Raw genomic sequence first — 57,671 nt, forward strand, 5'->3', positions numbered from 1 at the left:
CGTAGTCCGGATCAGGGGCCGCTGGTCACAATCGGGTGACTGGGGAGACCGGGAGAAGCCGTGGGAAGTCAGGCCGCGAGTTCGACTGGTTGGCCATTGAGTCCTGGGTACCAGCGGGCGAAGTCGTCGGCGAGGTCGGTCAGCAGGTCGAGGGCGTGGAAGGTGTCCCAACCGCCCGTTCCCACGGTTTCTCCCGGTGTCCCAGTTCGGTGGCTCTCGTGCTGACGCTAGCCGACATGGGCGGAGAGCACTTCGTCCACCAGGCCCTCGAGATCCGGCCAGGAGACGTTGGGGCGATCGCGGCGCAGGAGCACCAGCCCGTGCATGCTCGCCCAGACGCAAAGGGTGGTCGATGACGGACCCTGTCTCGGCGCCTCACCCATACATGCGCGGATGGCCTCGTCGAGCACGATGAGGGCGGGCATGCCGCGCTGCCTTCCTGGTTCCTGGCGTGGCAGCGTGGGGTTGCTGAACAGCACCCGGTAGAGGCCGGGGCTGCGTTCGGCGAACGAGCAGTACGCCATGCAGAGCGCGCGCAGACGAGCCCTGGGCTCATCTCCCGCGGATCGTACGGCCGCCGTCAGTTCCTCGGCCAGCTCGGTGAACCGCTCCTCGAACAGCGCGCCCACCAGCTCCCGCTTGTCGGCGAAGTGCAGGTAGACACTTTGTGGCGTGACGCCAGCGGCCCGGGCCACGGCGCGCAGAGACGGGCCGTCGTCCTCGCCGGACCCCTCCTCCAGCAGCCGGCCGACGGCAGCGATCAGATCCCCGCGGAGGCGTTCGCCTTCGCCCCGGAGATTGCGTGCGCGTGGCCGCGACCGGCCCTCATCGGACGGAGCGCTCATAGTTGACGATATTACCAGACGCCTGTCTACTTACAGATATAAACAGACGGGTGTCTACTAAGGAGGGTCTACCATGGGCACCACCGTGCAGCGCATCGTTCACGCCAGCACGTTGATCGATTTCGATGGCGCCACGATCCTGACCGATCCCTGGTTCTCCGAGCGGCGTGGTTATCACCAAGGCGAGCCCCGTTCGGTACGGTCCGCCGCGGACCTGCCGGAGCTGGCCGGGATCGTGATCAGTCATGGCCACTACGACCACTGCGACGTGGACGCGCTGGCCGACTACCCGAACAAGTCCGTGCCCGTCGCCACCACCCGGGGTGTGGCCGGCAAGCTGCACGCCGCGGGGTTCACCACTGTCACGGAGCTGGCCGACTGGGAGAGCATCGAGCTCGGCCCGGTCCGCGTCACCGCGACACCGGCCCGCCATTCGGTGCCTGAGTCCACCTTCATGCTTCAGGCCGACGGCAGGTCGGTGTTCTTCGGTGCCGACACCCTGCGTGTTCCGGAACTGGACGAAATCGCCGCCCGCTTCTCCGAGATCGACTTGGCGCTGCTGCCCATCAACGGCTTGAGCATCCGGCCGATGTTCAACCACAAGGTGGTCATGGATGCCGAGGAGGCCGCCGACCTCACCAGGGCCCTGCATCCCCGGTTGGCCGTGCCGATCCATTACGCCTACACCGCCGGCCCGGTACGTGACCGCCTGCTCCTCAAGCTCGACCGCAACCGCCCTGACCTCTACCGCGACGCCACCGCCGACCTCGCCCCGGACACTGATGTCCGCATCCTGTCCACCGGCGAGCCCCTGTCCCTGTGACCCGGCTTATCGAGAACCACCGTGAACGCGGTCATCATCGACCTGGCGGCAACCTTCGCCGGAGGAGTCCGGGCCTGTCCAGTAAACGGCTCTGTCGCAGAAAACCGTACAGTCCCGATGCTCGTTGATCACCCCGAGTTCGTGGCCGACACCACGCCTATTCAGCTGTCCAACAAGGCGACCGACCCGATGCTGCCGGGAGTGAAACCGCACACCTTCGCTGTCCTGGAGGACCTCGACCGGCGCGGCCTGACCAACCTGGTGCTCGTCATCACCCGCTTCCACGTCACCGAGGCGGACATGGCGCGCCTGGAGAGCTTGAAACACATACGGCCGACGCTGCTGTTCACCTACTCCGGCATCCGCGACGACCGGGTGGAGCCGATCGCCAAGTCCACCACCACCGTGGATTCCATCATCACTGCGGCTCGCCACAAGCTGCGTACGAAGGTGATCCTTTACTGGAGACCGATCGTCCCGGGCTGGAATGACGATCCCGACACCATGGCGCATGTGCTGGGCGTCGCGGCCGATGCCCGGGTGGACGCGATCGTGTTCACCGGCTACTACCACAAAGAGGAGAACGCGGCCCACCTCGAGAGCCTGGGAGTGCCAGTACCGTACGGCGAGAACTGGCAACGCCGCAAGATCCTCCCTCAGGAGATGGATGCCCGCGTTATCCGGGCGTGGCGCGACTCAGGTATCTCGGTCCCACTGTTCCGCAAGACCTCGTGCGGTGTCACGTACGGCTGGCAACTCCCCGACTACAACGGGCACCTCGGCGTGCCCGAACTGTGCGACATCTGCCCGCCCAAGCAGGTGGCCCGCTGCGCTGCCGCGCTCACGTCGCCGACCACAGAGGAGATCCGCATCGCACTCGACTCGTTCGGATTCGACCCGAACACGCCGTTCCTGATCGAGGACGGGCACGTCCTGACCGCCAAGCTCGGCGAGCAGCGCCGCTACGCCCTCCAGCACCTGTTCGGTTTCCAGTTCTGGGAGGTCGAGCACCCGCACGTCCATGCCGCCCACGGCCGCGCCCTGGAAGGCTACGAGCTGAGCACCGAGGACCAATCGCTGCTCGACGGCGCTCGCGAACGGCTTGCGTCCGCCGCCCGCCACGAAGACGACTGACCCGACATCTGGAGCACCGAATGCAAGACCAGACGTGGACGGCCGCCGAGCTCGTCGCACTCGACCTCGAAGGCACAGGCTCGCAGGACCGCCAGAACGAGGCGATCCTGGAGATCGCGGTCGTCCCGCTGGCTGGGGGCCGCCCCGACATGGGCGCGGCCTGGCACAGCATCATCAACCCCGGCCGCTGGATCCGGCCCCGCCCCTGGATTTCGCCGGGCCTTTCCGGCGCAGCCCTTACCAACGCCCCAAGTCTCGACGCGCTACGCGGCAGCATCGCCGAGAAGCTGCATGGCCGCATCCTGGTCGGCCACAACATCGGCGTGGACTGGCGGCTCATCCACATGCGCTTGCCCGACATCGAGCCCGCCGGCCTGGTCGACACTGCCCGCCTCGTCCGCCATCTGCAGCCGGACATCAAGCGGTGGAACCTGACCGCCCTGCTCGCCCAACACGAGCTCGAAGACGAGGTGAAGGCGTTGGTCCCGGACGGGCAGCCTCACCGAGCGCTGTGGGACGCGGTAGGAGCCGCGCTGCTTCTGGCCGAGTTGGTCGGTCAGCTCCCGTACAAAGCAGACACCAGCCTGGCGACGCTCACGCGCGTCGCCAGGCTGCCCCGACAGCCCGAACGAGAGAACGACGATCAGCTCACCCTCGACCTGCAGCCAGATACCCGTGCGGGCGCCTGATGGCACCGCTGTGCGATCATGCCTGCGTCGGCGTGGTCGTCCCTGAGCTGGGGACATGTACTGGTTGCTCGATTGAGGCAAGCCGCTGCCCGGGTGGGCCTTCGCCGCCGGTCAATTGGACGACCACGGCGACCCGACGGCCGCCCGCGTCGAGACCCAACAGGAGAGGGGACTCACCGGGGTCAGCCTCATCGTCGCAATCGAGAGTGGGTCCCGAACTGGTGCCGACGTCGGCCCCAGGCTCTCAAGCTCGGGCCACGATTGGCACGACTTCATCGCTGAATGGGGGGCGAGCCAACCGCCTCACCCGGCGAAGCATGTGGTCTGCGGCGGTTCGATCGGCGGCAACTCCAGGCTCTGGCCGAGTGGACAGCCACCTACGCCGTGGGTGACGTGGCACCTGAGGAGTTCGTCGCTGCTCCAGGGCTTGAGCTGCCCTAAGCGTACTGGACCCACCGCCTCAGTCTGGTGGCCCTGCCGCGCGATGTGCTGCTGGCCCGCATCACCGACCGATCCGCCCAGCCGCCGGGCATGCTCGGCCAAGGGGCAAAGTCGCGGTACTGCGGACCAAGTCCAGGGGACCATCCCCGCGAGCGCGGGGCCAACGGGATGCCGTACCGGACGACCCGGGTGAAGATGGGACCATCCCCGCATGCGCGGGGGCTGATTGGGCAGTCGAGCTCTCTGACGGGTCAAAGCAGGGACCATCCCCGCGAGCGCGGGGCCGACCTTCTGCCACAGGGCCTTCAGATCCATAGGCCGGGATCATCCCGGCGAGCGCGGCGCCGACCGAGGCCTGCCACCACTGGTCCACCGGGCCTGCGGACCATCCCCGCGAGCGCGGGGCCGACGGCTTCGGCGTCGAGAACGTCGTCCAAGCGCGAGGACCATTCCCGCGCGGGGATGCTCCGGGTCACCAGTCCGTCCTGAAGGTGTGGGGCGAGTCGGCCCCGCACGCGCGGGGATGGTCCCAGCTTCGGCCAGAGCGTGTTGTGTCGAATGCGGCCGGCCTCGCACGCGCGGGGATGGTCGCACCGTGATGCACAGGCGTACGTGGAGGCGCACAGTCGGCGCCGCGCTTGCCGAACTGTGCTGGCGTGGGCTGATCCGCAACCTCGGACCTCTCTCCGGTCCGATCGGCTCCGGATCTTGGCTCATGCCGCGACCAAGGGAGTGGTTCCTGGTGCGGCGAGTCTTGATGATCGCGCCTATGTGAGGTTGGGCAGGATCCGGTAGGTGGCCGCCCCGGCCCGGCGGTGTCTTGTCAGGAGGCAGGTCGTGGACGAAGATCTCTCCGACGGCTCTCTGGCGGGGGTGGCGGGACGTGAGCAGCAGGTTATGGACGGTAGCGGCCCTGGTGGCGGTCACCGTGACCATGTCGTCCTGCGACGGTGACACCCCGCCGAAGGACACGCCCAAGCCCTCCGCCACGAACGCCGCAAGCTCCGTGGGCTCGCTCTCGCCGAATCCGCCACCGTCCCCGACTCAGCCGACCACCTGGGCGGCCGGGCTCTGCCTCGACATCCAAATGCCCAAGCCGGACAGCCAGATCCCCGCATTGGCCGACTGCTCCCTCGCGACGGCCGGAGTCCAGATCACCAAGCTCGTCTACCAGGGCAACGGGTCGACGGAGTGCCCGAAGGACACCGACGGGATGCTGGACACCCCGACCGGTCAGCAGCCGCCGCGTACGGCCTGCCTGCGCAACCGTCGCGCCCCGCACCCGGGGGACGTCGGCAAGGGCGGTGGGATCCTGCGTGTCGGCGACTGCACGCTCATCGAGGACGATCCCGCCGTCAGCGTCGAAGAGCGGGCCTGCTTCGACGGCCACGGCCCGGGCAGGATCAGGTCCTTCACCAGGACGAAGAAGGCGTGTACGCGCAAGATCTGGTCCTACGCCTACAAGTGGCAAGGCTCCTACGTGTGCGTCGGTCCGGGGGAGGACGCCAAGAAGGTCGGCCCTCAGTACGAGCTCGCGACCTGCCTGACCGCGCCCAAGACCAAGAAGCGCAAGACGGTCTTCGGCACCGAGAACGCCATCGTCGGCGGGCTGAAGAAGGTGTCCTGCAAGGCCAAGAAGGCGTGGGGCAAGGTCGTCGGGTACGTCAGCATCGAGTTCGAGTGCAAGCGGCCGGCCGACTACTCAGTGACGAGCTCGACCACCACGTACGGGCTGCCTTTCGGCCCCGGCCCCTACCCGGCGATCACCTGCATCCGGAGACTCTGACCCGCGCGTACGGCGCGTGACCTGTTGAGCGTCAGGAGAATGTAGCCCCGGCTCGAGGCCGGATCATCAAGGCATTGCGCCGGTGCGACGAACTCGCCCTCGTCGTCCTCCAGAATCCATTCGTCTTCGTCATCGATTCGAGCGTCGCGCGGATGGACGCCCACGCCTGCGGGGCGGAGAAGTCCGTACGGATCACCAGCGGTTCATCACTCGACGACAGAATGTTCGACATAGCCGCATCCGGGTCACGCACGGCGCCATCGCCGAAAGCGTGGGACACGCTGCCGCCGTCACGTTCAGGAGCGCCTTGTGCGACTACGTTAAGGGGCGACAATAAGGACCAGACACCGCAGGAGATCCCCCATGACCGACACCTCGGGCCAGGAGCTCTTAGCCAAGATCGACACTACGAGGCCGCATTCAGCGCGGGTGTGGAATTATCTCCTCGGGGGCAAAGATTTCTATCCCGTCGACCGCGAGGCCGCCGACCAGTACAAGAAGACCTTCCCCGGGATCGTCGACATCGCCCGCACCGACCGAGCCTTCCTCGGCCGGGCCGTACGGTTCCTCACCGGCGAAGGCATCCGCCAGTTCCTGGACATCGGAACCGGCCTGCCAACGATGGACAACACCCACGAGGTCGCCCAGCGGGTCGCCCCAGAGTGCCGCATCGTCTACGTCGACAACGATCCGCTGGTCCTGCTGCACGCCGAGGCGTTGCTGAAAGGCTCCGACGAGGGGGTCTGCGACTACATCGACGCCGACCTACGCGACCCGGACAGAATCTTGGAACGGGCCGCGCAGACGCTGAACTTCGACGAGCCAGTCGCGATCATGCTGCTGGGCATCCTGCATCTTGTCCCGGACTTCGCCCAGGTGCACCAGAGCGTGATGCGTCTGCTGGACGCCGTGCCCCCGGGCAGCTACCTGGCGATCACCCACGCCACCCTCGATTTCGACGGCGAGACGACCGCCCAGGCCGAGGCCCAGCAGGAATGGAACAAGAAAGCCGACCCGATGACCCCCCGCACCCGCGCCGACATCAGCCGCTTCTTCGACGGCCTGCAGATGGTAGAACCCGGCCTGGTCTCGATGTCACGGTGGCGGGTCGAGGCCACCCCCTGGGGTGAACCCGCCGAAGTGGCCGGCTTCTGTGGAGTCGGCCGAAAGCCCTGAAGCCATTGGCTGCTCCGCTGTCCCCCGAGACCGGAGAAGAGGCCGGCAACCAAGATGTGACCGGGCCGCCCGCACCGCGGCCCGCCCACCAGGCACTGCGTCACCCCGCACCAACAGTCCTGCCCCCGCACACAACCGCGCCATAGCGTCGGCGTGGGCGGCTGTTCCGCACCGCTCGAACAGCCGCAGGCCGAACTCGTCCGCGTCGGCGTATGCCGGCCTGGAGATCTGCTTCGGTCTTGGGGCCCGGCGAGGCTGCGCCGTGGACGGGTAAATCGGTATCACTGTGGTCAGGTTCTCTCGGTGTAGCGCGTGAAGGGTATTGCGTCGAAAGTGTGCCGTATCGGTTTAGTCACCGTGCGTGGTTTTCTTGGTGAACTGGAGCCTGGGGCAGAATGGTCAGAAGTCGCGTCGTCATATGCGGCCGGGAATTCCCGCTACTGGGAATTTCCGCTGGTCAGAGTCCTTCGCGGCGAGTCGGCTGGGCCGCACATGGGAGGTTTCCAAAGCCCAGTGCCAGGCGCGGCGCTTGAAGAGGAAGAGGCAGCCGGAGATCACGTGGAATATGGTGTTTGAGTCGGCTGCCGTGGCAGGATTATCGACGGTCAGACCGGGGCAATTTAACGATTTGGGAGCATATATGCCAACTGCTCGCGGTGTAGCTGACTTGACGCGAATCCCCGACGGGGATTTGCCCCGGTCCGGGCCGACGGCGTTACGGATGTTAGTCGGCGCGCACCTGCGCCAGTTGCGCGAGTCACGGGAGATCACTCGCGAAGCCGCCGGATATGTCATCCGGAGTTCACATTCCAAGATCAGCCGCTTGGAGTGCGGGCGGACCAGTTTCAAGCTGCGTGATGTGGCTGACCTGCTCACCCTGTACGGCGTGGACGAGGCCGAACGCCAGACCGTGCTCATCATGGCCAAGCAGGCCAACGCGCCCGGCTGGTGGCAGGATTACCGAGATGTACTCCCCGACTGGTTCGACGCCTATCTTGGGCTGGAGCAGGACGCGGCCATCATTCGCACCTACGAGGTCCAGTTCATCCCCGGCCTGCTGCAGACCGAGGACTACGCCCGCGCGGTTATCGCGGACGGCCACGAGAACGCCTCTGCCGAGCAGATCGAGCGCCGGGTCGCGGTGCGGATGCGCCGCCAGCAGATCCTGACGGCACCCACGTCGCGCAAGCTTTGGGTGGTGATGGATGAGGCGGCGCTGCGCCGTCAGGTCGGCGGCAGCGCGACGATGCGCGCCCAACTCGAACATCTCCTGGAGATGGCCGTGTTGCGTCATGTCACCATCCAGGTTCTTCCCTTCAGCTCTGGCAGCCGCGTCGGAGGTGTCGGCCCCGTCACCCTTCTTCGGTTCGCCCAGGCAGAACTGGATGATGTGGTCTATCTTGAACAACTCGCAAGCGCGCACTATCTGAGCAAGGAATCCGACGTTCGCCCGTACCGGCATTTGCTGAACCAGCTCGGTGTCCACGCGCAGTCCGCGGCTGAGTCCCGGACGACTCTCCGACAGATCATCAGCACGTTGTAGATCGCGGCTCCGGCCACCGATGGCTCGGTGGGCCGAGGTTGGTGCTCGGGCCGGCGTTCGGCACGATCGGCGGCCGGGTCGTCCCGGGCCTGCGCGGTCACCAGTTCACCGCCGACGAGCGTGCTGCCGTGGCCAGGAACGTGGCCCGGGTCTGCTTGGTCGGCCATCCCAGAACGGCCTGAAGCGTTTCGGCGTCGCCGCCGTTGGCCTGCCAGGAACCTGTCGCGAGCCACTGCCAAGAACACTTGCCGCTCCGCACGAGGTCCTCTTTGTTTGGCTGGCATCTAAACTAACCACGCACCGTTGACGTTTGTTCGTTGGGACGGAAAACTAACTCGCGAGCCTGTGCCGGTCAGTTGAAGGAGCTTTCATGCCCTACCGCCCGCCTTTGGTCGCGCACGAGTACTTCGTCGCCGACCCACCGGAGCTGCCGGTCCGTACGCGTGGCGAACAGGGCCTGTCCGCGTTGACCGCCGCCGAGCCGGTGGCGGTGGACGACTCGGGAGTGACGCTGAAGGGCGTGACCTCGGCGGAGGAGAGCCTGGTCGTGCAGGTGCGGGTGGCGGGCGAGGGGGTGATCAGGGTCCGGCTCGGGCAGGACGTGGACGCCCGCACCCGCTCGGCCCGGGCGATCTCCCTGGTGACCCCGGGCACGTACGCGCAAGCCCGGGTGGAGACCCGGTCCGGCGGGCTGACCATCGACGCGGGCTCGTTGCGCGCGGAGATCACCCTGGACCCGTGGCGGCTGCGGTTCACCGACGCGGCCGGCGCCACGCTGGTGGAGCAGGACCGGGGGCACACCGACATCAGCGGGCGGATGCGCACGCTGCCGTTCGGGCGCTCCCACGCCGACGGCGTCACCGTGGCCTACCACGAGAGCTTCGCCGCGCCGGCCGACGAGGCGTTCGCCGGGTTCGGGGAGTCGTTCACCCCGCTGGACAAGCGCGGCCAGCGGCCCGTCATGTGGAACTTCGACGCCTTCGGCGCCGAGTCTCAGCGCGCCTACAAGAACGTGCCCTTCTACCAGTCGAGCAGGGGATACGGCATCGTCGTCGACAGCGGGGCGCCGACGGAGTTCGACGTCTGCCAGTCCACGCACAGCGTCGTGCAGATCGTCGTTCCCGACGACCTGATCGACTACTACGTGCTCGCCGGGCCGACGCCGCCGGAGATCCTCGACCGCTACGACCGGCTGACCTGCCGCCCGGCGCTGCCGCCGAAGTGGGCGTTCGGCACCTGGATCTCCTCAGGCTTCTTCGTGGACAGCCAGGAGCGGGTCATGGCGCGGGCGCGGAAGATCCGCGAGCGCGGTATCCCGTGCGACGTGCTGCACCTGGACACCTACTGGCAGACCGACGACCACTGGTCCGACCTGCACTGGGACGAGGCCCGCTTTCCGGACCCGACCGGGATGCTCGAAGAGCTCGACGGGATGGGCTTCAAGGTCTGCCTCTGGATGAACCCCTACATCTCCCACCTGAGCCCGGCCTTCGCCCCCGCCGCCGAAGCCGGATATTTCCTGAAAAATCCGGACGGAGAGGCGTACGTCGCCGACTGCTGGCACGGCTCCTACCCGGCCTGCGGCATCGTCGACTTCACCAACCCGGCCGCCGTCGCATGGTTCAAGAACCTGCTCCGCCCCCTGCTCCAGCAGGGCGTCCAGGCGTTCAAGACCGACTTCGCCGAGGGCGTGCCGCACGACGCGACGGCCTTCAACGGCATGACCGGCACCGACCTGCACAACGTCTACACGCTGCTGTTCAACGACGCCGTCGCCGAGGTGACCCGCGAGATCAACGGGCACGGCCTGGTCTGGGCCCGCTCGTCGTTCCTGGGCGGGCAGCGGCACTCGGCCCAGTGGGGCGGCGACACCTTCACCAGTTACCCGGCGATGGGCAGCACGCTGCGCGGTGGCCTGGCCCACGGCCTGTCGGGCGTGCCGTTCTGGAGCCACGACGCGGGCGGCTTCACCGGCCGCCCGGCCGACGACCTCTACGTCCGCTGGACCCAGTTCGGCGCGCTCTCCCCGCTGCTGCGGCTGCACGGCACCACCAGCCGGGAGCCGTGGGAGTTCCCCGAGGTGGAGGCCGAGGCGGTGGCCGCGCTGCGGCTGCGGTACCGGCTCATGCCGTACCTCTACTCGGCGGCTGTGGAGGCCGCGCGGACCGGCTCGCCGATGATGCGGGCGCTGTGCGTCGACCATCCGGGCGACCCCGTCGCCTGGCAGGCCGACCTGGAGTATCTGCTCGGCCGCGACCTGCTGGTCGCGCCCATGACCTCGCCCGACGGCACGCGGCAGGTGTACCTGCCCGAGGGCCGGTGGGTCGACTACTGGACCGGGGAGCTGCTGGAGGGCGGGCGCTACCGCGCCGTCTCCGCGCCGCTGGACCGGATCCCGCTGTTCGTCCGGTACGGCGCGCTGATCCCCGTCACCGCGCCGGGGGACACCGTGGACGTCCCCTCGGAGATCACCCTTGTCGCCTTCGGGGGCGGCGACAGTCGTACCACCGTCCACGATCTCGACGGCGAGACCGTCGTCGACGCCACCCGTGACGGCGACACCCTGCACGTCACCGTCACCGGGCCGAAGCGGATCGCCGGGGTCGAGTTCGCCCCCGTGGCGGGCGCTCCGGTTCGCGCGGTCATCACCTCCCAGGAGACACCATGATCAAGCTGAGAAGTGCCGCGGCGGCGCTCGCCGTCGCGGCCTTGACCCTGACGGCCTGCGGCTCCGGCTCGGACAAGCAGCAGCCCGCCGCGAGCGGCCAGCCGCGCGTGCTCAAGCTGTGGCACTACGAGAGCGCCGAAGGCGCGATGGGCAAGGCCTGGGCGGCGGCGATCAAGAAGTTCGAGTCGACCCACCCGGGCGTGACGGTGAAGTTCGAGGAGAAGGGCTTCGAGCAGATCCAGAAGACGGCCAGCATGGTGCTCAACTCCGACGAGGCGCCCGACATCATGGAGTACAACAAGGGCAACGCCACCGCCGGACTGCTGTCGAAGCAGGGCCTGCTGACGGATCTGTCGGAGCAGGCGACCAAGCGCGGCTGGGACAAGCTGCTCTCCGCCAGCCTGCAGACCACCGCCAAATATGACGACCGGGGCATCATGGGCACGGGCAAGTGGTTCGGCGTGCCGAACTACGGCGAGTACGTGATGGTCTACTACAACAAGGAGCTGTTCGAGAAGAACGGCGTCACGGTGCCGACGACGTTCGAGGAGTTCACCGCCGCGCTCGACAAGTTCGCCAAGGCCGGCGTCACGCCGATCTCCACCGCCGGCGCCGAGTACCCGGCCCAGCAGATCTTCTACCTGCTCGCGCTGAGCAAGGCCAACCGGGCCTGGGTCGACTCCTACGAGCTCTACAAGGGCAAGGTCGACTTCCACGGTCCCGAGTTCACCTACGCCGCCGACACCATGGCCGACTGGGTGAAGAAGGGCTACATCGCCAAGGACTCGGCCGGGATCAAGGCCGAGGACATGGCCACCGCGTTCATCGGCGGCAAGTTCCCGATCATGGTGTCCGGAAGCTGGTGGTACGGCCGGTTCCAGACGGAGATCAAGAAGTTCCAGTGGGGCTCGTTCCTGTGGCCCGGCAACCAGCTCGCCCCCGGCTCCGGCGGCAACATCTGGGTCGTCCCCGAGAAGTCCAAGCAGAAGGACCTGGCCTACGACTTCATCGACATCACGATGAGCAAGGAGATCCAGAACCTGCTCGGCAACTCCGGCGGCGTCCCGGTCGCGGCCGACCCCGCCGCCATCACCGACCCCAAGAGCAAGGAGCTCATCGACAACTTCAACAAGCTGACCTCGCAGGACCAGCTGGCCTTCTACCCCGACTGGCCCGCCCCCGGCTACTACGACGTCCTCGTGGCCGGCGTCCAGAACCTCATCAACGGCAGCAAGCCTCCGGCCAAGGTGCTCGACGAGATCGCCCAGCCGTACACCGAGAACCTCGCCGACCTTGGCAACTAGAACCTCGGCAACCAGAACCTTGGCAACTGGAGCGGCACGCGGCTACTGGCCGTACCTGATCCCCAGCGCGGTGCTGTTCACCGCGGTCATCGTCGTGCCGTTCGTGATGAACGTCGCGACGAGCTTCACCCGCTGGTCGGGGGTGGGCACACCCACCTGGATCGGTGTGGACAACTACACCCGGCTGTTCCGGGACGAGCGATTCTGGACGTCGTTCGCCAACAACGTGGCGCTGATCGTCGCCATGGCGATCATCCCCACGGTGCTCGGCCTGGTGCTGGCCGCCGCGTTGTTCGACTACATCGGCAAGAGGTTCGGCCCCCGCACGGCCTCGGCCCTGCGGGCGGCCTACTACCTGCCGCAGGTGCTGCCCGTCGCGGTGGCCGGGGTGGTGTGGGGCTGGATGCTCCACCCGACCTACGGCGCGGTGAACCAGATCTTCGGGCTGAAGGTCAACTGGCTCGGCGATCCGGACTTCGCGCTGGCCACCGTGATGGCGGTGATGGTGTGGTTCCAGCTCGGCTACCCGGTCGTCATCTTCATGGCCGGGTTGCAGCGGGCCGATCCCGCGCTGCACGAGGCGGCGGAGATCGACGGGGCATCGTGGTGGCGCAGGTTCTGGCACATCACGATCCCGCAGATCCGTCCTGAGATCTTCGTCGTGCTGCTGACCTGCACGATCGCCGCGCTCAAGGTGTTCGGGCCGATCTTCGTGCTGACCAGGGGCGGGCCGGCCAACGCCACGATGGTGCCCTCGTACTTCTCGTATCTGAACTTCTTCCAGAAGTCCAACGTCGGGTACGGCTCGGCCATCGCCACCATCCTGGCGCTGATCATCGTCGTGGTGACCTTCGCCTTCCTGCGGGTCCAGGAGCGAGAGTCGTGAGACGCTACCCGATCCTGGCCGCGATGACGATGCTCGCCGTCGTCATGCTGTTCCCGTTCGTCATCGTCACCTTCAACGCCTTCAAGACGCCCGCCGAGTATTCGGCGGGCAGCCCGCTGAGCCCGCCGCAGGGCCTGGACCTCGACGGGATCATCGCGTTCTGGATCCGGGTCGACTTCGGCGAGAAGCTGCTGAACAGCCTCGTGATCAGTGGCTCCGTCGCGGTGCTCGCCGTGGTGCTGTCGGTGCTCAACGCCTACGCCCTCGGCATCGGCCGGGTCCGGGGCCGGCTCTGGATCCTGGTGCTGTTCCTGGTGGCCAACACGCTGCCGCAGGAGGCCCTGGCCTACCCGCTCTACTACCTGGCCAAGGCAGTGGGTCTGTACGACTCCAAGCTGGCGGTGATCATCGTGTTCACCGTCATCCAGGCCGCCTTCGGCACCTACCTGCTCAGCGCCGTCCTCGGCCAGTTCCCCCGGGAGATCCTCGAGGCGGCGCGGATGGACGGCGCGGGGCGGTTCCTGGCGCTGTGGCGGATCGTGGTGCCGATCAGCAGGCCCACGCTGTCGGTCCTGGTGATCTTCTTCTTCATCTGGACCTGGAACGAGTTCTTCCTTCCGCTCATCTTCCTGGTCTCCAACGACACCCAGACGGTCCCCGTCGCCCTTGGCGTGCTGCAGGGCGAGAAGTACATGGACGCCACCATGTCCAGCGCCTCGGCGCTGCTCGGCATCGTCCCGGCCGTCGCGTTCTTCCTCATCTTCCAGCGGACGCTGACCCGGGGCATCACGGTCGGCGCCATCAAGTAGGAGCTTCGATGAAGCGAGTCCTAGCGGCCGTCTTATTGGCGGTCACCATGGGCGCGGCGCCCGTCCACGCCGCGGAGATCTTGCCCTACCAGAACCCGGCCCTGCCGCTCGACCAGCGTGTCGGCGACCTGCTGGGCCGGCTCACCCTCGACGAGAAGATCTCGCTGCTGCACCAGTCGCAGCGGGCGATCCCCAGGCTCGGCATCCCGTACTTCAAGGCCGGGACCGAGGCGCTGCACGGCGTCGCCTGGTCCAACGACCACAACGACAACTGGAACCAGAAGCTCGCCAGCGGCACGGTCTTCCCCCAGGCCGTCGGCCTGGCCAGCACCTGGGATCCGGAGCTGATCAAGCGGGTCGGTTCGGCCGTGGGCGACGAGGTGCGCGGCTACAACGCGATCGACCCGGTCCTGTGGGGCACCCAGGTGTGGGCGCCGGTGGTCAACCTGCTGCGCGACCCGCGCTGGGGGCGCAACGAGGAGGGCTACTCGGAGGACCCGCTGCTGACCGGCGCCATCTCCACCGCCTACGGCAAGGGGCTGTCCGGCGACGACCCCGTCTACCTCAAGACCGCGCCGGTGCTCAAGCACTACCTGGCCAACAACAACGAGTACCTGCGCGGCCTCACCTCCTCCAACCTGCGGCCCAGGGTCAAGCACGAGTACGACGAGGCCGCCTTCAAGCCGGCCATCTCCGCCGACGCCGCCACCGGCGTGATGGCCTCCTACAACCTGGTCAACGGGCGCCCGAACACGGTCAACCCCGACCTCGACGAGGTCGTGCGCTCGTGGACGGACAAGGACCTCTACAACGTGAGCGACGCCTGGGCGCCCGACGCGCTCCAGGAGTACGAGCACTACTACGACACCAAGCCCGAGGCCGTCGCCGCGACGCTCAAGGCCGGGCTCGACAGCTTCACGGTCAACGGCGACGACCCCGCGCCCATGACCGCGAACCTGACCGCCGCCCTCTCCCAAGGGCTGATCACCGTGGCCGACATCGACCAGGCCGTACGGCACACGCTGTCGATCAGGATCCGGCTCGGCCAGCTCGACCCGGACGGCGGGCCGTACGCGAAGATCACCAAGGACGTGATCAACTCGGCGGCGAACCAGCGGCTCAACAGGGAGACCGCGGGCAAGGCGATGGTCCTGCTCAAGAACTCCGGCAGGACGTTGCCGCTCTCACCCGGCCTGAAGAAGGTCGCGGTGCTCGGGCCGCTGCAGAACACCCTGTTCAGCGACTGGTACGGCGGCACCATGCCGTACCAGGTCACCCCGCTCGACGGCATCAAGGAGCGGCTCGGCGCGAAGGCGGCGGTGACCGGAGCCGACGCGCTGGACCGGATCGCGCTCAAGGACCTGGCCAGCGGCAAGTACGTGACCGCGACCGGCACCACGGGCCAGAACGTCGTCGTGTCGGACACCGCCCCCGGCGGCGCCTCGACCTGGGACCAGACCGACTGGACCGGTGACGTCTCGACCCTGCGCAACGTGGGCAACAGCAAGCTGCTGACCGGCAACTTCGGGCCGTACGTCACCAACTCCGACGTCCCGGGCGGCTGGTTCGTCCAGCAGCAGTTCCGGATGGAGCGCCAGGCGGACGGCACGTACCTGATCCAGTACGTCGGCTACGAGGTCAACGAGGGCTGGTGGCCCTTCCCCGAGCACTACGTGACCGTCGGCGCGGACGGCACGCTCGGCACCGGGACGAAGGCCGCCGCGGCGCACTTCGCCAGGCAGGTCGTCCAGAGCGGCGCCGAGACCGCGGCGGCGGCGGCCAAGGGCGCCGACGCGGCGGTGGTCGTGGTCGGCAGCAACCCGTTCGTCTACGGCCGGGAGAACCACGACCGGTCCAGCCTCGCGCTCGGCCAGGGCCAGCAGGAGCTGATCAAGGCCGTGCGGGCGGCCAACCCCAACACCGTGGTCGTCCTGGAGGACAGCTACCCCACCACGATGAACGTGGACACCCCGTCCCTGCTGTGGACCACCCACGCGGGCGCCGAGACCGGGCACGCGCTCGCCGACGTGCTCTTCGGCGACCGCGACCCGGGCGGCCGGCTGACCCAGACCTGGTACCGGTCCGACGACCTGCCGGACATCCTGGACTACGACCTCACCAAGACCGGGATGACCTACCTCTATCACCGGGGCGACCCGCTCTACGCCTTCGGCCACGGCCTCAGCTACACCACCTTCGGCTACCAGGGCCTGAAGGTGACTCCGCGCGGCGACTCCTACGACGTCACCGTCAAGGTCACCAACACCGGGTCGCGGGCCGGTGACGAGGTCGTCCAGCTCTACACCCACCAGCAGAGCTCGCGCGTGACCCAGCCGGTCAAGCAGTTGCGCGGCTTCACCCGCGTCTCGCTGCGGCCCGGCGAGAGCCGTACGGTGAAGCTGACCGTGAAGAAGGCCGATCTGGCCCTGTGGGACGTCACCCGCGGCAAGTGGGCCGTGGAGAGCGCCACCCACGACGTCCTGGTCGGTAGCTCCTCGTCGGCCATCAGGCAGCGCACGACGCTCCAGGTGAGCGGCGAGCGGATCCCGCCCCGCGACCTGACCAGGAGCACCCGGGCGATCGACTTCGACGACTACTCCGGCGTGGACCTGGTCGACACGTCGAAGGTGAGCGGTGAAGCGGTCGGGGCGTCCGCGGGCGACTGGCTGAAGTTCGCCGACACCGATCTCCGCGGCGGGCTCACCGGCATCACCGCGGGCGTGTCCTCGGTGGCGGGCGGCTCCTTCGAGGTCCGCTCGGGCTCCCCGGCGGGCGCGCTCCTGGCCACCGTCGCGGTCCCGGCCACGGGCGGCATCTACCAGTACGGCACGGTGTCGGCAGGGCTGTCCGGAGCCAGTGGGGTCCGGGACCTCTACGTGGTCTTCAAGGGCGACCTGCGGATCAAGGATCTGGCTCTCTCGAAGTAAGTTTGGTTAATAACCAAACTATTGACCTCACTCGGAGGCTGTGTGAGCCTCTGAGTGAGGTTTCGGGGCCTCTACACCATGCGCGCTGGAACGGCGACGGCAGGGTCCTGTACCCGGTCGTGCATGGCGGTCATCTGCTGCTGTGGGGTCTCACGCCCCGGAGAGGGAAACCGCTCATGCGAAGAAGGTTGTTCAGCCTGCTCGCGATGGCCGCCGTCGTCGTGACGATGGTGGTCGTGCGGATGGCGCCGGTCGGCGCCGTCGCCGCGGATCCGTACGCGTTCAAGGGGGTGAAGATCGGCGGCGGCGGCTTCGTCCCCGGCATCATCTTCAACCAGAAGGAAAAGGACCTCATCTACGCCAGGACCGACATCGGCGGCGTCTACCGCTGGGACAAGACCAAGTGGGTGCCGCTGCTCGACTCGATCGGCTGGGACAAGTGGAACTGGGTCGGCGGCGTCAGCGTCGCCACCGACCCCGTCGACCCGAACCGGGTCTACGTGGCCACCGGCATGTACACCAACGACTGGGACCCCAACAACGGCGCGATCCTGCGCTCCACCGACCGGGGCGCCACCTGGGCCGCCACGGAGCTGCCGTTCAAGGGCTTCGGCAACATGCCGGGCCGCGGCATGGGTGAGCGCCTGGTCATCGACCCGAACAAGAACAACATCCTGTTCTACGGAACGGCCAACAAGAACGGCCTGTGGAAGAGCACCGACTACGGCGTCACCTGGGCCAAGGTCACCAGCTTCCCGAACGTCGGCAACTTCGCCCAGGACCCGAACGACACCACCTACAACTACAACACGATGACCCAGGGCATCCCCTGGATCACCTTCGACCCGCGCACCGGCTCGGCCGGCACCGCCACCAAGACGATCTACGCCGGGGTGGCGGACAAGGACAACAACGTCTACCGCTCCACCGACGGCGGCGCCACCTGGAGCCGGGTGGCCGGTCAGCCGACCGGCTACATCCCGCACAAGGGCGTGCTCGACGCCGTCAACGGCTACCTCTACCTGGCCACCGGCAACACCGGCGGCCCGTACGTGGGCGAGGACGGCGAGGTGTGGCGCTACGCCACCGCCACCGGCACCTGGACCGAGATCACCCCGACCCCCGACGCCGACCGCTACTACGGCTTCAGCGGCATGACCATCGACAAGCAGAACCCGAGCACGATCATGGTCGCCAGCCAGGTGTCGTGGTGGCCGGACAACATCATGTTCCGCAGCACCGACAGCGGCGCCACCTGGACGCGGATCTGGGACTGGAACGGCTACCCCAACCGGACCTTCCGCTACACCCAGGACGTCTCCTCCCACCCGTGGCTGGCCATGGGCAACCCGCAGCCCCCCGAGATCACCCCCAAGCTCGGCTGGATGACCGAGGCGATGGAGATCGACCCGTTCGACTCCAACCGGCTGCTGTACGGCACGGGCGCCACCATCTACGGCACCAGTAACCTCAAGCAGTGGGACGTCTCCGGCGGCAAGATCACCATCAAGCCGTTCATCGAAGGGCTGGAGGAGACCGCGGTCCTCGACCTGATCAGCCCGCCGTCCGGGGCGCCGCTGCTCTCGGCGGTCGGTGACATCGGCGGCTTCGTGCACAGCAACCTCGACGCCGTGCCGCCCATGATGTACACCCAGCCCAACCACGTCACCACCAGGAGCATGGACTACGCCGAGCTCAGCCCGTCGAACATGGTCCGCGCCGGTGACAACGACACGGCCGGGGTGACCCGCCTCGGGTTCTCCTCCAACGGCGGCGCCAACTGGTGGCAGGCCAGCAGCGAGCCGGCCGGGGTCACCCAGGGCGGCAGCGTCGCGATCTCGGCCAACGCCGGCACCACGGTGTGGTCGCCCACCGGCGGCGTGGTGAGCCGCTCGACCACCTCGGGCAGCTCGTGGACCGCCGTCACCGGCCTCCCGGCCGGCGCGCAGGTGCGCTCCGACCGGGTCAACCCGAACAAGTTCTACGGCTGGTCCGCCGGCAAGTTCTACGTCAGCACCAACGCGGGCGCCACCTTCACCCAGTCCGCCGCCACCGGCCTGCCCACCGGGGCGGCCACCGTCAAGTTCAAGGCCGTACCCGGCAAGGAGGGCCACATCTGGCTGGCCGGCGGCTCCCCGTCGACCGGCAAGTACGACCCGGCGGGCACGTATGGCGTGTGGCGCTCGACTGACTCCGGCGCCACCTTCACCCGGCTCGGCAACGTCACCGCGGCCGAGAACGTCGGCTTCGGCAAGGCGGCGCCCGGCGCCTCCTACATGGCGATCTACCTGGTCGGCATGGTCGACGGGGTGCACGGGCTGTTCCGCTCGGACGACGCGGGCGCCTCGTGGGTGCGGATCAACGACGACCAGCACCAGTACGCCAACATGGGCGAGGCGCTCACCGGCGACCCGCGCGTCTACGGCCGCGTCTACTTCGGCACCAACGGCCGCGGCATCATCTACGGCGACCGCACCGGCCCGACCCCCACCACGACCCCGACGCCCACTCCGACTCCCACGCCCACCCCGACACCCACGCCCACGCCCACGCCCACGCCGACGGTTCCGGGCAAGGCGTGCGCGGCGACCTACGCGCCCAGCGGCCAGTGGCAGGGCGGCTTCCAGGCCGGGGTGACGGTGCAGAACTCCGGCACCGTGGCCATCACCGGCTGGACGGTCGGCTGGACCTTCCCCAGCGGCCAGACCATCACCCAGCTCTGGAACGGCGCCCTCACCCAGACCGGCGCCGCCGTCAAGGTCGCCAACGTGAGCTACAACGGCGCGCTGAACCCGGGCGCGAGCACCACGTTCGGCTTCACCGGTAGCTGGACGAGCAGCAACGACCCGCCGACCACGGTCACCTGCACGCCCGCCTGACCACAGGGAGAGGGAGGGCCCCACCCGGGGTCCTCCCTCGATCAGCCCTTGACGGCCCCGATGATGACGCCCTTGGTGAAGTGCTTCTGTACGAACGGGTAGATCACCAGCACCGGGATCAGCGCCAGCGTCACGATGGCCATCTGGATGGCCAGGCTCGGCGGCAGCGCGTGCCCCCCGATGGCGGTGTCGCCCGTCTGGCCGACGAACATCGACTGCCCTTGCAGGACGAACTGCCGCAGCACCACCTGCAGCGGCCATTTGGTGTTGTCGTTGAGGTAGAGGGTCGCGTTGAAGAAGGCGTTCCAGTAACCGACCGCGTAGAACAGCCCGATCACCGCCGTGACGCCCTTGGACATGGGCAGCACGATCCGCCCCAGGATGCGGAACTCACTCGCCCCGTCGATCCGCGCGCTGTCGGTGACCTCCTCCGGGATGTTCATGAAGAACGCCCGCATGACGACCAGGTTGAACGCGGTGACGGCGGTCGGCAGGATCAGCGCCCAGTAGGAGTCGATCAGCCCCAGAGAGCTGACCAGCAGGTAGCTCGGGATCATGCCGGGCCCGAACAGGAACGTCAGCAGCACCAGGAACAGCATCGGCCGGTGCAGCAGCGACCCGGGACGCGACAGCCCGTAGGCCGCCAGGACCGTGACCGACAGGCTGAGCAGGGTCCCGACGACGGTCACCCCGAGGCTCACCGCGATCGACCGGGTCACCACCCCGCCCGCGAACAGTTGCTCGTAGGCGGCGAAGGACAGCTCGCCCGGCACGGTGACCAGGCCACCCGCCTTCGACACCGCCTCCTGGGTGGACAGGCTGGTCAGCACGACCATGTAGATCGGGAACAGCACGGCGGCCACGATGAGGGCCAGCACCAGCCCCTTGACGCTCGCGCCGAGCCGGGTGGGCCGCTCGGCCCAGGCAGGCATAGTCATGATCGTTTGTAGATTCCCTGCTCGCCGAATCGATGGGCGACCTTGTTGGCTATGAGGATCAGGATCAGCCCGGCCACACCCTTGACCAGGCCGGCCGCGGCGCCGTAGCTCCACTCGCCGGTCAGCAGCGTGCGCCAGTACATGAACGTGTCGAGCACCTCGGCGGCGTCCCGGCCGACGGCGTCGCGCTGCAGGAAGAACTGCTCGAAGCCGACGTTGAGCGCGTCGCCCAGCCGCAGGATCAGCAGCAGCACGAACACCGGGCGCAGGCCGGGCAGCGTGATGTGCCACAACCGCCGCCAGCGGGAGGCGCCGTCCACGGCGGCGGCCTCGTAGAGATGGGGGTTGATGGCCGCCAGCGCCGCCAGGAAGATGATCGTCCCCCAGCCCGCGTCCTTCCAGACCGTCTCCGCGGTGACCAGCAGAATAAACGTGTCCGGATTTGTCATGATGTCCAGGCCCGAGAAGCCGTGGTCGCGCAGGATCTGCGCGAGCAACCCCGCGCCGCCGAACATCTGCTGGAACAGGGTGACGACCAGGACCCACGAGAAGAAGTGCGGCATGTACACGATGCCCTGGATGAACAGCCGCAGCCGGGGACGTACGACGCTGTCCAGCAGGATGGCCAGCAGGATCGGCAGCGGGAAGTAGAAGATCAGCTGGAACGTGGTGATCGACAGCGTGTTGATCGTCGCGTCCCAGAAGCTCTGGTCGAACATCAGCCACTGGAAGTTCGACATCCCTGCCCACGGGCTGTCCTTGATGCCGACGTAGGGGGAGTAGTCCTGGAAGGCGATCACGTTGCCGAGCAGCGGCACGTAGTGGAACAGGAGCAGCAGCCCGATCGCCGGCACGGTCATGAGCAGGAGCTGCCAGTCCCGCCGGAACCGGCTCCGCAACGAGCCGTGCTTGGCCCGCTCCTGAGCCCTTCTCCGGGCGGCGACCGGGCGACCGGGTGAAGCCGGGTTCCTGGCCGGAGAACGCTCGACCGCGATGTGGTCAGGCGCGGCCATTGTCCCGCAGGACCTTCATGTAGAACTCGCGCGCCTCGTCGCCGCCGTCGCGCCGCCACTCCGCCGCGATCTGCTTGGCGTCGCTGACCGGCCGGCGGCCACGCATGATGTCGGTGAACTTGTCCTCGGTCGGCACCTGCAGGCCCGCGTACTTGGCGGGGCGCTGGATCCTGATCCCGTCGAACGGCGTCTTCTGGATGTACTGGAAGGAGGTGTTCTGCCACTCGATGTTGGCCTTGGCCGCCTCGGGGAAGGGCCAGTCCACGAACAGGGGGCGCCCGCCCAGGAAGCCGTAGGTGTAGGCGACCTCCTTGCGGCCCAGGTCCGTGCTCTGCGGGATGCCCTTGGCGTCCAGCGTGAAGTGCTTGTCCTTGATCCCGAAGTTGGAGAGCTCGTACTCCTTGGTCCCGTACGGCGCCGCGCACCAGTTGAAGATGGACAGGATCTCCGCCACCTTCTCCTTCGGCAGCCCCTTCTTGATGAAGGTGAACATGCCCGCCGCGTTGTTGTGGTACATGATCGGCGTGCCGCCGTCGTGCGCGAACAGCGGGAAGACGCCCATCGCGAAGTCGGGGTTCTTGCCGGTGTGCTGCTGGAGCAGTTCCTTCCAGCCGCCGAAGCCGTCCCGGTAGATCGTGATCTGGCCCGCGCCGATCAGGTCCTTCTCGTTGGCGCCCTTGCTGCTGGCGACGTTCGGATGGATGAGCCCCTCGGTGAAGAGCTTGCGCATCCAGGCCAGCATCTCCTCGAACTCCGGCGTCTCGTACTTGCTCACCAGCTTGCCGCCCGCGTAACGCCACTCCTGCGGGACGCCGAAGATGGGCCAGGCCATCTCGTGGATGTCGCCGAACGCCCAGCGCTTGGCCTTCGGGTCGGTGATCGTCTTGCCGAGCTGGTAGAGCTCTTCGGCGGTCTTGGGGTTCTGGTTCCAGCCGTTCTTCTCGAACAGATCCTTGCGGTAGAGCAGGCCGTACGGGAACGGCTCGGTGGGGTAGGGGACCGCCATCAGCTTGCCGTTCCACACCGACCACTCCCACGAAGCGGTCGGCAGGTTGGCCAGCAGCGGGTACGGCTTGACCTTGTCGCCCTGAAGGTACGGCGTGAGGTCCTCGAACGCCTTGTCCACGGCGGTGTTGAAGTCCGCCATCTTGTCGATCTCCCAGCTCGGCAGGGCGAAGATGTCGGGCAGGTCGCCGGAGGCCAGCCGGGCGATCGCCTTGTCGGCGTAGGTGTTGCCGTCGGCGATCTGGAACTCGACCGTCGCGCCGATGTCGGCGTTGACCGCCTGGAAGTAGGAGTTGCTCGCCAGTCCGGGCGGCGGCGGGCCCCACAGCGGGGTCATCGCCTTGTAGCTGCCGCCCTTGCCGGCCTTCTGGGTGAGCGCCGCCGTGGGGCTGGCCGGGTAGGTGGTGAAGCCGCCGGCGATGCCGGGCACACCCGGCAGGTTGGAGACCGTGCCGGCCAGCTCGGGCTTGACGCCGGCGAACGCGATGTAGGTCGGCGCCAGTCTGGTCAGCTTGTCCGCGGCCGCCGCGGTCGCGCCGCTCGAGCCGGGCCTGGTTCCGGTCGGGGCCGAGCAGGCGGCGAGTGTGGTGAGACCGGCCAGGCCGAGAAATCCACGGCGAGTCATCGACGGTGTCACGACGCGCTCCCTTTCGTTGGTTGGAGCAGGATGAGGGGTGTCGGAACGGGATGCCTACCGGCTAGAATTAGTTCGTCTAATGACCAAACAAACTAAACCCGAGGCGGCGCTCACCACAAGGTGTGCCGCCGGTCACAGATTGATGTCGGGAGTGAGATGAGATTCCCTGACGGCTCCCTCCGGGGAGCTGCCGCCGCCCACGAGGGCCCGCCCGGCTCTCGCCGATGGCGTGGGAACACCGAGGAACGGCGCACACTGGTACAGCGGCATGACCGCACGCGACGGCCTGACGGACGGGACAGACTTTGATCACCTCATCGACCGACCCGCAGCCGGCCGACTTCGCCGATGTGCGGGCCACCAACCTGGCCGTCGTGCTGCGCTTCGTCCGCGAGCACGCGCCCTGCTCCCGGGCCGACATCGCGGCCTCCACGGGCCTGAACAAGGCGACCGTGTCGAGCCTGGTCGCCGACCTGATCGACCGCCGGCTCGTCCGGGAGACCGGCCTGACCGAGAACCGGGTGGGGAGGCCGGCCACGATGCTGGTGCTCGACGGCTCGCCGTACGCGGCGATCGGGCTGGAGATCAACGTCGACTACGTGACGGCCGTCGCCGTCGACCTGGCGGGGGAGCGGCTGCTGTCCTGGCGGCGCGCCTTCCCCGGCTCCGTGGCCGCCGTCGCCGCGATCGTCCGGCGGGTGGTCAACCGCATGGCCAAGGAGGACAAGCAGATCCTCGGCCTGACCGTGGCCGTGCCCGGCCTGGTCGACGGGCAGGGCGTCGTGCGGGTGGCGCCCAACCTCGGCTGGCTCGACACCGACGTGAGCGGCGACCTCGCCAAGGCGCTGCGCGATCCCGGCTTCCCCATCCAGGCCGACAACGACGCCAACCTCGGCGCTCTGGCCGAGCACCGGTTCGGCCCCCATGGGGCGGTCTCCGACCTGGTCTACCTCACCGGCGAGATGGGCGTGGGCGCCGGTGTCATCCTCGACGGGCGGCTGCGCCGCGGCGGCCGCGGTTACAGCGGCGAGATCGGCCACATCCAGATCGACCCGCAGGGCCCGGAGTGCCGCTGCGGCCGGATCGGCTGCCTCGAAGCGGTGGCCGGCATCGGCGCGGTGCTGGAGCACGCCTCGCCCTCACCGGTCGAGGTGGAGCTGGAGATCGAGGAGGTCGTGCGGCGGGCCCGCGCGGGCGACGCCCGCACCCTCGCCCTGCTCGGCGGTGTGGGCCGCGACCTCGGCCGCGGGGTGGCCATCCTGGCCAACCTGCTCAACCCCCAGGTGGTGATCCTCGGGGGCTACTACGTGCCGCTGGCGCCCTGGCTGCTGCCCGCGGTCCAGGCCGAGGTACGCGACCGCACGATCGCGCCGGAGGCGGGCGGGTGCCAGGTGGTGATGTCGTCCCTCGGCTATGACGCGGCCGCGCTCGGCGGGGCGGCCCGGGTGCTCGACTCCGTCGATTCAGGAAGATTGCCGCGAATCTCTTGACCCCGCTCGCGCACGCGTGCACCCTTCAGAAGAACTCCGTTCCGAAACACTCGTGTAACCGGGCGGGGTTTTTCTGGACCGGCTATCGAAGCGCTTCGACAGAGGCGCGCTCCCGCCCGCTAGTCGAAGCGTTTCGACGCTCTCAGAGGATGGCTCCATGAACGAACCGTTCCGCGACCCGGACCTCCCCCTCGCCGAGCGGATCGCCGATCTGCAGGCCCGGCTGACCGTGACCGAGAAGCTCGGCCTGCTCCATCAGTACCAGGCGCCGGTCGAACGGCTCGGCGTGGGCGCCTTCCGCACCGGCACCGAGGCCCTGCACGGCCTGGCCTGGCTGGGTCCGGCGACGGTGTTCCCGCAGGCCGTGGGGCTGGCCTCGACCTGGGACCCGGAGCTGGTCCGCAGGGTGGGGGAGGCCGCGGGCGACGAGGTCCTGGCCTTCCACCACAAGGACCCGTCGGGCGCCGGGCTCAATGTCTGGGCCCCCGTGGTCAACCTGCTGCGCGATCCCCGCTGGGGCCGCAACGAGGAGGGCTACTCCGAAGATCCGTTGCTGACCGGGGTCATGGCCACGGCCTACGCGCACGGGCTCCGTGGGAGCGCTCCCGTGATGCGGACCGCGCCCACCCTCAAGCACTTCCTCGGCTACAACAACGAGACCTACCGCTGCGTCACCTCCAGCAACCTGCCGCCGCGGGTGCTGCACGAGTACGAGCTGCCCGCCTACCGGCCGGCCCTGGAGAGCGGCGCCGCCGTCGCGATCATGCCCTCCTACAACCTGGTCAACGGCCGCCCGGCGCACCTCAGCCCGCTGATCGAGCAGGTGCTGCGGGCCTGGGCGCCGGACGACCTCCTCGTGGTCAGCGACGCCTACGCCCCCGGCAACCTCACCGGGTTGCAGGGCTACTACGACGACCCGGCCGAGGCGTACGCGCACGCCGTACGGGCCGGGCTCGACAGCTTCACCCAGGACGACGACCGCGCCGAGGCCACCCTCGGCCACCTGCGCGAGGCGCTGGAGCGCGGCCTGCTGACCGAGGCCGACATCGACACCGCCGTACGGCACACGCTGTCGATCCGCTTCCGGCTCGGCGAGTTCGACCCCGCCACGCCCTACGACGACATCACCGAGGCGGTCGTCAACTGCCCCGACCACCAGGCACTGGCCCGGCGGGCGGCTCGCGGCTCGATCGTGCTCCTGAAGAACGACGGCCTGCTGCCCCTGGGGGCGCCGGCCCGGATCGCGGTGATCGGCCAGCTCGGCGACACCCTGATGGAGGACTGGTACAGCGGCACGCTGCCGTACGAGGTGACCGCCCGCGCCGGTCTGGCCGAACGCGGCGAGACGCTCTTCTGCGAGGCCGTCGACCGCGTCACGCTGACCGCCGACGCGGGCCCGGTGGTGGCCGGCCTCGACGGCGGCCCCCTGGGCATCGGCACGCCGGGCGGCCGGTTCGACCTGTTCGACTGGGGCGGCGGGTGCTTCGCCTTCCGGGCGGTCGCGACCGGCCGCTTCCTGTCCGTGGACGACGACGGCGTGCTGGTCAACGACCAGCCCGGCCCGAACGGCTGGGAGGTACGCCAGACGTTCCGGCTGGAACAGCGCACCCGCGGCGCCGTCGTCCTGCGCCACATCTCCACGGGCCGCTACATCGGCCTGGCCGCCGACGGGGTCTTCCGGCTGGTGGACGACGCCGACGCCGCCACCTGGCTGACGGTGGACGTCGTCGAGAGCGGCGCCGCGGCGGCGGCCCGGCTGGCGGCCAACGCGGACGTGGCGGTCGTGGTGGTGGGCGACCACCCGCTGGTCAACGGCCGCGAGACCGAGGACCGTGCGGACCTGGCCCTGGCCCCCGCCCAGGACGCGGTCGTCCGGGCGGTACGGGCGGCCAACCCGCGCACGGTCATGGTGATCACCAGCGGTTACCCCGTCACCTGGACGGACCCGGACGTGCCCGCGGTGCTGTGGTCCTCCCATGGCGGCCAGGAGTACGGCCACGCGCTGGCCGACGTGCTGTTCGGCGACGCCGACCCGGAAGGGCGGCTCACCCAGACCTGGTACCGCTCGGCCAGCGAGCTGCCCGACCTGCTCGACTACGACGTCATCGCCACGGACGCCACCTACCTCTACTACCGGGGCACCCCGCTGTACCCGTTCGGCCACGGCCTCAGCTACACGACGTTCGACTACTCCGGCCTGACCGTCGCCGTCGACGGCGAGAGCGTCACCGCCACGGTCACGGTCACGAACACCGGCTCGCGCCCCGGCGCCGAGGTCGTGCAGTTCTACACCCACCAGCGGCGTTCCCGGGTCAAGCAGCCGCTGCGCCGGCTGCGGGGCTTCGAACGGGCGCGCCTGGCGGCCGGCGAGAGCCGTACCGTCACGCTCACCTTCCCCGTACGGGACCTGGCCTTCTGGGACGTCACCCGCGGCAGGTTCGCCGTCGAGGACGCGCCGCACCAGCTCATGGTCGGCCGCAGCGCTACCGACCTGCGGCTGAGCGCGGCCTTCCACGTCGCGGGCGAGACCATCCCGCCCAGGAGGGGCGCGCTGCCCGCGGCGGACCACGACGCCTACGACGCGGTCGCCTTCGTCGACGCGGCCAAGGTGTCGGGCGACGCCGTGCGATCCGAGGCGGAGGGGGCGTGGATCCTGTTCCGCGACGTCGAGCTCACCGGGGCCGCCTCGTGCCTGATCGAGGCCGCGAGCACCGAGGGCGGTGTCGTGACGCTCCGGCTGGACGACCTCCTGCACGGCCCCACGCTGGGCGCGATCCCCGTGCCCCCGGCCGGGCGCTACGCTCCGGCGGCCACCTCGGCCGAGCTTGCGGAAGCCTCTGGGGTGCACGATCTTTATGTCGTGTTCGAGAATGTGGGCATCACGCTGGGCAGGCTGGAACTGACGGGCACCGGACAGGCGGCCTCCAGATCGGCCGGCGCCGTACGCGCCGACCGGGGACGAGCAGGCAGAGGGCGCATGGGCAGAGGCCGAGCCGGCAGCACAGATCGGGCGGCTACGTGACGGACAGCCACACTCAGGACGGGCACACCCAGGACGGCCACACCCAGGACGGGCACGCGACCGGCAGGGCGGTCACCATCGTGGAGGTCGCCCGGCACGCGGGCGTGGCCGTGAGCACGGTCTCCTATGTGCTCAGCGGCAAGCGGGCGATCTCGGCGGGCACCCGGCGGCGGGTGCTCGACAGCGTGCGGACGCTCGGCTACCACCCCAACGCCGGTGCCAGGGCGCTGGCCAGCAAGCGGGCCAACGTGATCGCGCTGGTGCTGCCGCTGCGGGCCGGGATGCACGTGCCGGTGCTGATGCGCTTCGCCACCTCAGTGGTCACCGCGGCCCGCCACTTCGATCACGACGTACTGCTCCTGACCGCCGACGAGGGCCTCGACGGGCTGCGCAGGGCCGCGGCCAGCGCGCTGGTCGACGGCCTGGTGCTGATGGACGTCGAGCTCGACGACCCCAGAGTGCCGCTGCTGCGCCGGCTCGCCGAGCCCAGCGTGCTGATCGGCTTCCCCGCCGACGCCGCCGGCGTGACCTGCGTGGACCTCGACTTCGCCGCCGCCGGGGAACTGTGCGTGGCGCACCTGGCCGAGCGCGGGCACCACGAGGTGGCCCTGCTCGGCGCGCCGTCGGTGGTCTACGAGCGGGGGACCGGGTTCGCCCGCCGCACGCTCGAAGGCTTCACCGCCGCCCTGGCCGAACACGGGCTCGACGGCACGGCGCTGCCGTGCGAGGAGACCTTCGAGGAGGTGCACGCCACCGTGAGCGGGCTGCTGGCGGCCCGGCCCGGCCTGTCGGGGCTGGTCGTGCACAACGAGGCGGCCGTCAACCACGTGCTGAGCTCGCTGCGGCAACTGGGCCGCAAGGTGCCGCAGGACCTCGCGGTGGTGGCGATCTGCCCCGACGACATCGCCGAGCCCGCCCGGCTCACCTCGGTGCTGATCCCGGCCGAGGAGGTCGGCAGGGAGGCGGTCGGGCTGCTGATGGAGAAACTGGCGGGCCGCACGGTGCCGGCCGCGACCCTGCTGGTCCCGCGCCTGACCGTACGGGCGAGCACCTGACCGCATGCGCGACGGAGCACCTGACCGCATGCGCGACGGAGCACCTGACCGCATGCGCGACGGAGCACCTGACCGCATGCGCGACGGAGCACCTGACCGTCGGCTCAGCGGTGGCGCCTGGCGCCCTTCGCCGGGCAGCGGTCCGTCGTCTCGGGGGGGAACAGGGAGACGGTGGAGGGGCGGGGGAGCGGCACGTCCGACGGGCGAGTGCCGTCGAGGAGGAGCGCCAGGTAGCGCCGATGGTCGGCGCCGTCGTCGGCCCCTCGGTGGACGGTCGTCGCCAGCGCCATCACCACGATCGCCGCCAGGTCGCGGACCAGCAGGTCGTCGCGGACCAGCCCGCGCTCCCGCGCGGTGGCCAGCACGTCGCCGAGCGGTCCCATGAACCGCTCGGCGATGCCGATCGTGAACCCCCCGGCCTCCTTCGCCGCGGACAGGAGGGTCCGGTGGCCGATCAGCGTGGCGACCGTGGCCGCCAGCGCGTCGGCCAGCCCCTGTCTGGGGTCGGCGGCCACGCGGGCGGCCTGGACGACCGGCTCGATCTCCTCGGCGAAGTAGGTCTCGAAACAGGCCCTGATCACGCTGTCGCGGTCACCGAAGCGCCGGTAGACGGTGGCGATGCCGACGCCGGCGCGGCGGGCGATCTCCTCCAGCGAGACGCTCGTGCCCGACTCGTGCAGGGCCGCGATCGCCGCCCTGACGATCCGGTCGGAATTGCGCAGTGCGTCCGCACGACGTCGCTGCTCTGGCACACGCCGAACGCTAGCAGCATCCACGCGGTCACTCCATGGCAGCGTTACCAGGCCACCTCGAGAGACGCCACGCCGTACACGAGGTGGAAGGAGCGGAAATCCGCGACGGGCGTGACGGCACGCAGCTTGGGGAAGCGCTGGAACAGGGCGGGGAAGGCGATCCGCATCTCCATCCTGGCCAGCGGAGCGCCCAGGCAGTGGTGCACGCCGTGGCCGAAGGCGAGATGGCCGGGCGCGCCGCGGGTGATGTCCAGCCCCTCGGCCTCCTCCATGAAGGCCGGGTCGCGGTTGGCGAGGGGCAGCGAGCAGACCACCACCTCGCCGGGCTTGATCGTCTGACCGGCTATCTCGGTCTCCGTGGTGCACACCCGGGCCAGGCTGGCGTGCAGGATGCTGAGCCAGCGCATCAGCTCCTCCACGGCGGCGTCGATCCGCTCGGGCTCCTTCAGGAGCAGGTCGAGCTGGTCCGGCTGCCGAAGCAGGGCCAGCGTGCCCAGGCCGAGCATGTTGGAGGTGGTCTCGTGCCCGGCGATCAGGAGGATGTTGCCGATGCCGATCAGCTCGTTCGTCGTCAGGTCGTCGCCGTGCTCGCGCACCAGCATGCCCAGCAGTTCCTCGCCGGGGTCGGCCTGGATGCGGGTGACCAGCTCGGTCATGTACGCGCGCGACTCCAGCTGCAGCTTGAAACGCTCCTCCATGGGCAGCGACACGTCGAGCAGCCGGCCGGTCCTGTGCTGGAAGTCCGCGCGGTCCTCGTACGGCACGCCCAGCAGCTCGCAGATCACCAGCGACGGGATCGGCAGCGCGAACGACTGCACCAGGTCGACGGGCGAGCCGGCCTTTTCCATGGCGTCGAGGTGCTGCTCGACGATGTCCTTGATCCGCGGCTCCAGCCGCCGCATCCGGCGGAGGGTGAACTCCGGCGTCAGGAACCGGCGCAGCCGGGTGTGCTCGGGCGGGTCGAAGGCGAGCAGGTTGCCGGCGCGGAGCTCGGCGATCTCCTCCTCCGACGCGCCGGGCGGCTGGAAGAACGTCTGACGGGCGCTGCTGAACCGCTCGGCGTCGCCCAGCACCGCACGCGAGTCGGCGTAGCGGGTCACCATCCAGGCTTCGACGCCGAAGGAGGTGGTGACGCGGGTGATCCCCTCCTTCTCCCGCACCTCCGCCAGCTCGGGAACGGGATCGAACTGCGCTCGCCGCATGTAGAGAGGCAGCGTCGAGATGTCGCTCATACAACCCCCAGGAATGACCAGTCGTCATGAAGTGCCCTGACAAGAAACGATAGCAACCTATCGCTTAGCCGCAAGAGCATCGGGCGTAAACATTGGGCCTTGACGATCTTTGTGGTATCGCTAACACTCAACACGCCCCGACACCGCCGCATATCCGGCATTCAAAATGTTAGCGCTAACCAAGCTAACGCTAGCTCTAATGAGGAGTTCGTTGCCATGTTACGCCTGAGAGCCGTGACCCTCGCCGCGGCTGCCGCCGCCGGGCTGGTCCTCATCACCGCAGCTCCGGCGCCCGCCGCCGCGCCGATCACCACCTCGATCTACACCGCAGACCCGGCCGCCCTGGTGGTCGGCGACACGATGTACCTCTACACGGGCCACGACGAGGCCCCCGCCGGCGGCACGAACTTCGTCATGCGCGACTGGCACGTGTTCACCTCCGGCGACGCGGCGGCCTGGACGGACCAGGGCGCGAAGCTGAAACTTTCAGATTTCTCGTGGGCGGGCGCCGACGCGTGGGCGGGCGAGGTCGAGCCGCGCAACGGCAAGTACTACTGGTACGCCCCCGTCAACGGCAACGGCGCCGGCTGGATGGACATCGGCGTGGCGGTCGGCGACAGCCCGCTCGGCCCCTTCCACGACGCCAAGGGCGGCCCGCTGATCAGCGACAGCACCCCGAACTCCTCCCCGCTCAACATCGACCCGACCGTCTTCACCGACGACGACGGCCAGGCCTACATCTACTGGGGCTCCTACTACGGCCTGCGCGCCGCCAAGCTCAAGCCCGACATGATCAACCTCGACGGAGGCGTGGTCACCCCGAGCGGCGTGTCGAACTTCTGGGAGGCCCCCTGGATGTTCAAGCGCAACGGCACCTACTACCTCGCCTACTCCGCCAACGACTCGGCCTGCTCCGCGCCCGGCTACGCGTGCATCCGCTACGCCACCGCGAGCAACCCGCTGGGGCCGTGGACCCACCGGGGCGTGGTGCTCGACCAGGTCACCTCGACCACCAACCACCCGGCGATCATCGAGTTCAAGGGCCAGTGGTACATGGTCTACCACAACGCGAACAGCCCCGGCGGCGGCAACTTCCGCCGTTCCGTCACCCTCGACAAGCTCTACTGGAACGCCGACGGCACCATGCAGAAGGTCGTGCAGACGACGGGTCCCACCAGCTCGAACCTGGCGCTGAGCGCGACGGCGTCCACCTCGTACGTCTCGCCGTGGGAGACCCTCGGCGCGATCAAGGACGGCTTCACCCCGGCGAACTCGGCCGACCACAGCCACGGCGCCTACGGCAACTGGAACCACCAGGGCACCGAGTGGCTGGAGTACCAGTGGCCGTCCGCGCAGAGCGTCGGCCGGGTCGGGGTCTACTGGTTCGACGACGACCTGGGCATCGACCTGCCCGCCTCCTGCAAGGTCCAGTACTGGAACGGCAGCGCGTACGTGGACGTGCCGGGACAGTCGGCCTGCGGGGTGGCGGCCAACACCTTCAACACCACGACGTTCCCGGCGATCTCGACGACCAGGCTCCGGCTGAGCATCACCTCGAAGACCGGCTTCTCGACCGGCGTCCTGGAGTGGACCGCACAGGCGTGACCCTCTCACCAGCACCGGAGGTGCGATGAAACTGCTTCTTCCCCTCTTGCTCGCCGCCTTCTTCCTCACCCCGGTGGACGCCGCGCAGGCCGCCGAGGTCAACCTGGCCGCCTCGGCGACCGCGAGCGCGTCGTACACCTCTCCGTGGGAGAGCATCGCGGCGATCAACGACGGCATCGACCCGCCCAGCTCGAACGACACCGTCAACCGCCGCTGGGGCACCTGGCCGAACACCGGACAGCAGTGGGCCGAGCTGACCTGGTCCCAGGCGCAGACGCTCCGGGTCGCCCAGGTCTACTTCTTCGACGACAACGGCGGCGTGCGCGTCCCGGCCTCGTGGAAGCTGCAGTACTGGACCGGCAGCGCCTACAACGACGTGCCGAACGCGAGCGGCTACCCCACGGCGCTCAACGCCTACAACAAGGTGACGTTCGGCCAGGTGAGCACCACGCGGCTACGCGTCCTCCTGCAGAGCGGCCAGGGCTCGGTCGGGCTGCTGGAGGTCAAGGCGTTCACCAACGACCCGGGCGGCGGTGGCTCCACCACCACCTGGAACCCGCCGGCCAACCTGGTCACGCCGCTCAACGAGGTCTGGCAGCACGTCGAGAGCACCTATCCCAACCTGTACGGCTTCCGCAACTACGGCTGGGACCAGATCATGGCCAACGGCGGCTCGATCAACTACTGCGTGCGCTGGGACAGCAGCGCCACGGTGAGCGCCGCCCAGCGTGACCAGATCCACGCCGCGCTGGCCAGGCAGTTCAAGAAGTGGATGGACGTGATGGCCGGTCACAACGCCTGGCCGTACGCCACCGTGCCGGTCAAGGTCGTCGGCTGGGCGGTGCGCGACCGGGCGCAGCTCCAGTGGAGCGACAACTCGGTCGACGTCTACGTGAACAACATCAACGAGAACGCGCCACAGTGCGCCGCGCCCTGCGGCCGGTTCTTCAACCAGAGCGGCACCTACCCGAACTGTCCCGGCGGCGCCTCCCACCACTACGACATGTCGCTGTGGCTCACGGCGGGCTTCGGCGGCGGCGCGGGCGGTGACTGGGGCCAGCGCATCGGCAGCGAGTACTACACGAGCAACCTCAACACCGACAACATCCACATCCTGCTCCATGAGATGGGCCATTCGTTCGGCCTGGACGACTTCTACGACTGGACTCCCACGGGGCAGTGCTGCTTCCTGATGAAGGCGGGCAGCGCGACCTCGATCACCGAGTTCGACGCGTGGATGTTCCGCGACTGGTGGCGGCACCTGAAGAACCGCTACGGGCTGTAAAACCGGGAAGGGCGGCGGCCATTAGGGCCACCGCCCTTCTCAGGCGTTGACGGTGAGCGAGTACTCGCGGGTGACGGGCGTGCTCAGCTTGTCGTAGTCCCTGAGCTGGACGGTGAAGGCCGACGTTCCCGCCTTGACGGGCTTGCCGGTGATCGCGCCGGTGAACCGGTCGAGCGTCAGCCCCTCGGGCAGCGCGCCGCCGGTGACCTGCCAGTCGTAGAACGGCACGCCGCCCTTGGCCTGGAGCCGCTGGTCGTAGGCCGCGCCCGCCTTCCCCGCCTTGACCGTGGCGGTCTCGATCGAGGGCTTGAGGAACGGGGTCAGCTTCTTGTTCAGCTTCCAGCCGGCGTTCTCCGCGATCAGCAGCGTCAGCTTGGTCAGCTCCCACTGCCTGGTCGGGAAGACGTGCCGCCAGCCGCCGCTCTGGCCGCTCAGCCGGTCCCAGTACGGCTCGTCACCGGGCACGTGATAGCTGGTGTCCAGCGGGACCGGGTAGCCCTGGTAGTCGATGACCTCCTGGTCGTCCCTGCCCTTGCTCTCGACGTACTTCGCCATCCCCTCCCAGTCGCTGTGGAAGGCGACCGCGTGGCCGTACTCGTGCATGACCAGGCCGTGCACGTCGATGACCTGGCCGAGGTCGGTCTTGTACCAGTCCTCGTCGGCCAGTGAGCTGACCAGCTTCATGAGCTGCTCGTCGTACTCCAGGATCATGCTGGTCGAGCGGTGGTACGGGGTGGGCTTGCCGTTCTGGGTGTGGAACTTGCCGTTGATCGTCGGGTAGCCGGTCGAGTACGGCGTCTGAATACCGCGGAAGAAGACGTACATGCCCTTGTACGGCTTGGCGTTGGTGGCCTCGACCTCGTTCTGCCAGTCGTCGCCCGGCAGCTTGTTGACCTCGTCGCCCGCGGGCACCGTGTCGAACGGCTTGAGGTCGAAGAAGGCGAACCAGTTCCGGACCGCCGTCTCCGCGGCCGTGCGCACGCCCGGGTCGGAGAAGTAGCGGGTGATCGTGTCGTAGCGGTAGTCGAAGTCGATGGGGATCGTCGGCCGCAGGGCGGTCTTCTCGTCCTGCTGGACCATGATCGGCATGCTCTGGGTGATCGTCGCGCCGGTCGCGTCGGTGGTCCGCATCACCCACTTGTGGCGTTCGTCCTGGCCGGGGCCCTGCTTGGAGTGGATGGCCAGCCGGACGACCTCGCGGTCGGCCGGGCCGGTGAGCGTGAAGGTCTTGGTCGCGCCGCTCGCCGTCAGCTCGCTCGGCATGTTGAGCATCAGCCGGGAGGTGCCCTCGGCCTTCAGGTCCACGGTCAGCGGGTAGGCGAAGCCCGGCGTCTTGGGCGCCCTGACCGTCAGCTCGACGTACGGATTGGCCAGGTAGCCCTGCCAGTCCACGAGCTTGACGCCGTAGTCCTTGACGTTGCGGTAGAAGATGTCGAACACGTCCAGGGCCGGGGCGGCCTGGCGGGCCGCCAGGCCGGGAGCGGGCACGGAGAGCGCGCCCGCCAGCCCGGCCAGGACGGTTACGACAGCGATCTTCCTATTCAAGCGAAAGCCTTCACTTCCAGGAGTCCGACGGACGCTTGTCCGCTCTGCAGGGCCACGCGCAGCCGCGTGGTGGAGACTTGGCCGAAGCTCACGTGGTTGTAGGCGTTGAGCGCCGTGGGGTAGGTGCCGGGGATGTCCACGTACGCGGTGCCGTTCCAGTACTGGAGCTTCCAGGAGGCGGGCAGGCGCACGCCGTCGTTGTCGTCGAAGAAGTACACGTCCGCCGACCGGATCGTCTGCGCGGACGGCCAGGTCAGCTCGGCCCACTGCGCGCCGGTGTTGGGCCAGGTGCCCCAGCGGCGGTTGACGGTGTCGTTCGAGCTGGGCGGGTCGATGCCGTCGTTGATCGCCGCGATGCTCTCCCACGGCGAGGTGTAGGAGGCGGACGGCGTCGCGGTCCTGGCCAGGTTCGTGGGCGTGGTGGTGCCGCCGACCTGGAGCTGGAACGACCTGGTCACCGGCGTGCTCCTGCTGTCGTAGTCACGCAGTTGCACGGTGAAGGTCGAGGTCCCGGCCGTGGTCGGCGTGCCGCTGATCGTGCCGGTGAACCGGTCGAGGCTGAGCCCGGCGGGCAGCGAACCGCTCGTCACCTGCCAGTCGTAGAAGGGCACGCCGCCCTTGGCCGACAGCGTCTGCTGGTAGGCGGTGCCCGGTGTGGCCTGGGGCAGCGAGGTGGTGACGATGGACGGCGCCAGGAACGGGGTGAGGTTGCGGTTGAGCTTCCAGCCCGCGTTCTCGGCGACGAGCAGGGCGAGCTTGGTCAGCATCCACCTGCGGGTCGGGAACAGGTGCGTCCAGCCGCCGCTCTGCCCGCTGAGCCGGTCCCAGTTGGGCTGGTCGCCGGGGATGTGGTAGCTGCTGTCCAGCGGCACGGCGCGGCCCTGATACGCGACCACGTCCGGGTCGTTGCCGCCGCCGGCGACGTAGGAGCGCATCCCGGCCCAGTCGCTGTGGTAGGCGACCGCGTGGCCGTACTCGTGCATGACCAGGCCGTGCACGTCGAGCACCGAGCCGGCGATCTCCGTCTTGTACCAGTCCTCGTCGGCCAGGGAGGTGAAGAGCTGCTTGTTCGCCTCGTCGTACTCGAAGATCATCGCGGTGGACCGGTGCAGCGGGCCCGCGACCTGCTGGCCGTTCCGGGTGGAGTACTTGCCGTTGGCGGCGGGGTAGCCGGTCGAGTAGGGCGACTGGATGCCCCTGAAGAAGACGTACATGCCGTTGTAGGCCGCGTTGTTGGTGACCGTGATCTCGTTCTGCCAGTCGTTGCCCGGCAGGTGGTTGTTCTCGGTCCCGGCCGCCACCGTGTCGAAGGGCGCCACGTCGAAGAAGCGGAACCAGTCCTTGACGGCCTCCTCGGCGGCGGTCCTGAAGGCCGGGGCGTTGAAGTAACCGGTGATCGTGTCGTAGCGGTAGTCGAAGGTGATGGGGATCGTCGGCTGCAGGGCGGTCTTCTCGTCCTGCTGGACCCTGATCGGCATCGACTGCGCGAGGGTCGCGCCGCCCGCGTCCCTGATCGCCAGCTTCAGCGTGTGCAGCTCGTCGACGCCGGCGCCGCGCTTGGAGGCGATCTCCAGCTTGAACGTCTTCTGCTCGGTGGCCGAGGCGAACGTCAGCGTCTTGGTGGCGCCGGTCGCGGTGAGCTGGCTGGGCAGGTCCATCATCAGCCGCGAGGTGCCCTCGGCCTTGAGGTCGATCGTGACGGGGAAGCGCGCGTCCTGCGGGGGCTTGACGGTCAGCTCGATGTACGGGTTGGCCAGGTAGCCCTCCCAGTCCACCAGCTTGACGCCGTAGGTGTTGACGGTCCTGCCGAACATGTCGACGACCTGTGCGGCGGCGAGGGCGTGCGCGGGCTGCACGCCGACGAGGAAGGAGGCCAGCAGCAGGACCGCGACGGTTAATCGCTTCATGGCGGAGACCTTTCAGTTTTTGATGCCGGTGAGTGTGACTCCCTCGATGAAGTAGCGCTGGAGGAAGAAGAACAGGGCCACGATCGGCACGATGACGGCCGCCGAGGCCGCCATCAGGTAGCCCCACTGCGTGATGAAGACGCTCTGGAACGAGGCCAGCCCGAGCGAGAGCGTGTACTTCTCCTCGTCCTGCAGGTACAGCAGCGGGCCGAGGAAGTCGTTCCACGTGCCGATGAAGGTGAAGATGGTGACCACGATGATCGCCGGCTTGGACAGCGGCATGACGACCGTCCAGTACACCCGCCACGGCGACGCCCCGTCGATGTAGGCGGCCTCGTCGAGCTCGAAGGGGATGGTCAGGAAGAACTGCCGCAGCAGGAACACGTTGAACACGCCCCCGCCCGCCCCGGCGAACCAGGCCGGCACGGTGAGCGGGACGAACGTGTCCAGCGCCCCCAGCTCCTGCCACATGACGAACGTCGGGATGATCGTCACCGCGTACGGCAGCATGACACCGGTCAGCAGCAGCGCGAACACCACGTTGCGCCCCCGCCAGCGCAGCCGCGAGAAGCTGAAGGCGGCCACCGAGCAGGTGAACACGGTGCCGAGCACACAGATCACCGCGATGATCACCGTGTTGAGCAGGTAGAGGCCGAACGGCTGGGCGGTGAGCGCCTCGCCGAAGTTCGACCACTGGAAGGGGCGCGGGATCCACTCGGGCGGGGCGACGAACATCTGGCTGTCGGCCATCAGCGCGCTGCGCACCAGCCAGACGAACGGCAGCAGCGTCGGGATCGAGCCCGCCACCAGCGCCACGTACAGCAGCGCCCTGCCGTACCTGCGCGGCCGCCGCAGGCCCTGGGTCGGCGCCACGCCCTTCGCGCGGGTCCCCTCCCGCGCCGCCAGCGTGGTCATCGGGCACCTGCCATCTCGTAGTAGACCCAGCGGCGGGCGTTGCGGAACATCAGGAACGTCACCACCATGATGATCATGAAGAGCACCCACGCGAGCGCGCTGGCGTAGCCCATCTCGCTCTCGGTGAAGGCCTTGCGGAAGAGGTAGTAGACGTAGAAGAGCGTGGCGTGGTTGGGGCCGCCCTCGGTCATCACGTACGCCTGGTTGAACACCTGGAACGTGCCGACCACGCCCACCACCAGGTTGTAGAAGATGGTCGGCGTCATCATCGGCAGCGTCACGTGCCAGAAGCGCCGCAGCGGGCCGCCCCCGTCGATCGAGACCGCCTCGTACAGGTGGCGCGGCACGCCCTGCAGCCCGGCCAGGAAGATCACCATGGTGTTGCCGAAGCCCCAGGTGCTCATGATGATCAGTGACGGGATGGCCATCTGCTCGCTGTAGACCCACTGGGAGGTCGGCAGCCCGGCCTGGCGCAGCAGCGAGTTGAGCAGCCCGAAGTCCGGGTTGAAGATCCAGATCCAGAGCACCACGTTGGCGATCGCCGGGACCAGCGTCGGCAGGTAGAAGATCGTCCGCCAGAGCGACAGGCCGCGCGCCTTCTGGTTGAGCAGCATGGCGACCGCGAAGCTGACGATCAGCGTGAGCGGCACCGCGCCGAGCGTGTAGTACGTCGTGGCGCTCAGCGACTTCCAGAACAGCTCGTCGTTCACCATCGCGCTGTAGTTGTCCAGCCCGACGAACGACGGACTGCCGCCGATCTGCCAGTCGGTCAGGCTGAAGAAGAACGAGGCGACCATCGGGCCGATGGTGAAGATGACGAACCCGAGGATGGCCGGCAACGCCATGAGGATGCCCCATCGCGTCTCGAACCTGCGCATCAGAGCGCCTGCGTGTGCTGCCAGCCCTGCAGCATCCCGGTGATCTTGGGCGCGGTCGCCTTGAGGATCTCGGCCGCCGGGCGCTTGCCGGACTCGATCTCCTGTAGTGCGGGGGTGAGTACGTCGCTGCTGATCACGGACATGTTCTTGATCCGGTTGCCGAAGGTGGGCACCCCGTGGTCGCGCGCGAAGTCGACGACCGCGGTCCTGAACTCCGGCGGGTGCAGGTCGTTCTTGGTCCAGGAGTCGACGGACGCCTGGTCCTCGTAGTACTTCTTCTCCTGCGGCATCCACAGGCCCTGCTTGTAGAGGTCGACGTAGCGCGGATCGTTGTGGAAGGCGAACAGCTCCACCGCCTCCTCCACGTGCTTGGTCCCGGCGAACACCGCCGACGCGCCCGCCACCTGGGTCGCCGTGAACGGCTCTCCGTACTTGGGCAGCACGCCGATGCCGTAGTCGGCCTTGCTCTCGTTCATGTCGAGCAGCGACCAGTGGCCGTCGATCACCATGGCCACGCGCTTGGTCTTGAGCAGGATGTTCGTGCCGGGCACGTCGTCGCCGGTGGCCGCGAGCTGGCCGGGGCCGGGCATGACCCGGTGCTTGTAGATGAGGTCCTGCAGGTTCTGGAAGACCTTGATCGCCTCGGGCGAGTCGAGCAGGCACCGCTTGCCGCTCTCGTCGGCGAAGTCGCCGCCGTTGCTGCGCAGGAAGCCGTACCAGGCCGCGCCGTAGGTGATGCTGCTGGAGATGCCGAACTGCCTGATCTGCTTGGGGTCGAAGCCCGACTCGTCGGGATGCTTGCCGTTCTGGTCGAGGGTCAGCTTGTAGGCGTTCTGGATAAGTTCGTCCCAGGTCCAGGCGGAGGCCGCGTCGGCCGGCGGGGCAGCGAGGCCGGCCTCGGTGATGGCCTGCTTGCCGTACCAGAGCAGCTCGACCTCGTTGGCCGTGGCGACGCCGTGCAGCTTGTCCTGGCCGTACCAGAGGTAGGCATCCTGGAGGTAGCCACTGAGCTGCGGATATTTCTTCAGATACGGGAACAGGTTGACCAGCTTGCCCTGCTCGGCCAGGCGGAAGGACATGGCCATCGGCACGTAGCCGACGTCCGGCACCCGGCCGCTGGCCACCAGGGTGTTGAGCTTGACGTCGTACTCGTCGGGAGTGAACAGCGCCTTGACCTTGGTGCCCGGCTTCTTCTGCTCGAACTGCCTGAGCATCTTCTCCACGGCCTTCTGCTCGAAGGTGGAGCCCCAGTACATGAACTGCAGCTGCGTCGCGGCGCTCGATCCGCCGCCGCTCCCGCACGCGGACGCCGCCGCGCCGAGGGCCGCGAGACCGCCGATCTTGAAGAGGTCACGTCTATTCATGGGGGGTGCTTCCTTTACGCGAGGGGGATCCAGACCCGCATCCCGCGGCCGTCGCGGTTGTCCCACTGGTAGTAGGGGATCGCCGTGGCGGTCACGGGGGAGCCGGTCGCGAGTTCCGCGGGGGGTGTGGTGGTGTACGGCAGGCCGCCCACCGGCTGGGAGACGGCCAGGGCGTCGGCCTCGATCAGCACGGTGCGCCCGATGCCGTCGAGGTCGTCCTTGTCCAGGACGCGGAGCTCGGCTCCCGCGGCCAGCGCCAGGTCCGGGAGGTCCACGCCTTCGGGCTGGTCGGCCTGCTCGAAGCAGTAGACGAGCGGTCCCCGCTCGACGGCGACGCATCCCCTGACGGCGTCGACGCGGCGGTGCGGGTGGACCAGCCTGGGCGCCATGTCCAGCTCCAGCTCGACGGTGTCGCCATCCCGCCACTCGCGGGTCAGCACGACATAGCCGCGCTCGTCCGGTACGGCGGGCGCCGACTCGCCGTCGATCGTCACCGTGGTGGCGGCGCTCCACGCGGGCACCCGCAGCGCCAGCGACCACGGGGTCCCGGGCGCGCGCTCCACGGTGAACGTGACGCGGCCGTGCCAGGGGTAGTCGGTGGCGACGGCCAGCGTGAGGTCGCCGTCGGAGATGGTGCCCGGCACGTACTGGTGGACGAGCAGGGTGTTCTCGGCGGACGTCGCGACGTACCCGCCGAGGGAGGAGACGAGCCGCATGACGTTCGGCGGGCAGCAGGCGCAGGCGAACCACTCGCGCCGGCGACCGGCGTAGGCTCCCTCGATGTGGTCGTCCCTGCGCTGGAGCGGGTTGACGTAGAAGAAGCGGATGCCGTCGGCCGAGGTCGAGGCGGCGAAGGCGTTGTAGAGCGTGCGCTCGATCAGGTCGGCGTAGCGGCCGTGGCCGGTGGCCAGCAGCAGCCGCCAGTTCCAGTGGATGCTGGCGATGGCCGCGCAGCTCTCGTTGTAGGCGCGGTCCGGCGGCAGCTCCCAGCGGTCGCCGAACGCCTCGTCGGAGTGGCGGCTGCCCATGCCTCCCGTCAGGTGGGTCTTGGTGGCGACCAGGTCCTCCCAGCGCCGCACCGAGCACTCCAGCAGCGACTCGTCACCCGTCTCCAGGTAGACGTCGACGACGCCCGCCTCCAGGTACAACTGGCGCACCGCGTGCCCGACCGCCGTGTCCGCCTCCCTGACCGGCAGGTGGTCCTGGGCGTACAGGATGCCGAGCCCGCTGTCGCGGATGTGCCCCCTGCCCCTGCCCTCGATCAGCTTCGCGGCCAGGTCCAGGTAGGAGCGCTCGCCGGTGGCCCGGTAGAGCTCCACCAGCGCGGTCTCGACCTCGGCGTGCCCGTCGATGCCGTCGTTGCCGCCGCGCAGGAAGACGTCCGCCAGGTGGTCGGCGAACTTCCGGGCGACCTCGAGCAGCTCCGTGCCGGTGCCCGCGCGGGTGGCGGCGACCGCGGCCTGGAACAGGTGGCCCGCGCAGTACATCTCGTGGCTGTACTCGAGCTCGGCGTAGATCTTGTCCGGCTTGACGATCTGGTAGTGCGAGTTGAGGTAACCGTCGGGCCGCTGAGCCCGCTTGAGCACCTCGGACGCCTGCTCGACGAAGTCCGTGTACGCAGCCGACGGTCGCCTGGCGTGCTCCCATGCGACGGCCTCGAGCTGCTTGTACAGGTCCGAGTCCTGGAAGCGATACCCGCGGAACTCACCCCCTTCCTCGCCGCCTGCTTCCGCTCCGGCCAGGCGCAGGTTCGGCAGGCTGCCCGCCTGCTCCATCTGCTCCAGCCCGAGCGGGATGCTAGCCGCGCGGTTGACGCTCTGCCAGCGCCCGAACGGCCCACCGCTGATCACCACGTCATGGATGCCCAGCGGCCGCTGCACGGCCTTCGATTCTGCGGTCGGTACGGCGGGGCCGCAGGCCTGGTCCATCGAACTCCTTGCACCTGAGGAATAGGCTTTCCTCCGCGAACAGTAAGGTGTTACACATCACTGGTCAACCCTCCATGCGGTTGTATCCTGACCAGGGCATAGAGGAGGGAAATCGTTTGTCTGAATTTTCCCGGCGAGCCGTGACCATTCGCGAGGTCGCCGCGGCCGCGGGAGTGTCGATCGGCACGGCGTCCAAGGCGCTCAACGGCCAAGGCCGGCTGCGCGAGGAGACCAGGGCGCGGGTGATAGCCGCCGCCGAACGTCTGGAGTTCCGGCCGAACAAGCTCGCCCAAGGGTTGCTGCACGGCCGCACGTTCACCGTCGGACTGGTGACGTGCGACAGCTTCGGCCGGTTCAGCATCCCCGTCATGCTCGGCGCCGAGGACGCGCTGGGCGCCGGCCAGATCTCGGTGTTCATGTGCGACACCCGAGACGACCCGATCAGGGAGCGGCACTACGTCGAGCGCCTGCTGGCCAGGCGGGTCGAGGGCATCATCGTCACCGGCCGCCGCACCGAGCCCCGGCCGAGCATCGGCACCGGCCTGCCGGTCCCGGTCGTCTACGCCATGACCCAGTCGACGGAGGCCGCCGACTTCTCGGTGATCCCCGATGATCTGGGCGGGAGCATGCTCGCCGTACGGCATCTGCTGGCCACCGGGCGGCGGCGGATCGGCCACATCACCGGGCCGCAGCGGTTCCTGGCCGCGCGGACGCGGGCCGCGGGGTTCGCCGACGCGCTGGCGGAGGCGGGGGCGACGGCCGCGGGCGACGCGCTGTTCGGGGAGTGGTCGGAGGAGTGGGGGCGCCAGGGCGCCGACATCCTGCTCCGCACTCAGCCGGACGTCGACGCGGTGTTCTGCGGCAGCGACCAGATCGCCAGGGGGGTCGCCGAGACGCTCCGGGATCGTGGCCGGCGCATTCCCGATGACGTGGCGCTCGTGGGTTTCGACAACTGGGCGCCCATGGCGCTCGGCTCCCGGCCACCGCTCACCACGGTCGACCTGAACCTCGGTGAGATCGGCCGCGCCGCCGCCACGCACCTGCTGGACGTGATCGGCGGGGTACCGCACCAGGGTGGAGTACGGCGCATGCCGTGCAGCCTGGTGCTGCGGGAGTCGACCCGCGTCTGAGTCAGCCGTCGCCGTCTTGCGGGCCCCGCGTTTCGAAGCCGGCGTTTCGAAGCTGACGTTTCGGAGCTGATCTGGGCGCGTCCGGGCAACGTCGGACGCCGGCTGCGCCACCGGTCCCCTCGCCTGGACCGGCGGGCCGTACGGGCCTCGAAGGCAGCCGGCCGACTCTGATCGTCATCCTCCCGATATCGCTCCGGCGGCGATGCCGCGGAACCTGCCGCGAACCCGCCATCGCGGCGGCCAAAGGCCGGTGGGCGGGCCGCATTTCGAATTCAGGAGGTGACGGTCATTATCGCCGTGATGATTGCCGGAGCGGCAATCTCAGTGGGCCGCCTCGTACTGCTCCACGATGGTCGCGGCGATACGGCCGCGCTCGCTCACGGGTAGTCCCGCCTGCTTCGCCCACTGGCGAATTTCGGTGGACTTGTCGCGGCTCACCGAGCGCGCCGAGCCCACTCCGCGACGGACCTTGCCACCGCGCTCCTTGCGGACCTGGCGGGCCTTGACCAGGAACGGGGCAAGCGCTTTGCGCAACTTCTCCTCGTTCTTATCCGACAGGTCGATCTCGTAGGCAAAGCCGTCGAGCCCGAACCTGATTGTGTTCTCGGACGACAAGGCGCTTCCGTCGAGGTCGTCAAGGAAGATCTCTTGAATTTGCTTGGCCATGCTGGTGCTCCGAATTCAGAGGCGAGAAGACAATCAGTACTGTAGCGTATGGCGTCGTTGTTCGGCGCACCTCCGGGACGGCGGGTGGCCAGGACAAAGAAAGCTCTGCTATTTGTTAGCGGGGCTATTTCATTCCCGCTATCCGGGACGCTCGCGGCGCGAGCGCGTCACGGGTCCACGAGCCCAGCACCAACAGCGTCTTGGTGCCCGTGACGTTCCCGGCATGGCGCAGATGATCGATGACCTGCTGGAGATGTCCGAGGTCGCGGACGCGGACGTGGATCAGCGCGTCGGGGTCGCCGGCGATGGTGAACACCGTCTGGACCTCCGCCACGTCGGTGGCCGTGCGGACGATCTCACTCACCGGTGTCGCACCCGCGTAATGCAGCTCGGTGAACGCCTCGATGCCCCATCCGAGCTTCGCGTAGTCGATCTGCACGGTGAAACCGGTGATGACGCCGAGCTCTTTGAGCCGGTCCACCCGCCGCTTGACCGCGGCCACGGAAAGGCCGATCGTGCCCGCCATCTCCGAGAAGGTCCGGCGCCCGTCCTCGCGCAGCAACCGCAACAGCCGATGATCAATCTCGTCTATTTCCGGCATGCGGGCACTCCTTGGCTTTTGGTGGAAAGAACCTTAGCGAATGAGGCCGAAGCCGCAAAGGTTTTGCGTCTTTCTCGCGCCTTCTTGGGTGATACTTGCGCGATGCCCGCCCGCGTTGCTGTGCTGGGGTTCCCCACGAACCTCAGGGAGGCCCGCGTGAGCGTCGCTCTCGACGACAAGTACACGGCCACGGACGGCCGCGTGCTCATCTCCGGCCTCCAGGCCCTCGTCCGGCTGACGCTCGAACAGCGCCGCCTGGACCGGGAGCGCGGGCTGGACACGCGCGTGTTCGTCTCCGGCTACCCGGGCTCGCCCCTGGCCGGCGTCGACCTGGAGATGGGCCGGGCCGCCCGGCTGCTCGAACCGGCGGGCGTGGTCTTCCAGCCGGCGCTCAACGAGGAACTGGCGGCCACCGCCGTGGCGGGCACGCAGCTCCTCGGCCGCCTGCCCGGCCGGCGACACGACGGCGTTGCCGGCTTCTGGTACGGCAAGAGCCCCGGCCTCGACCGGGCCGCCGACGCCATCCGGCACGGCAACCTGGCCGGCACCGCCGCGCTCGGCGGCGCGGTGGCCTGGATCGGCGACGACCCCGGCAGCAAGTCCTCGACCGTGCCCAGCTCCTGCGAGCCGATGTGCCAGAGCCTGAGCGTGCCGCTGCTCGCGCCGGGCTCGGTGGCGGAGATCATCGAGTTCGGGCTGCACGCGGTCGCCCTCTCGCGCGTCACCGGCCTGTGGACCGGACTGAAGATCGTCGCGGACCTCGCCGACGCGTCGGCCACCGTCGACCTCGGCTCGCTGCGCGACGGCATCCCGGCCCCGGACCACGCGGCCCGCGCCACGCCGGCCGCCCTGGTCGGCCCGGCCGCGCTGGACGCCGAGCACGACATGCTGACCCGGCGCCTCGACCTGGCCCGCGACTACGCCCGCGCGCACGGCCTGAACCGGGTGATGTCCGGCTCACCGCGGGCCCGCCTCGGCATCCTCGCCTCCGGCGCCTCCTTCGCGGTGGTCCGGCGGGCGCTGGCCGACCTCGGGCTGGACGAGACCGCGATCGAGGACCTGGGCCTGCGGCTCATCCGGCTCGGCATGCCGTACCCGCTGGCGCCCGGCGACCTGGCCGCCATGACCGCGGACCTCGACCGGGTGCTCGTGGTGGAGGACAAGGTCCCGTTCCTGGAGGGCCAGCTGAAGCAGGCGCTCTACGGCGGCGAGCGCACCCCCGCCGTCGTCGGCCGCGAGCTGCTCACCGCCCGTGGCACGCTCGGCGCGGAGGACGTGGCCAAGGCGCTCACCACCTTCGCCGACACGCTCCCACGGACCGCCGTCACCCTGGCGTCCTCCACCTTTGCCGGCACGCTCCCGCAGACCGCGGTCACCTTGGCGTCCTCCACCTTCGCCGGCACGCTCCCGCAGACCGCGGATGCCTTGGCGGCTGCCCCGAAGGCGCGCCGCCTGCTGCCGATGGTCGCCGCGCGCACGCCGTACTTCTGCTCGGGCTGCCCGCACAACATCTCCACCCGTACGTCGGACAGCACGCTGGTCGGCGTCGGCATCGGCTGCCACGCCATGATCGCCCTGGACGGCAACGGGCGCGGCAACCAGATCGGCATCACCCAGATGGGCGGCGAGGGCGCCCAGTGGATCGGCCTGGCCCCCTTCACCGGCGACCGGCACTTCGTGCAGAACCTCGGCGACGGCACCTTCCACCACTCCGGCTCGCTGGCCGTCCGCGCCGCCGTCGCGGCCGGGGTGTCGATCACGTACAAGCTGCTCTACAACGACGCCGTCGCCATGACGGGCGGCCAGCGCGCGGAGGGCCGCCTCGACGTGCCCGCGCTGACGCGGTCGCTGGCCGCCGAGGGGGTCCGCCGGATCGTGATCACCACACCCGAACCGGAGACCTACCGGGGCGTCCGGCTCGCGCCGATCGCCACCGTACGTCACCGCGACGGGCTGGCGGCGGCCGAGCAGGAGCTGGCCGCGCTCGGCGGGGTGACCGTGCTGATCCACGACGACCGGTGCGCGGCCGAGGAACGCCGCCTGCGCAAGCGCGGCAAACTACCCGTCCCGGTGGAGAAGGTCGTGGTCAACGAGCGGGTGTGCGAGGGCTGCGGCGACTGCGGCGAGGCGTCGACCTGCCTGTCCGTGCAGCCCGTCGAGACCGTGTACGGCCGCAAGACCCGGATCCACCAGCCCTCGTGCAACTCCGACCTGAGCTGCCTCAAGGGCGACTGCCCGTCGTTCCTGCTGATCAAGCCTGGGACGCGGCGGGCGCGGCCGGTGCCGTCGCCGGTGGAGCTCGCCGAGCCGGTTAGCAGGTTCCCCGGCCGGGAGGTGCTGCTGCGGATGCCCGGCATCGGTGGCACGGGCGTCGTCACCGTCTCACAGATCCTGCAGATGGCCGCCCACCTCGACGGCCTGCACGCGGCCGGCCTCGAACAGACCGGGCTGGCCCAGAAGGGCGGACCCGTCGTCAGCGACGTCCGCATCTCCCCGCACCCGGTCACCGGCTCCCCGAAGGCGTCGCGCGGCACCGCCGATGTCCTGATCGGATTCGACCTGCTCGGCGCGGCGGCCGACGCCAACCTGGCCGCCGCCGCGCCGGACCGTACCATCGCCGTGGTCAGCACCGCCGTCGTACCGACCGCCGCCATGGTGACCGGCCGCGTCACCGTGCCGGACTCGCCCGGCGACGCGATCACCCGCGTCGAGTCGGCCACCCGCAGCGCCGACAACCTCTACCTCGACGCCCACGCCCTCGCCGAGACGCTGTTCGGCGACCACATGCCCGCGAACATGCTGCTCATCGGCGCCGCGTTCCAGCACGGCTGCCTGCCGGTCTCGGCCGAAGCCGTCGAACGGGCCATCCGGCTCAACGGAGCCTCGGCCGAGCAGAACCTCGCGGCGTTCCGCTGGGGCCGAGCCGCCGTCGCCGACCGCCACGCGGTGCTGGCGGCCGTCGAGGCCTCGGCTTCGGAGGCCGAATCGTTCGACCCTTCAGCTCGGGAGGCCGAATCCTTCGACCCCTCGGCTCCGGAAGCCGAATCCTTCGAGCAGACCCTGGCCACGCGGGTCGCCGACCTGACCGGCTACCGTAACGCGGCCTACGCCGCCCAGTACGCCGAGGACGTGCGCCGCGTGGCCGCGCTCGCCGCCGACCGCGCGGGGGAGGAGGGCGCCCCGATCGCCCTCGCCTACGCCAAGGGGCTGCACAAGCTCATGGCCTACAAGGACGAGTACGAGGTCGCCCGGCTGCACCTGGACCCGGCCGAGCGGGCCAGGCGGGAACGCGAGTTCGGCACCGACGCCGTCGTGTCGGTGCTGCTGCACCCGCCGCTGCTGCGAGCGATGGGCATGAAGCGCAAGATCAGGCTGCGGCGCTCGGCGGGGGTCGTGTTCCGCGTGCTGCGCGCCGCCAGGTTCCTGCGGGGGACGCCGTTCGACGTGTTCGGGTACGCCGGAGTACGCCGGGTCGAGCGAGCGATCATCACCGAGTACCGTGACCTGATGCGTGACGCTCTCGCCCGGCTGAGCCCGGCCACCGCCGGCGCCGTGGCCGCGATCGCGGCGCTGCCGGAGGCGGTTCGCGGGTATGAGGACATCAAGCTCGCGTCGGTCGCGAAGTTCCGCGACCGAGCCAGAACCGCCCTTGCGGAGCTGAGCGAGTCCGCTGTCGCGAAGTCGGGCGAGCCTGTTCTCGCGGAGCTGAGCGAGCCCGCTCTCGCGAAGTCGAGCGAGTCCGCCCTCGCGGAGCCGAGCGAGCCGGCTCTCGCGGAGCCGAATGAGCCCACCGGAACCCTGGAGAGAATGTGACCGTCGATCGCCTGTTGCCCACCGAGGACGCCGAGGACCTCATCGCTCTCACCCGGGATATCGCCGACAAAGAGCTGGCGAGCCGGGTCGACGGGCACGAGCGCGCCGAGACCTACCCCGAGGGCCTGTTCGCCACGCTCGGCGCCGCCGGGCTGCTCGGCCTCCCGTACCCGGAGGAATTCGGCGGCGGCGGCCAGCCGTACGAGGTCTACCTACAGGTGCTGGAAGAACTGGCGGCCCGCTGGGCCGCCGTCGCGGTGGCCACCAGCGTGCACACGCTCGCCTGCTTCCCGGTGGCCACCTACGGCACGCCCGAGCAGCGCGAACGCTGGCTGCCCGACATGCTGGCCGGCCGGATCATCGGCGGCTACAGCTTGTCGGAACCGCAGGCCGGATCCGACGCCGCCGCCCTCACCTGCAAGGCGGAGAAGGTCGAGCACGGCTACCGGATCACCGGCAACAAGGCCTGGATCACCCACGGCGGCAAGGCCGACTTCTACGCCCTGTTCGCCCGCACGGGGGAGGGCAGCCGGGGCATCTCCTGCTTCCTGGCCCCCGGCGCCGCCGACGGCCTGACCTTCGGCCGCCCGGAGGAGAAGATGGGCCTGCACGCCATCCCCACGACCAGCGCCCACTGGGACGGCACCGTGATCGAGGCCGACCGGCTGCTCGGCGAGGAGGGACAGGGCCTGCCCATCGCCTTCAGCGCCCTCGACTCCGGCCGGCTCGGCATCGCCGCCTGCGCGACCGGCCTGGCACAGGCCGCGCTCGACGCCGCCGTCGCCTATGCCAAGGAGCGCAAAACGTTCGGCCGCAAGATCATCGACCATCAGGGGCTGGGCTTCCTGCTCGCGGACATGGCCGCCGCCGTGGACAGCGCCCGCGCCACATACCTGGACGCCGCCCGCCGCCGCGACGCCGGCCGTCCGTACGGACGACAGGCAAGCGTCGCGAAGCTGGTGGCCACTGATGCCGCGATGAAGGTCACCACGGACGCGGTACAGGTGCTCGGTGGGTACGGGTACACGCGGGAGTTCCGGGTCGAGCGGTACATGCGCGAGGCCAAGATCATGCAGATTTTCGAGGGCACGAACCAGATCCAACGCCTGGTGATCAGCAGACATCTGGCCCGCTGACCGACGCTTTCACCCGTTACCCGATCCGGTGATTGGCCGTCTTATGCCCGCCCTTACAAAGGCCTCCGCTTCCGCTCCGGGCACCCTTCTGAGGGCGCCTCCGGCGCACAACGGGCTTCGCTTTCTGGGCGCTTCGCGCTTGCACGGCTCAGGCGATGTCTCCAGTCGGGCCAAGCCCCGACCCCTGCAGGGCCTCGCTTCGCTCGGACGTCCTTCACAGGCGGGCTTCGCCTGCGAGGACCCTTGTTGACCTTGGCCGGCCCTGGATGGATGGCAGGTGCGAACTGGCGGTCCTGGGGCGGGGACCTGTCGTTGTCATGTGGTCCGCTGTCGTGCTCTCTGAGGAAGCGTCGTGGAGCCAGACGCCGCGCAGATCCCGGGCCGCGGCGGCGACCAAGGGCGGGTGGACCTGTGCTACTGGCAGGCGAGGCGGAACCAGGACGTCCAGCGTGCCGCTTTCCTCCTCGATCCGCTCTGCCGCGAGGCGGACGGTGGACTCGTCAGTGACATCGAGTTGGACGAACCGCCCGTCCAGGCCCGCCGCGCGCAGTTCGGCCTCAGCGGCCTGGCCACGTCCCTCGTGCCGGGCACCCAGATAGACGGTCATGCCAAGCTCGGATAGTTGCCGGGCGATGGCGTGACCGATGCCCTTGTTGGCCCCGGTGACTACAGCGACCTGGACAGGGCCGGCCGGTCGGCCGGTGACGGCGCTGGAAATCACAGACAACCTTTCATCGATGCTGCGCGCGGTCTGATCCTGTCGTCGTGATGACGAATGTCATGATGACGGCCTTTTCGAATCGCGCGGGGATGGCGATGAATTTAGCACCCGAAATCGGCAGCACATGACCGTGAAACTGCCTTATGCGATGTGGGGGCTTCTCGCCCTTGAGGGAATAGGCGCCATCTGTGTACTGGGAAACCCTTGATGACTTCCCCAAAAATCCGGCCATTCTGCTTGCATGCGGCAGTGAAGCGTGTGCAAGAGCGGCGGCCACGCGCCACCTTCGGCGATGGCCGCTTAAGACGCCACCAGCCGACTCCCGGCCAGGTCAAAGCGCTGTCGCGGGCAGCCGCCGACAATGGAACCCTCAGAAAATACGAATAACTTAATTAAGGATGCGGGTGCCAATCAGGAGCGATTGAAGGAAAAACCTCGTCTTCGCTCCATGGACGCAACTGAAAGGTTGGAGTCGTGTCCGTTGTGGAGCGTCCGAACTCCGGCTCGCCCTGGTCTCCTGTGGTGACGTCGATCTCCTTGAGTTCAGGTTGAACGCCGCCCGCCTGGCGCGGCAGGGCTGTGTCGGTGTGAAAGGACCGACGCCTGGTTATTGGCGCCGAGGGTTGATCCGCAGGTTGGCGAAGCGAAAACCCTTGGCGGTGTTTCCGGCCTGGTGACTGGCGGCCGGCCACCGGTCTTCGGAGTCCAGCCCGTCGCCGACCTGCGCCCGCTGCTGGAGCCCGGCCCAGACCTCGGCGAACTCCTCGAAGCGCTCGGTCCCGGCCGCCGTGGTGGTTCATGCCCGCGATTCGAGGTCAGGGGGCGTGACGTGCGCGTTGCCATCGGTCTGGTCGGATGGTGGAGTGTCTCGGAGAACGGCGAGGAAGTTGGCCGTCATCGGGTGGGCGCGGCCGCGGTTCCACGCTACGGCGATCCGCCACTCCGCAGCCGGGTGATCGATCGGGATGATGGCGACCGACGCGGGAGCGATGCGGCCGGCACGGGCGGGGACGAGAGCCGTACCCACTCCGGCCGCCACGAGCGCCAGTACGGTTTGCAGGTCGTGTGCCTCCTGGATGACGGTGGGCCGGACCGCGATGGCGGCGCACAGCCGCTCGATCTGCCAAGCCAGCCCGGGTCCTCTCTCCTTGGTCAGCTGGACGAACCTCTGACCGCCGATCCAGCGTGGCAGGCTTGCCACGTCCTGCGGCGGCGGGGCGTGCCGAGCGGATGAGGCGAAGGCGAGGCGATCGGTGTCCAGCGCCATGTGCCCCCAGGTGTCACCCTCGGGAAGGCGGACGAAGCCGACGTCAAGTTCCCCCGTTGCGAGCCGGTCGAGCTGTTCCTGGGAGGACATGTCGTCCAGGGAGACGTGCGCGTCGGGGTAGCGACGACGGAAGGCGGCCACGGCACACGGGGCCAGATCGATACTCGACAGCCCGAAGCCGACCGACAATCGTCCGATCTCGCCCCTCGCCGCCTTGGTCATACGCTGGGCCAGGGCATCCGCGCGCCGCACCAGATCTCGCGCCTCGGGCAGCAGGATCGCCCCCAAAGCGGTCGGCGTGGCGCCATGCCGCCCACGGTGGAACAGCCGGCCTCCGACCCGCGCTTCCAAGGACTGGATCTGCTTGGTCAACGTCGGCTGAGTCACCATCAGGTCCTGCGCGGCCCGGCTGTATCTTCCATGCTCGGCCACCGTCAGGAAGGCGCGGAGCAGCATCACATCCATTCCCAGATTCTATGGAATGCCACATGAGATTCATTGGACGCATGAAAGGCGGGTGCGATCTGCTGGTGCTCAACGCACGCTCAGGAGGTTAGTGATGAAGAACGATGACGTGGTGTTGCGGTGCGCGACCGTTCAGTTCGAGCCACGGCCCGACGACAAGGACTACAACAGGGCCAGGATCGAGCACCATGTGCGGGAGGCGGCCGCCGCAGGGGTGCGGGTCGTCGCCTTCCCGGAGATGTGCCTGCTGGGATACTGGCATCTGCGCCGGCAGTCCGCCGAGCGGCTGCGCACGCTCGCCGAACCGGTGACCGGGCCTTCGATCTCGTTCATCCGGCGACTGGCCGTCGAGCACGGCATGGCGGTGGGGGTGGGCTACCTGGAGATCGACGAGCAGGAGCGGTTGTTCAACAGCTACGCCGTGTGCTTGCCGGACGGGCGCGTCCACTGTCACCGCAAGCTGCACGCCTTCGAACACGAGGCGATCAGCAGCGGCAACTCCTACACGGTCTTCGACACTCCCTGGGGGGTGCGCCTGGGAGTGCTCATCTGCTGGGACAACAACCTCGTCGAGAACGTCCGGGCAACCGCACTGCTGGGGGCCTCCGTACTGCTGGCACCGCATCAGACGGGCGGCACCGCCTCACGCAGCCCGCACGGAATGCGGCCGATCCCCGCGCAGCTCTGGCATGATCGTCACCGCGACCCGGAGGCGATCGAGGCAGAGCTACGCGGCCCCAACGGGCGCCAGTGGCTGATGCGGTGGCTCCCCGCCCGCGCTCACGACAACGGCCTGTTCATCCTGTTCAGCAACGGCGTCGGCCAGGACGACGACGAGATTCGCACGGGCAACGCGATGATCATCGATCCCTACGGAAGGATCATCGAGGAGACTTGGGCCGCTGCCGACGCCACGGTCGTGGCCGATCTTGACCTCTCCCTGCTGCCCCTGTCGACCGGACGGCGCTGGCTGCAGGGACGCCGCCCGGAGCTCTATGACGTCCTCACCCAGCGGTTCGGCGACGAGCGCGCCCCCCGCGCCGCCCGTTTCGCCGCCGATCCCGTCCCCCTGCTGCGCACGCCAAGGTGATCAGCCCTCGCGGCCTCAAGATCGGCCGCTCAACCGCCTATGAGGTGCTGGCTCAACGCTGAGCAGCGGCTCTGCCGTTCCGCAGCCCGTTTCTGCCGTATCGCCGGTGTGGCACCCGCTCCAGGGCGTTCAGCTGGGACTGGAGTTGGTCTGCCAGTAGGAGAGGAACGGCGAACCGCCACATCTTTTGACGCTGCGCGGGATGATGATCGACGGGGGGCGGGCCTGTCCAGTGGTGTAAACGGTGTAGCTCGATCTTGAATTAGTTCTATCGGGTGGTCGGGTTCAGGGGGCCTTCGAAGGTGATGGCGAAGGCGTTGAGAGCGGCTTTCCAGCGGGTGATCCAGCGTTTGCGGCCCTTGCCGGTCGGGTCGAGGCTCATGATCGCCATGTAGACGCACTTGAGCGCGGCCTGTTCGTTGGGGAAGTGGCCGCGGGCCTTGACCGCCCTCCTGATGCGGGCGTTGACCGACTCGATGGCGTTGGTGGAGCAGATCACCCGGCGGATCTCGGTGTCGAAGTTGAGGAAGGGCACGAACTCGGCCCAGGCGTCCTCCCACAGCTTCACGATCGCCGGGTACTCGCCGCGGCAGCACCCCGCAGGCCTCCGGCATCCGGGCCGGGCCCAGATTCGTGGACATCGCAATGAGCACGGCGAGGATGTTGCGCTTGGTCTCCACGGACGTGCTGAGCTTGCGGCCGCCGGCGTGGTGAAGCAGTCCAGGAAGTGCGCGTGCGCGCGTCCAGCTCGATCAGCAGCGAGGCGATCGGCGCGAACGGCAGCATCGCTCCTTCGGCTGAATGGAGTCCTCGATCACCCGGCTCTGGAGCGTGGCAACCAACCATGGGGCCTCAGGCCACCTCGTCAGAGTCCGTCAGGTCATAAGGGTCGGCTCCCGCCTCTCCCTCGAACCAGTCATAGGTGAGAGTCTCCCCGGCGCCGCGCCAGATCGCCGGCGTGGAGTTACGCAGCCAGTCCACCGGCTCCACTCCGCCGAGACCGCCACCGTCGAGGGCAAGTCGAAGGGCAGCTGAAAGATCCGCTTCCACAGCGTCGGTCCGGGTCGCCGGATCGACCGAAACAAATAGGGAAGTACCGGATCGGGCCACCAGGTCGAGGAACTGGCGATTCTTCGCCCAGTCGGTCTCGGTGGTGCTGGCCACACAGTCGGCGTCCACGGTGAAGAACCGGCGGTGCTGAGCTAGGCGGAAGGCAAGAGTGTTCACACCCATTCTCCGGGTCCGCTCCCACACCCGGCCCGAGGTGTCATCTCCGGTTCGTTGGGCCTGGACCAGGCTGGCAGCCAGGTGCCCGACGACGTTGCAGCCGAGCACGATGCCGTCGCCGGCGGCCTCGTGGACCACGCGGTAGAAGTCGACCAGCACCTCGGCGCTCGTGCGGGAGCGGTCGAAGAAGTGGACGTCGTCGGCGGCCGGCCGGGGTCCCATCTGGAAGCCCCACCGACCGAGTGCGTCGAAGGTGGAGAAGTCGTGCTTGATCAGTTCGAAGCCCCAGTCCCGGATCCGGCGGACGTCCGCAGCGACCGATTCCAGCGTCGCCGGATGGCTCGGGTCCAGCGCCCAGCCGTACTCCCACGGACGCAGCGAGCCGGCCGCCGGTTCGAGCCGGGCCTGTAGCGGCCGGAACCAAATGCCGGGCCGCACGTTCTCCGCGGCGATCCGGTCGGCCACCTCGGCCATGTCTGCGAAGCTGCCCGCGCGGCCCCGGTCCCACGGGCCGCCGGAGCTCCTGCGGCCATCGGCGGTGCCGTCGATGCTCCAGCCGTCGTCGACCACACCGAACGGCCGGACGGGATGGTCACCTACCAGCTCTGCGATCAGCTGCGCGTCCCGGACGACGGCATCGGCGTCGAAGTCCCGGCCGTAGGCGTAGTACCAGTTGTTGCAGCCCACCAGCGGGCCAGTTGGCAATGGATCTGCGCACAAGGCTGCGGCCAGTGCACACTGGGCGGCGAAAGGGCCGTCGTCCCCGCCGACCCAGCGGACGGTCGCCGCAGCCAGCTCCCGGTCGCCGAGCACCACCGGGTCGGCCCCGGCCCGGACGTCCAGCCACAGCGAGACGCCCGCGGCGTCAACCGTCCAGCCGGCGAAGGCGCTGGCGCGCACGTCCACCCCGGCACCCCAGGTTCCCGACCCGCCGTGGGTGAGCACCATCCAGGGGTGGAGCTGCTCTGCCCGTGGGCTGGACTGCCAGGCCAGCTCGCCGTAGCTGCGCTCCCAGGCATCCCCGAGCAGCAGCGAGCCGGGCACCAGGGCGCGCCGCCAGCGCAGGTGCACCCGGGCCAGCGCCCCGGTGGCGGCAACGGCAACCCGCAAGCCGGTGCCCGATGGCTGGCAGGTCACGCTAGCTCCGCCAGCGGTTGGAAGTTGCCATGCTCCCTTTGGTTCAAGCTGTACACGCACCAGGTCGGGTTGGGGAACCTGTTGGGCGGTGGTCGTCATTGGTCTCTCGATTCAGGTGAAAGGACATTCAGATTTCGGATCAGGAGGAAGGCTGCCGTGGTCCCCGCCAGGAGGGCCGTGCCGGCCATCAGCTTCAGCGGCAGCACCTCGCGGTTGGCGAAGTAGCTGAGGTAGGTGCTGATCGTGGCCAGCTGGATGCCGGCTGCGGGCAGGGCGAAGCGCCAGTCCACGAACGCGGCCAGTGTGCATCTGCCCGCAGCCCTGTTGCCCAACCAGACGTTTCGGCTGCGGGTACCGTCAGCGGGTCGGGATCCGGGGCCGGTTCCACCAGAGGGAGAGGGACAGGGCCGCGGTGATGAGGATGGCGCCGCCGGCGGCGAAGGCGGCGGCGGTGTCGACCCGCTGGCGGATGACGGTGAAGCTGCCGGGCAGGGCGTCGAGGGCGCTTTGGAGCTGGTCGGCGTTCTCGGCGCGGTGGTAGGAGCCGCCGGTGGTCTGGGCGATCTGCTTGAGCGCGGGCTCGTCGATGGTACGAGGGTTGCGGCCCCTGTCGAATCCGCCGCGGCCACCGAAGCCGCCGCCCCAGCCGCCGTCGAACTGTGAGTTGTCGCAGACCATCGGGGCCGGGTTCGTGGTGCCGAAGCCGATGGGGAAGACCCGGACGCGGCGCAGGGCCGCCTCCTGGGCGGCGATCTGCGGGTCGACGCCCTGGGTGTTGGCGCCGTCGGTGAGCACGACGATCGCGGCACCGGCGTACCCGCTCCCGCCGCTGCCAGGGTTCGCCCCGGTGGGGGCGACCGACGGGTCGACCTCCGCGATCGCGTCGATCGAGGCGAGCATGGCCTGCCCGATCGCGGTGCCGCGGGACACGGTGAGGCCGTCCAGCGCCTTGATCAGCGAGTCGGTGTCGTCGGTGGGAGGGACGAGCAGACCCGCGGTGCCCGCGAAGGTGACCAGGCCGATGCGCGGCCCGCCCCGCTGCGACTCGATGAAGTCGGCGGCGGCCTTCTTCGCGGCGGTGATGCGGTTGGGGTCGACGTCGGTGGAACACATGGAGCCGGAGGTGTCGAGCGCGAGCAGGATCGTCGCCGATGTCTGTGGCACCGGCACCGAGGCCTGCGGTCGCGCGGCGCCGACCACGAGCAGGGTGAGCCCGGCGATGAACAGCGCCGGGGGGATCTTCCGGGTCCAGCGCGTACGGCCGGGCAGGGCACTCCGTACGAGCGCGATCGAGGTGACGCGCACGGCGGCCCGCCGGCGGCGACGCCGTGCCCACTCACGGATGGCGAAGATCAGCGGGATGATCAGGACTGACAGCAGCGCCCACGGCCATGAGAACGACATTCAGATCACCCGTCCAGACCGGAGCACGGTGAACGCCGCTCCCCCGGTGAGCAGCGCGAGGGCGAGCCCGATCAGCCCGCCGGCGAGGGGCAGCGGCTCGTCGGAGACGGTGAGCCGCAGATCGATCGTGTCGGCGATCCCGTCGAGCCGCGCGGCGTCGGCGGCGGGGTGGTAGGCGCCGCCGGTGGTCCGCGCGATCAAGGTGAGGGTGTCCTCCTCGAGCGAGCTCTGCAAGAGGTAGCCGTCGACCTTCACCGTCGCCCCGGCTGTGGTGCCGACGCCGACGGTATGGATGTGTACGCCCGCCTTCTGGGCCACGGCCGCGGCCTGTTCGACGTTCGCGCCCTGGTTCTGGCCGTCGGAGAGCATCACGATCGTCGCCGACGGCCAGTAGCCGATGTCGGGCGCGGTGCCGTCACGGGCGATGGCCACCGGCTTGCCGGTGATCGCGGTCAGCGAGGCCGTGATGGCCGTCCCCAGCGAGGTGCCGCCGGTGATCTTCAGCCGGTCGATGGCCTTGAGCGCGATGGAGT

Annotated in this window: 43 protein-coding genes and 1 pseudogene (1 of these 44 running past the window's edge); 22 read left to right on the forward strand and 22 right to left on the reverse strand. The window is 68.9% G+C overall.

Annotation, left to right across the window (positions count from 1 at the left end):
- Positions 1–227: 227 nt before the first annotated feature.
- Complete coding sequence (locus AB0F17_RS61540) at positions 228–845, reverse strand: TetR/AcrR family transcriptional regulator (RefSeq protein WP_358045305.1); 618 nt, start codon at positions 843–845, stop codon at positions 228–230.
- Between the two features lie 73 nt (positions 846–918).
- Between AB0F17_RS61540 and AB0F17_RS61545 the strand changes: the two genes are divergently transcribed.
- From AB0F17_RS61545 to AB0F17_RS61605, 13 genes are all read left to right on the forward strand, one after another.
- Complete coding sequence (locus AB0F17_RS61545; protein WP_358045308.1) at positions 919–1,668, forward strand: MBL fold metallo-hydrolase; 750 nt, start codon at positions 919–921, stop codon at positions 1,666–1,668.
- 117 nt (positions 1,669–1,785) lie between these two features.
- Entirely contained in the window at positions 1,786–2,802 is a 1,017-nt protein-coding gene (locus AB0F17_RS61550; RefSeq protein ID WP_358045311.1) for a hypothetical protein, read from the forward strand.
- A 20-nt stretch (positions 2,803–2,822) separates the two neighbouring features.
- The gene (locus tag AB0F17_RS61555; protein WP_358045314.1) at positions 2,823–3,491 is read left to right on the forward strand and encodes a 3'-5' exonuclease; all 669 of its coding nucleotides are present in this window, start codon (positions 2,823–2,825) and stop codon (positions 3,489–3,491) included.
- A gap of 1,324 nt (positions 3,492–4,815) precedes the next feature.
- On the forward strand, positions 4,816–5,718 hold the full coding sequence (locus AB0F17_RS61560) for a hypothetical protein (protein WP_358045317.1): 903 nt from the start codon (positions 4,816–4,818) through the stop codon (positions 5,716–5,718).
- A 363-nt stretch (positions 5,719–6,081) separates the two neighbouring features.
- Entirely contained in the window at positions 6,082–6,894 is an 813-nt protein-coding gene (locus AB0F17_RS61565; RefSeq protein WP_358045320.1) for an SAM-dependent methyltransferase, read from the forward strand.
- A gap of 721 nt (positions 6,895–7,615) precedes the next feature.
- The gene (locus AB0F17_RS61570) at positions 7,616–8,437 is read left to right on the forward strand and encodes a helix-turn-helix transcriptional regulator (RefSeq protein WP_358045323.1); all 822 of its coding nucleotides are present in this window, start codon (positions 7,616–7,618) and stop codon (positions 8,435–8,437) included.
- A gap of 38 nt (positions 8,438–8,475) precedes the next feature.
- A complete protein-coding gene (locus tag AB0F17_RS61575) occupies positions 8,476–8,619 on the forward strand; it encodes a DUF6192 family protein (RefSeq protein ID WP_358045326.1) in 144 nt (47 codons plus the stop codon).
- A 188-nt stretch (positions 8,620–8,807) separates the two neighbouring features.
- Positions 8,808–11,105, forward strand: coding sequence for a TIM-barrel domain-containing protein (locus AB0F17_RS61580; RefSeq protein WP_358045329.1), 2,298 nt, complete (start codon positions 8,808–8,810; stop codon positions 11,103–11,105).
- A complete protein-coding gene (locus AB0F17_RS61585) occupies positions 11,102–12,409 on the forward strand; it encodes an extracellular solute-binding protein (RefSeq protein WP_358045332.1) in 1,308 nt (435 codons plus the stop codon). The genes AB0F17_RS61580 and AB0F17_RS61585 overlap by 4 nt, the downstream gene beginning before the upstream one ends.
- Positions 12,410–12,428: 19 nt before the next feature.
- Positions 12,429–13,295: a sugar ABC transporter permease gene (locus AB0F17_RS61590; RefSeq protein ID WP_358045335.1), complete on the forward strand. Its 867-nt coding sequence runs from the start codon at positions 12,429–12,431 to the stop codon at positions 13,293–13,295.
- Positions 13,292–14,104, forward strand: a complete 813-nt coding sequence (locus AB0F17_RS61595; RefSeq protein ID WP_358045338.1) for a carbohydrate ABC transporter permease — start codon at positions 13,292–13,294, stop codon at positions 14,102–14,104. Before AB0F17_RS61590 ends, AB0F17_RS61595 begins: the two co-directional genes overlap by 4 nt.
- Before the next feature lie 8 nt (positions 14,105–14,112).
- On the forward strand, positions 14,113–17,031 hold the full coding sequence (locus tag AB0F17_RS61600; protein ID WP_358045341.1) for a glycoside hydrolase family 3 C-terminal domain-containing protein: 2,919 nt from the start codon (positions 14,113–14,115) through the stop codon (positions 17,029–17,031).
- Positions 17,032–17,207: 176 nt separating this feature from the next.
- Positions 17,208–19,910 carry a cellulose binding domain-containing protein gene (locus AB0F17_RS61605; protein WP_358045344.1) on the forward strand — a complete coding sequence of 901 codons (2,703 nt, stop codon included), beginning with the start codon at positions 17,208–17,210 and terminating at the stop codon, positions 19,908–19,910.
- Between the two features lie 41 nt (positions 19,911–19,951).
- On the opposite strand, the gene AB0F17_RS61610 is transcribed toward AB0F17_RS61605, so the two are convergent.
- The 3 genes from AB0F17_RS61610 to AB0F17_RS61620 are packed head-to-tail and all read right to left on the reverse strand — an operon-like array spanning position 19,952 to position 23,503.
- Entirely contained in the window at positions 19,952–20,848 is an 897-nt protein-coding gene (locus AB0F17_RS61610) for a carbohydrate ABC transporter permease (protein ID WP_358045347.1), read from the reverse strand.
- Positions 20,845–21,861 carry an ABC transporter permease subunit gene (locus AB0F17_RS61615; protein ID WP_358045350.1) on the reverse strand — a complete coding sequence of 339 codons (1,017 nt, stop codon included), beginning with the start codon at positions 21,859–21,861 and terminating at the stop codon, positions 20,845–20,847. The genes AB0F17_RS61610 and AB0F17_RS61615 overlap by 4 nt, the downstream gene beginning before the upstream one ends.
- A complete protein-coding gene (locus AB0F17_RS61620) occupies positions 21,848–23,503 on the reverse strand; it encodes an extracellular solute-binding protein (RefSeq protein WP_358045353.1) in 1,656 nt (551 codons plus the stop codon). The genes AB0F17_RS61615 and AB0F17_RS61620 overlap by 14 nt, the downstream gene beginning before the upstream one ends.
- A 305-nt stretch (positions 23,504–23,808) precedes the next feature.
- Between AB0F17_RS61620 and AB0F17_RS61625 the strand changes: the two genes are divergently transcribed.
- The 3 genes from AB0F17_RS61625 to AB0F17_RS61635 all read left to right on the forward strand — a co-directional run bounded on the left by AB0F17_RS61625 (position 23,809) and on the right by AB0F17_RS61635 (position 29,070).
- On the forward strand, positions 23,809–24,993 hold the full coding sequence (locus tag AB0F17_RS61625) for an ROK family transcriptional regulator (RefSeq protein WP_358045356.1): 1,185 nt from the start codon (positions 23,809–23,811) through the stop codon (positions 24,991–24,993).
- A gap of 157 nt (positions 24,994–25,150) precedes the next feature.
- Entirely contained in the window at positions 25,151–28,015 is a 2,865-nt protein-coding gene (locus AB0F17_RS61630; RefSeq protein WP_358045359.1) for a glycoside hydrolase family 3 C-terminal domain-containing protein, read from the forward strand.
- A 77-nt stretch (positions 28,016–28,092) separates the two neighbouring features.
- Positions 28,093–29,070 (forward strand): LacI family DNA-binding transcriptional regulator, encoded by a 978-nt coding sequence (locus AB0F17_RS61635; RefSeq protein ID WP_358045437.1) that lies wholly within the window; start codon positions 28,093–28,095, stop codon positions 29,068–29,070.
- A 104-nt stretch (positions 29,071–29,174) separates the two neighbouring features.
- Here AB0F17_RS61635 and AB0F17_RS61640 read toward each other — a convergent pair whose 3' ends face one another.
- A complete protein-coding gene (locus AB0F17_RS61640; RefSeq protein WP_358045362.1) occupies positions 29,175–29,822 on the reverse strand; it encodes a TetR/AcrR family transcriptional regulator in 648 nt (215 codons plus the stop codon).
- Positions 29,823–29,866: 44 nt separating this feature from the next.
- The gene (locus AB0F17_RS61645; RefSeq protein ID WP_358045365.1) at positions 29,867–31,054 is read right to left on the reverse strand and encodes a cytochrome P450; all 1,188 of its coding nucleotides are present in this window, start codon (positions 31,052–31,054) and stop codon (positions 29,867–29,869) included.
- Between the two features lie 216 nt (positions 31,055–31,270).
- On the opposite strand from AB0F17_RS61645, the gene AB0F17_RS61650 reads away from it, so the two are divergent.
- Both AB0F17_RS61650 and AB0F17_RS61655 read left to right on the forward strand, forming a co-directional pair.
- Entirely contained in the window at positions 31,271–32,659 is a 1,389-nt protein-coding gene (locus AB0F17_RS61650; protein ID WP_358045368.1) for a glycoside hydrolase family 43 protein, read from the forward strand.
- Positions 32,660–32,684: 25 nt separating this feature from the next.
- A complete protein-coding gene (locus AB0F17_RS61655; protein WP_358045371.1) occupies positions 32,685–33,944 on the forward strand; it encodes a hypothetical protein in 1,260 nt (419 codons plus the stop codon).
- A gap of 39 nt (positions 33,945–33,983) precedes the next feature.
- On the opposite strand, the gene AB0F17_RS61660 is transcribed toward AB0F17_RS61655, so the two are convergent.
- From AB0F17_RS61660 to AB0F17_RS61685, 6 genes are read right to left on the reverse strand one after another with little or no spacing between them, the layout of a single operon-like run.
- Entirely contained in the window at positions 33,984–35,489 is a 1,506-nt protein-coding gene (locus tag AB0F17_RS61660) for an Ig domain-containing protein (protein WP_358045374.1), read from the reverse strand.
- Entirely contained in the window at positions 35,486–37,396 is a 1,911-nt protein-coding gene (locus AB0F17_RS61665) for an Ig domain-containing protein (protein ID WP_358045377.1), read from the reverse strand. The genes AB0F17_RS61660 and AB0F17_RS61665 overlap by 4 nt, the downstream gene beginning before the upstream one ends.
- A gap of 12 nt (positions 37,397–37,408) precedes the next feature.
- Complete coding sequence (locus AB0F17_RS61670) at positions 37,409–38,311, reverse strand: carbohydrate ABC transporter permease (protein ID WP_358045380.1); 903 nt, start codon at positions 38,309–38,311, stop codon at positions 37,409–37,411.
- On the reverse strand, positions 38,308–39,189 hold the full coding sequence (locus tag AB0F17_RS61675; RefSeq protein WP_358045383.1) for a sugar ABC transporter permease: 882 nt from the start codon (positions 39,187–39,189) through the stop codon (positions 38,308–38,310). Before AB0F17_RS61675 ends, AB0F17_RS61670 begins: the two co-directional genes overlap by 4 nt.
- Positions 39,189–40,553 (reverse strand): extracellular solute-binding protein, encoded by a 1,365-nt coding sequence (locus tag AB0F17_RS61680; RefSeq protein ID WP_358045385.1) that lies wholly within the window; start codon positions 40,551–40,553, stop codon positions 39,189–39,191. The genes AB0F17_RS61675 and AB0F17_RS61680 overlap by 1 nt, the downstream gene beginning before the upstream one ends.
- A 14-nt stretch (positions 40,554–40,567) precedes the next feature.
- Positions 40,568–42,481: a beta-L-arabinofuranosidase domain-containing protein gene (locus tag AB0F17_RS61685; RefSeq protein WP_358045388.1), complete on the reverse strand. Its 1,914-nt coding sequence runs from the start codon at positions 42,479–42,481 to the stop codon at positions 40,568–40,570.
- A 116-nt stretch (positions 42,482–42,597) separates the two neighbouring features.
- Between AB0F17_RS61685 and AB0F17_RS61690 the strand changes: the two genes are divergently transcribed.
- Positions 42,598–43,611: a LacI family DNA-binding transcriptional regulator gene (locus AB0F17_RS61690; protein ID WP_358045391.1), complete on the forward strand. Its 1,014-nt coding sequence runs from the start codon at positions 42,598–42,600 to the stop codon at positions 43,609–43,611.
- Between the two features lie 321 nt (positions 43,612–43,932).
- Here the strand turns inward: AB0F17_RS61690 and AB0F17_RS61695 are convergent, their stop codons facing one another.
- Together AB0F17_RS61695 and AB0F17_RS61700 are read right to left on the reverse strand one after the other, a co-directional pair.
- Positions 43,933–44,277 carry an Lsr2 family protein gene (locus tag AB0F17_RS61695; protein WP_214643165.1) on the reverse strand — a complete coding sequence of 115 codons (345 nt, stop codon included), beginning with the start codon at positions 44,275–44,277 and terminating at the stop codon, positions 43,933–43,935.
- 124 nt (positions 44,278–44,401) lie between these two features.
- Positions 44,402–44,878, reverse strand: a complete 477-nt coding sequence (locus AB0F17_RS61700) for an Lrp/AsnC family transcriptional regulator (RefSeq protein ID WP_358045394.1) — start codon at positions 44,876–44,878, stop codon at positions 44,402–44,404.
- A 102-nt stretch (positions 44,879–44,980) separates the two neighbouring features.
- On the opposite strand from AB0F17_RS61700, the gene AB0F17_RS61705 reads away from it, so the two are divergent.
- Together AB0F17_RS61705 and AB0F17_RS61710 are read left to right on the forward strand one after the other, a co-directional pair.
- Complete coding sequence (locus tag AB0F17_RS61705; RefSeq protein ID WP_358045397.1) at positions 44,981–48,691, forward strand: indolepyruvate ferredoxin oxidoreductase family protein; 3,711 nt, start codon at positions 44,981–44,983, stop codon at positions 48,689–48,691.
- Positions 48,688–49,827, forward strand: a complete 1,140-nt coding sequence (locus AB0F17_RS61710) for an acyl-CoA dehydrogenase family protein (protein ID WP_358045400.1) — start codon at positions 48,688–48,690, stop codon at positions 49,825–49,827. The genes AB0F17_RS61705 and AB0F17_RS61710 overlap by 4 nt, the downstream gene beginning before the upstream one ends.
- A gap of 214 nt (positions 49,828–50,041) precedes the next feature.
- Here AB0F17_RS61710 and AB0F17_RS61715 read toward each other — a convergent pair whose 3' ends face one another.
- The 3 genes from AB0F17_RS61715 to AB0F17_RS61725 all read right to left on the reverse strand — a co-directional run bounded on the left by AB0F17_RS61715 (position 50,042) and on the right by AB0F17_RS61725 (position 52,280).
- Positions 50,042–50,548 carry an SDR family NAD(P)-dependent oxidoreductase gene (locus AB0F17_RS61715; RefSeq protein WP_358045403.1) on the reverse strand — a complete coding sequence of 169 codons (507 nt, stop codon included), beginning with the start codon at positions 50,546–50,548 and terminating at the stop codon, positions 50,042–50,044.
- A 10-nt stretch (positions 50,549–50,558) separates the two neighbouring features.
- A complete protein-coding gene (locus AB0F17_RS61720; RefSeq protein ID WP_358045406.1) occupies positions 50,559–50,825 on the reverse strand; it encodes a hypothetical protein in 267 nt (88 codons plus the stop codon).
- Positions 50,826–51,344: 519 nt separating this feature from the next.
- Entirely contained in the window at positions 51,345–52,280 is a 936-nt protein-coding gene (locus AB0F17_RS61725) for a LysR family transcriptional regulator (RefSeq protein ID WP_358045409.1), read from the reverse strand.
- Between the two features lie 94 nt (positions 52,281–52,374).
- Here AB0F17_RS61725 and AB0F17_RS61730 point away from each other — a divergent pair, with 94 nt between their 5' ends.
- Positions 52,375–53,370 carry a nitrilase-related carbon-nitrogen hydrolase gene (locus tag AB0F17_RS61730; protein ID WP_358045412.1) on the forward strand — a complete coding sequence of 332 codons (996 nt, stop codon included), beginning with the start codon at positions 52,375–52,377 and terminating at the stop codon, positions 53,368–53,370.
- Positions 53,371–53,638: 268 nt separating this feature from the next.
- Here the strand turns inward: AB0F17_RS61730 and AB0F17_RS61735 are convergent.
- From AB0F17_RS61735 to AB0F17_RS61755, 5 genes and pseudogenes are all read right to left on the reverse strand, one after another.
- Positions 53,639–53,950 (reverse strand): annotated as a pseudogene (locus AB0F17_RS61735) (transposase); the annotation flags it as partial.
- Positions 53,951–54,222: 272 nt separating this feature from the next.
- The gene (locus tag AB0F17_RS61740; protein WP_358045414.1) at positions 54,223–55,734 is read right to left on the reverse strand and encodes a hypothetical protein; all 1,512 of its coding nucleotides are present in this window, start codon (positions 55,732–55,734) and stop codon (positions 54,223–54,225) included.
- A gap of 95 nt (positions 55,735–55,829) precedes the next feature.
- Entirely contained in the window at positions 55,830–56,024 is a 195-nt protein-coding gene (locus AB0F17_RS61745; protein ID WP_358045416.1) for a hypothetical protein, read from the reverse strand.
- A 67-nt stretch (positions 56,025–56,091) separates the two neighbouring features.
- Positions 56,092–57,138, reverse strand: a complete 1,047-nt coding sequence (locus AB0F17_RS61750) for a VWA domain-containing protein (RefSeq protein WP_358045419.1) — start codon at positions 57,136–57,138, stop codon at positions 56,092–56,094.
- Positions 57,139–57,671 carry the 3' portion of a VWA domain-containing protein gene (locus AB0F17_RS61755; protein ID WP_358045422.1) on the reverse strand. It continues 418 nt past the right edge of the window, so 533 of the gene's 951 nt are visible here — the last part of the coding sequence; its start codon lies beyond the right edge, outside the window; the stop codon is at positions 57,139–57,141.

This window comes from Nonomuraea sp. NPDC026600 (assembly GCF_040638335.1).
Lineage (GTDB): Bacteria > Actinomycetota > Actinomycetes > Streptosporangiales > Streptosporangiaceae > Nonomuraea.

Bases quoted from the DNA above. Each gene is read 5' to 3' on its own strand.
- AB0F17_RS61540 (WP_358045305.1), bottom strand. From the start codon at position 845: ATGAGCGCTCCGTCCGATGAGGGCCGGTCGCGGCCACGCGCACGCAAT.
- AB0F17_RS61545 (WP_358045308.1), top strand. From the start codon at position 919: ATGGGCACCACCGTGCAGCGCATCGTTCACGCCAGCACGTTGATCGAT.
- AB0F17_RS61550 (WP_358045311.1), top strand. From the start codon at position 1,786: ATGCTCGTTGATCACCCCGAGTTCGTGGCCGACACCACGCCTATTCAG.
- AB0F17_RS61555 (WP_358045314.1), top strand. From the start codon at position 2,823: ATGCAAGACCAGACGTGGACGGCCGCCGAGCTCGTCGCACTCGACCTC.
- AB0F17_RS61565 (WP_358045320.1), top strand. From the start codon at position 6,082: ATGACCGACACCTCGGGCCAGGAGCTCTTAGCCAAGATCGACACTACG.
- AB0F17_RS61570 (WP_358045323.1), top strand. From the start codon at position 7,616: ATGTTAGTCGGCGCGCACCTGCGCCAGTTGCGCGAGTCACGGGAGATC.
- AB0F17_RS61580 (WP_358045329.1), top strand. From the start codon at position 8,808: ATGCCCTACCGCCCGCCTTTGGTCGCGCACGAGTACTTCGTCGCCGAC.
- AB0F17_RS61585 (WP_358045332.1), top strand. From the start codon at position 11,102: ATGATCAAGCTGAGAAGTGCCGCGGCGGCGCTCGCCGTCGCGGCCTTG.
- AB0F17_RS61600 (WP_358045341.1), top strand. From the start codon at position 14,113: ATGAAGCGAGTCCTAGCGGCCGTCTTATTGGCGGTCACCATGGGCGCG.
- AB0F17_RS61605 (WP_358045344.1), top strand. From the start codon at position 17,208: ATGCGAAGAAGGTTGTTCAGCCTGCTCGCGATGGCCGCCGTCGTCGTG.
- AB0F17_RS61610 (WP_358045347.1), bottom strand. From the start codon at position 20,848: ATGACTATGCCTGCCTGGGCCGAGCGGCCCACCCGGCTCGGCGCGAGC.
- AB0F17_RS61615 (WP_358045350.1), bottom strand. From the start codon at position 21,861: ATGGCCGCGCCTGACCACATCGCGGTCGAGCGTTCTCCGGCCAGGAAC.
- AB0F17_RS61630 (WP_358045359.1), top strand. From the start codon at position 25,151: ATGAACGAACCGTTCCGCGACCCGGACCTCCCCCTCGCCGAGCGGATC.
- AB0F17_RS61645 (WP_358045365.1), bottom strand. From the start codon at position 31,054: ATGAGCGACATCTCGACGCTGCCTCTCTACATGCGGCGAGCGCAGTTC.
- AB0F17_RS61650 (WP_358045368.1), top strand. From the start codon at position 31,271: ATGTTACGCCTGAGAGCCGTGACCCTCGCCGCGGCTGCCGCCGCCGGG.
- AB0F17_RS61655 (WP_358045371.1), top strand. From the start codon at position 32,685: ATGAAACTGCTTCTTCCCCTCTTGCTCGCCGCCTTCTTCCTCACCCCG.
- AB0F17_RS61665 (WP_358045377.1), bottom strand. From the start codon at position 37,396: ATGAAGCGATTAACCGTCGCGGTCCTGCTGCTGGCCTCCTTCCTCGTC.
- AB0F17_RS61670 (WP_358045380.1), bottom strand. From the start codon at position 38,311: ATGACCACGCTGGCGGCGCGGGAGGGGACCCGCGCGAAGGGCGTGGCG.
- AB0F17_RS61675 (WP_358045383.1), bottom strand. From the start codon at position 39,189: ATGCGCAGGTTCGAGACGCGATGGGGCATCCTCATGGCGTTGCCGGCC.
- AB0F17_RS61680 (WP_358045385.1), bottom strand. From the start codon at position 40,553: ATGAATAGACGTGACCTCTTCAAGATCGGCGGTCTCGCGGCCCTCGGC.
- AB0F17_RS61685 (WP_358045388.1), bottom strand. From the start codon at position 42,481: ATGGACCAGGCCTGCGGCCCCGCCGTACCGACCGCAGAATCGAAGGCC.
- AB0F17_RS61695 (WP_214643165.1), bottom strand. From the start codon at position 44,277: ATGGCCAAGCAAATTCAAGAGATCTTCCTTGACGACCTCGACGGAAGC.
- AB0F17_RS61700 (WP_358045394.1), bottom strand. From the start codon at position 44,878: ATGCCGGAAATAGACGAGATTGATCATCGGCTGTTGCGGTTGCTGCGC.
- AB0F17_RS61705 (WP_358045397.1), top strand. From the start codon at position 44,981: ATGCCCGCCCGCGTTGCTGTGCTGGGGTTCCCCACGAACCTCAGGGAG.
- AB0F17_RS61725 (WP_358045409.1), bottom strand. From the start codon at position 52,280: ATGGATGTGATGCTGCTCCGCGCCTTCCTGACGGTGGCCGAGCATGGA.
- AB0F17_RS61730 (WP_358045412.1), top strand. From the start codon at position 52,375: ATGAAGAACGATGACGTGGTGTTGCGGTGCGCGACCGTTCAGTTCGAG.
- AB0F17_RS61750 (WP_358045419.1), bottom strand. From the start codon at position 57,138: ATGTCGTTCTCATGGCCGTGGGCGCTGCTGTCAGTCCTGATCATCCCG.